The organism is Lacisediminihabitans sp. FW035, assembly GCF_054880895.1.
Genome location: NZ_CM142187.1, coordinates 3,567,322 through 3,623,752, shown reverse-complemented (window position 1 = coordinate 3,623,752; position 56,431 = coordinate 3,567,322). Strand labels below are relative to the sequence as shown.

The 56,431-nt window shown below is 67.5% G+C and carries 52 protein-coding genes and 1 pseudogene (2 of these 53 running past the window's edge); 29 read left to right on the top strand and 24 right to left on the bottom strand.

Annotated elements, in window-relative coordinates; all coding sequences use genetic code 11:
- Nucleotides 1-548: the final stretch of an AI-2E family transporter gene (locus ACVXZ4_RS17340; RefSeq protein ID WP_461796026.1), read on the top strand. It extends 580 nt beyond the left edge of the window; 548 of the gene's 1,128 nt are visible here — the last part of the coding sequence; its start codon lies beyond the left edge, outside the window; the stop codon is at nucleotides 546-548.
- Here ACVXZ4_RS17340 and ACVXZ4_RS17335 read toward each other — a convergent pair.
- A complete protein-coding gene (locus ACVXZ4_RS17335; protein WP_461798020.1) occupies nucleotides 534-1,298 on the bottom strand; it encodes an SGNH/GDSL hydrolase family protein in 765 nt (254 codons plus the stop codon). The genes ACVXZ4_RS17340 and ACVXZ4_RS17335 overlap by 15 nt on opposite strands.
- 151 nt (nucleotides 1,299-1,449) lie before the next feature.
- On the opposite strand from ACVXZ4_RS17335, the gene ACVXZ4_RS17330 reads away from it, so the two are divergent.
- Genes ACVXZ4_RS17330 through ACVXZ4_RS17315 form a run of 4 tightly spaced genes read left to right on the top strand, consistent with a single transcriptional unit; the run spans nucleotide 1,450 to nucleotide 4,412 of the window.
- Nucleotides 1,450-2,271 (top strand): DUF4397 domain-containing protein, encoded by an 822-nt coding sequence (locus ACVXZ4_RS17330; RefSeq protein ID WP_461796025.1) that lies wholly within the window; start codon nucleotides 1,450-1,452, stop codon nucleotides 2,269-2,271.
- Nucleotides 2,272-2,302: 31 nt separating this feature from the next.
- Entirely contained in the window at nucleotides 2,303-2,962 is a 660-nt protein-coding gene (locus ACVXZ4_RS17325; RefSeq protein ID WP_461796024.1) for a class F sortase, read from the top strand.
- Nucleotides 2,963-2,992: 30 nt separating this feature from the next.
- A complete protein-coding gene (locus ACVXZ4_RS17320; RefSeq protein ID WP_461796023.1) occupies nucleotides 2,993-3,613 on the top strand; it encodes an RNA polymerase sigma factor in 621 nt (206 codons plus the stop codon).
- Nucleotides 3,606-4,412, top strand: coding sequence for an anti-sigma factor domain-containing protein (locus tag ACVXZ4_RS17315; protein ID WP_461796022.1), 807 nt, complete (start codon nucleotides 3,606-3,608; stop codon nucleotides 4,410-4,412). Before ACVXZ4_RS17320 ends, ACVXZ4_RS17315 begins: the two co-directional genes overlap by 8 nt.
- Before the next feature lie 13 nt (nucleotides 4,413-4,425).
- Here ACVXZ4_RS17315 and ACVXZ4_RS17310 read toward each other — a convergent pair whose 3' ends face one another.
- From ACVXZ4_RS17310 to purD, 6 genes are all read right to left on the bottom strand, one after another.
- The gene (locus ACVXZ4_RS17310; protein WP_461796021.1) at nucleotides 4,426-5,295 is read right to left on the bottom strand and encodes a VOC family protein; all 870 of its coding nucleotides are present in this window, start codon (nucleotides 5,293-5,295) and stop codon (nucleotides 4,426-4,428) included.
- Between the two features lie 359 nt (nucleotides 5,296-5,654).
- Entirely contained in the window at nucleotides 5,655-6,125 is a 471-nt protein-coding gene (locus ACVXZ4_RS17305; RefSeq protein ID WP_461796020.1) for a DUF1003 domain-containing protein, read from the bottom strand.
- 51 nt (nucleotides 6,126-6,176) lie between these two features.
- Nucleotides 6,177-6,575, bottom strand: coding sequence for a hypothetical protein (locus ACVXZ4_RS17300; protein WP_461796019.1), 399 nt, complete (start codon nucleotides 6,573-6,575; stop codon nucleotides 6,177-6,179).
- Complete coding sequence (locus tag ACVXZ4_RS17295) at nucleotides 6,572-7,066, bottom strand: GNAT family N-acetyltransferase (RefSeq protein WP_461796018.1); 495 nt, start codon at nucleotides 7,064-7,066, stop codon at nucleotides 6,572-6,574. Before ACVXZ4_RS17295 ends, ACVXZ4_RS17300 begins: the two co-directional genes overlap by 4 nt.
- Nucleotides 7,063-7,971 (bottom strand): phosphoribosylaminoimidazolesuccinocarboxamide synthase, encoded by a 909-nt coding sequence (locus ACVXZ4_RS17290; RefSeq protein ID WP_461796017.1) that lies wholly within the window; start codon nucleotides 7,969-7,971, stop codon nucleotides 7,063-7,065. Before ACVXZ4_RS17290 ends, ACVXZ4_RS17295 begins: the two co-directional genes overlap by 4 nt.
- A complete protein-coding gene (gene purD / locus ACVXZ4_RS17285; RefSeq protein ID WP_461796016.1) occupies nucleotides 7,968-9,218 on the bottom strand; it encodes a phosphoribosylamine--glycine ligase in 1,251 nt (416 codons plus the stop codon). The genes ACVXZ4_RS17290 and purD overlap by 4 nt, the downstream gene beginning before the upstream one ends.
- Between purD and ACVXZ4_RS17280 the strand changes: the two are divergent.
- The 8 genes and pseudogenes from ACVXZ4_RS17280 to ACVXZ4_RS17245 all read left to right on the top strand — a co-directional run.
- Nucleotides 9,172-9,381 (top strand): annotated as a pseudogene (locus ACVXZ4_RS17280) (hypothetical protein); the annotation flags it as partial. The gene purD and the pseudogene ACVXZ4_RS17280 overlap by 47 nt on opposite strands.
- A gap of 54 nt (nucleotides 9,382-9,435) precedes the next feature.
- Nucleotides 9,436-9,684, top strand: a complete 249-nt coding sequence (locus ACVXZ4_RS17275) for a DUF3253 domain-containing protein (RefSeq protein WP_461798019.1) — start codon at nucleotides 9,436-9,438, stop codon at nucleotides 9,682-9,684.
- Nucleotides 9,685-9,718: 34 nt separating this feature from the next.
- On the top strand, nucleotides 9,719-10,600 hold the full coding sequence (locus tag ACVXZ4_RS17270) for an EamA family transporter (RefSeq protein ID WP_461796015.1): 882 nt from the start codon (nucleotides 9,719-9,721) through the stop codon (nucleotides 10,598-10,600).
- A gap of 20 nt (nucleotides 10,601-10,620) precedes the next feature.
- The gene (locus ACVXZ4_RS17265; RefSeq protein ID WP_461796014.1) at nucleotides 10,621-11,094 is read left to right on the top strand and encodes a nucleoside deaminase; all 474 of its coding nucleotides are present in this window, start codon (nucleotides 10,621-10,623) and stop codon (nucleotides 11,092-11,094) included.
- Between the two features lie 31 nt (nucleotides 11,095-11,125).
- Nucleotides 11,126-11,524 (top strand): sterol carrier family protein, encoded by a 399-nt coding sequence (locus ACVXZ4_RS17260; RefSeq protein ID WP_461796013.1) that lies wholly within the window; start codon nucleotides 11,126-11,128, stop codon nucleotides 11,522-11,524.
- On the top strand, nucleotides 11,521-11,901 hold the full coding sequence (locus ACVXZ4_RS17255) for a hypothetical protein (RefSeq protein ID WP_461796012.1): 381 nt from the start codon (nucleotides 11,521-11,523) through the stop codon (nucleotides 11,899-11,901). The genes ACVXZ4_RS17260 and ACVXZ4_RS17255 overlap by 4 nt, the downstream gene beginning before the upstream one ends.
- Nucleotides 11,902-12,102: 201 nt before the next feature.
- On the top strand, nucleotides 12,103-12,705 hold the full coding sequence (locus tag ACVXZ4_RS17250) for a MerR family transcriptional regulator (RefSeq protein WP_461796011.1): 603 nt from the start codon (nucleotides 12,103-12,105) through the stop codon (nucleotides 12,703-12,705).
- 7 nt (nucleotides 12,706-12,712) lie between these two features.
- Complete coding sequence (locus tag ACVXZ4_RS17245; protein ID WP_461796010.1) at nucleotides 12,713-13,690, top strand: hypothetical protein; 978 nt, start codon at nucleotides 12,713-12,715, stop codon at nucleotides 13,688-13,690.
- 10 nt (nucleotides 13,691-13,700) lie between these two features.
- Here ACVXZ4_RS17245 and purF read toward each other — a convergent pair whose 3' ends face one another.
- Nucleotides 13,701-15,158, bottom strand: coding sequence for an amidophosphoribosyltransferase (gene purF, locus ACVXZ4_RS17240; RefSeq protein ID WP_461796009.1), 1,458 nt, complete (start codon nucleotides 15,156-15,158; stop codon nucleotides 13,701-13,703).
- Nucleotides 15,159-15,232: 74 nt separating this feature from the next.
- On the opposite strand from purF, the gene purM reads away from it, so the two are divergent.
- Complete coding sequence (gene purM, locus ACVXZ4_RS17235; protein ID WP_461796008.1) at nucleotides 15,233-16,327, top strand: phosphoribosylformylglycinamidine cyclo-ligase; 1,095 nt, start codon at nucleotides 15,233-15,235, stop codon at nucleotides 16,325-16,327.
- Nucleotides 16,328-16,463: 136 nt separating this feature from the next.
- Here purM and ACVXZ4_RS17230 read toward each other — a convergent pair whose 3' ends face one another.
- The gene (locus ACVXZ4_RS17230; protein WP_185201869.1) at nucleotides 16,464-16,709 is read right to left on the bottom strand and encodes a DUF3073 domain-containing protein; all 246 of its coding nucleotides are present in this window, start codon (nucleotides 16,707-16,709) and stop codon (nucleotides 16,464-16,466) included.
- Nucleotides 16,710-16,877: 168 nt separating this feature from the next.
- Here ACVXZ4_RS17230 and ACVXZ4_RS17225 point away from each other — a divergent pair, with 168 nt between their 5' ends.
- From ACVXZ4_RS17225 to ACVXZ4_RS17185, 9 genes are all read left to right on the top strand, one after another.
- Nucleotides 16,878-17,972, top strand: a complete 1,095-nt coding sequence (locus ACVXZ4_RS17225; protein ID WP_461796007.1) for an NAD(P)-binding domain-containing protein — start codon at nucleotides 16,878-16,880, stop codon at nucleotides 17,970-17,972.
- A 187-nt stretch (nucleotides 17,973-18,159) separates the two neighbouring features.
- Nucleotides 18,160-19,224: a LacI family DNA-binding transcriptional regulator gene (locus ACVXZ4_RS17220; RefSeq protein WP_461796006.1), complete on the top strand. Its 1,065-nt coding sequence runs from the start codon at nucleotides 18,160-18,162 to the stop codon at nucleotides 19,222-19,224.
- 102 nt (nucleotides 19,225-19,326) lie between these two features.
- A complete protein-coding gene (locus tag ACVXZ4_RS17215) occupies nucleotides 19,327-20,646 on the top strand; it encodes an ABC transporter substrate-binding protein (RefSeq protein WP_461796005.1) in 1,320 nt (439 codons plus the stop codon).
- 135 nt (nucleotides 20,647-20,781) lie between these two features.
- Nucleotides 20,782-21,675 carry a carbohydrate ABC transporter permease gene (locus tag ACVXZ4_RS17210; RefSeq protein WP_461796004.1) on the top strand — a complete coding sequence of 298 codons (894 nt, stop codon included), beginning with the start codon at nucleotides 20,782-20,784 and terminating at the stop codon, nucleotides 21,673-21,675.
- Nucleotides 21,672-22,544 (top strand): carbohydrate ABC transporter permease, encoded by an 873-nt coding sequence (locus ACVXZ4_RS17205; protein WP_461796003.1) that lies wholly within the window; start codon nucleotides 21,672-21,674, stop codon nucleotides 22,542-22,544. Before ACVXZ4_RS17210 ends, ACVXZ4_RS17205 begins: the two co-directional genes overlap by 4 nt.
- 93 nt (nucleotides 22,545-22,637) lie before the next feature.
- A complete protein-coding gene (locus ACVXZ4_RS17200; protein WP_461796002.1) occupies nucleotides 22,638-26,675 on the top strand; it encodes a hypothetical protein in 4,038 nt (1,345 codons plus the stop codon).
- The gene (locus tag ACVXZ4_RS17195; protein WP_461796001.1) at nucleotides 26,672-29,290 is read left to right on the top strand and encodes a family 78 glycoside hydrolase catalytic domain; all 2,619 of its coding nucleotides are present in this window, start codon (nucleotides 26,672-26,674) and stop codon (nucleotides 29,288-29,290) included. Before ACVXZ4_RS17200 ends, ACVXZ4_RS17195 begins: the two co-directional genes overlap by 4 nt.
- Nucleotides 29,283-30,299: an arabinan endo-1,5-alpha-L-arabinosidase gene (locus ACVXZ4_RS17190; RefSeq protein WP_461796000.1), complete on the top strand. Its 1,017-nt coding sequence runs from the start codon at nucleotides 29,283-29,285 to the stop codon at nucleotides 30,297-30,299. The genes ACVXZ4_RS17195 and ACVXZ4_RS17190 overlap by 8 nt, the downstream gene beginning before the upstream one ends.
- Before the next feature lie 145 nt (nucleotides 30,300-30,444).
- The gene (locus ACVXZ4_RS17185) at nucleotides 30,445-31,014 is read left to right on the top strand and encodes an HdeD family acid-resistance protein (protein ID WP_461795999.1); all 570 of its coding nucleotides are present in this window, start codon (nucleotides 30,445-30,447) and stop codon (nucleotides 31,012-31,014) included.
- A 126-nt stretch (nucleotides 31,015-31,140) separates the two neighbouring features.
- On the opposite strand, the gene ACVXZ4_RS17180 is transcribed toward ACVXZ4_RS17185, so the two are convergent.
- From ACVXZ4_RS17180 to ACVXZ4_RS17165, 4 genes are all read right to left on the bottom strand, one after another.
- Complete coding sequence (locus tag ACVXZ4_RS17180; protein ID WP_461795998.1) at nucleotides 31,141-33,183, bottom strand: amylo-alpha-1,6-glucosidase; 2,043 nt, start codon at nucleotides 33,181-33,183, stop codon at nucleotides 31,141-31,143.
- Nucleotides 33,184-33,245: 62 nt separating this feature from the next.
- On the bottom strand, nucleotides 33,246-34,127 hold the full coding sequence (locus ACVXZ4_RS17175) for a carbohydrate ABC transporter permease (RefSeq protein ID WP_461795997.1): 882 nt from the start codon (nucleotides 34,125-34,127) through the stop codon (nucleotides 33,246-33,248).
- Complete coding sequence (locus tag ACVXZ4_RS17170; protein ID WP_461795996.1) at nucleotides 34,124-35,323, bottom strand: carbohydrate ABC transporter permease; 1,200 nt, start codon at nucleotides 35,321-35,323, stop codon at nucleotides 34,124-34,126. Before ACVXZ4_RS17170 ends, ACVXZ4_RS17175 begins: the two co-directional genes overlap by 4 nt.
- A gap of 5 nt (nucleotides 35,324-35,328) precedes the next feature.
- Nucleotides 35,329-36,582 (bottom strand): sugar ABC transporter substrate-binding protein, encoded by a 1,254-nt coding sequence (locus tag ACVXZ4_RS17165; RefSeq protein ID WP_461795995.1) that lies wholly within the window; start codon nucleotides 36,580-36,582, stop codon nucleotides 35,329-35,331.
- A gap of 381 nt (nucleotides 36,583-36,963) precedes the next feature.
- Here ACVXZ4_RS17165 and ACVXZ4_RS17160 point away from each other — a divergent pair, with 381 nt between their 5' ends.
- Nucleotides 36,964-38,010: a LacI family DNA-binding transcriptional regulator gene (locus ACVXZ4_RS17160; RefSeq protein ID WP_461795994.1), complete on the top strand. Its 1,047-nt coding sequence runs from the start codon at nucleotides 36,964-36,966 to the stop codon at nucleotides 38,008-38,010.
- A 113-nt stretch (nucleotides 38,011-38,123) separates the two neighbouring features.
- Here the strand turns inward: ACVXZ4_RS17160 and ACVXZ4_RS17155 are convergent, their stop codons facing one another.
- The 5 genes from ACVXZ4_RS17155 to ACVXZ4_RS17135 form a co-directional block, all read right to left on the bottom strand.
- Entirely contained in the window at nucleotides 38,124-38,519 is a 396-nt protein-coding gene (locus ACVXZ4_RS17155) for a fluoride efflux transporter FluC (RefSeq protein WP_461795993.1), read from the bottom strand.
- Nucleotides 38,516-38,929, bottom strand: a complete 414-nt coding sequence (locus ACVXZ4_RS17150) for a fluoride efflux transporter FluC (RefSeq protein ID WP_461795992.1) — start codon at nucleotides 38,927-38,929, stop codon at nucleotides 38,516-38,518. Before ACVXZ4_RS17150 ends, ACVXZ4_RS17155 begins: the two co-directional genes overlap by 4 nt.
- Before the next feature lie 5 nt (nucleotides 38,930-38,934).
- Nucleotides 38,935-41,097: an APC family permease gene (locus ACVXZ4_RS17145; RefSeq protein WP_461795991.1), complete on the bottom strand. Its 2,163-nt coding sequence runs from the start codon at nucleotides 41,095-41,097 to the stop codon at nucleotides 38,935-38,937.
- Nucleotides 41,098-41,362: 265 nt separating this feature from the next.
- Entirely contained in the window at nucleotides 41,363-41,968 is a 606-nt protein-coding gene (locus ACVXZ4_RS17140; RefSeq protein ID WP_461795990.1) for a PadR family transcriptional regulator, read from the bottom strand.
- The gene (locus tag ACVXZ4_RS17135; RefSeq protein ID WP_461795989.1) at nucleotides 41,965-42,765 is read right to left on the bottom strand and encodes a DUF4097 family beta strand repeat-containing protein; all 801 of its coding nucleotides are present in this window, start codon (nucleotides 42,763-42,765) and stop codon (nucleotides 41,965-41,967) included. Before ACVXZ4_RS17135 ends, ACVXZ4_RS17140 begins: the two co-directional genes overlap by 4 nt.
- 297 nt (nucleotides 42,766-43,062) lie before the next feature.
- Here ACVXZ4_RS17135 and ACVXZ4_RS17130 point away from each other — a divergent pair, with 297 nt between their 5' ends.
- Complete coding sequence (locus ACVXZ4_RS17130) at nucleotides 43,063-43,821, top strand: MerR family transcriptional regulator (RefSeq protein WP_461795988.1); 759 nt, start codon at nucleotides 43,063-43,065, stop codon at nucleotides 43,819-43,821.
- 10 nt (nucleotides 43,822-43,831) lie between these two features.
- Here the strand turns inward: ACVXZ4_RS17130 and yczE are convergent, their stop codons facing one another.
- Nucleotides 43,832-44,446 carry a membrane protein YczE gene (gene yczE / locus ACVXZ4_RS17125; RefSeq protein ID WP_461798018.1) on the bottom strand — a complete coding sequence of 205 codons (615 nt, stop codon included), beginning with the start codon at nucleotides 44,444-44,446 and terminating at the stop codon, nucleotides 43,832-43,834.
- A 64-nt stretch (nucleotides 44,447-44,510) separates the two neighbouring features.
- Here yczE and yczR point away from each other — a divergent pair, with 64 nt between their 5' ends.
- The 3 genes from yczR (at nucleotide 44,511) to ACVXZ4_RS17110 (ending at nucleotide 50,109) form a co-directional block, all read left to right on the top strand.
- Nucleotides 44,511-45,929 carry a MocR-like transcription factor YczR gene (gene yczR / locus ACVXZ4_RS17120; protein ID WP_461795987.1) on the top strand — a complete coding sequence of 473 codons (1,419 nt, stop codon included), beginning with the start codon at nucleotides 44,511-44,513 and terminating at the stop codon, nucleotides 45,927-45,929.
- Nucleotides 45,930-46,056: 127 nt separating this feature from the next.
- Nucleotides 46,057-49,146, top strand: coding sequence for an efflux RND transporter permease subunit (locus ACVXZ4_RS17115; protein ID WP_461795986.1), 3,090 nt, complete (start codon nucleotides 46,057-46,059; stop codon nucleotides 49,144-49,146).
- 495 nt (nucleotides 49,147-49,641) lie between these two features.
- Nucleotides 49,642-50,109 carry an NUDIX hydrolase gene (locus tag ACVXZ4_RS17110; protein ID WP_461795985.1) on the top strand — a complete coding sequence of 156 codons (468 nt, stop codon included), beginning with the start codon at nucleotides 49,642-49,644 and terminating at the stop codon, nucleotides 50,107-50,109.
- 18 nt (nucleotides 50,110-50,127) lie between these two features.
- On the opposite strand, the gene ACVXZ4_RS17105 is transcribed toward ACVXZ4_RS17110, so the two are convergent.
- Nucleotides 50,128-51,090: an alpha/beta hydrolase fold domain-containing protein gene (locus ACVXZ4_RS17105; RefSeq protein ID WP_461795984.1), complete on the bottom strand. Its 963-nt coding sequence runs from the start codon at nucleotides 51,088-51,090 to the stop codon at nucleotides 50,128-50,130.
- 273 nt (nucleotides 51,091-51,363) lie between these two features.
- On the opposite strand from ACVXZ4_RS17105, the gene ACVXZ4_RS17100 reads away from it, so the two are divergent.
- Nucleotides 51,364-53,472, top strand: coding sequence for a DEAD/DEAH box helicase (locus ACVXZ4_RS17100; RefSeq protein ID WP_461795983.1), 2,109 nt, complete (start codon nucleotides 51,364-51,366; stop codon nucleotides 53,470-53,472).
- Nucleotides 53,473-53,540: 68 nt separating this feature from the next.
- Here ACVXZ4_RS17100 and ACVXZ4_RS17095 read toward each other — a convergent pair whose 3' ends face one another.
- The 4 genes in view from ACVXZ4_RS17095 to ACVXZ4_RS17080 are tightly spaced (at most 59 nt apart) and all read right to left on the bottom strand, a layout consistent with a single transcriptional unit that may run on beyond the window.
- Nucleotides 53,541-54,344, bottom strand: coding sequence for a polyprenol monophosphomannose synthase (locus tag ACVXZ4_RS17095; protein ID WP_461795982.1), 804 nt, complete (start codon nucleotides 54,342-54,344; stop codon nucleotides 53,541-53,543).
- 59 nt (nucleotides 54,345-54,403) lie between these two features.
- On the bottom strand, nucleotides 54,404-55,042 hold the full coding sequence (locus ACVXZ4_RS17090) for a sortase domain-containing protein (RefSeq protein WP_461795981.1): 639 nt from the start codon (nucleotides 55,040-55,042) through the stop codon (nucleotides 54,404-54,406).
- A gap of 5 nt (nucleotides 55,043-55,047) precedes the next feature.
- The gene (locus ACVXZ4_RS17085; RefSeq protein ID WP_461795980.1) at nucleotides 55,048-56,211 is read right to left on the bottom strand and encodes a glycosyl hydrolase family 8; all 1,164 of its coding nucleotides are present in this window, start codon (nucleotides 56,209-56,211) and stop codon (nucleotides 55,048-55,050) included.
- A protein-coding gene (locus ACVXZ4_RS17080; protein ID WP_461795979.1) for a DUF4397 domain-containing protein crosses the window boundary here: on the bottom strand, nucleotides 56,208-56,431 show its final stretch. 595 nt of this gene lie beyond the right edge of the window; the window shows 224 of its 819 coding nt (coding positions 596-819); its start codon lies beyond the right edge, outside the window; its stop codon occupies nucleotides 56,208-56,210. Before ACVXZ4_RS17080 ends, ACVXZ4_RS17085 begins: the two co-directional genes overlap by 4 nt.

Here is a 56,431-nt window from a genome sequence, read left to right as displayed (position 1 = left end):
GGGCCTTCCTCATCACGCCGTTCCAGCCCGTGATGCATGCCAAGCTGCGCCGGGCCGGGGACAGCGCGGTCGAGACCCTCGGGGGCTATGTGCGGGGAACAGCGATCATCGCGCTCGTCGACTCTGTGTTCATCGGGGTCGCCATGCTGATCCTGCGGGTGCCATTGGCGATCCCGCTGGCGATCCTCGTGTTCATCGGTGCGTTCATCCCGCTTGTCGGTGCGACGGCCACGGGCATCATCGCCGCCCTCGTCACCCTCGTGACGAACGGTCTCACCGCCGCTATCGTGGTCGCGATCGTCGTGATCGCGGTGCAGCAGATCGAAGGCAACTTCCTCTCCCCGTTCGTGATGGGAAAATCGCTCAAGTTGCATGGCCTGGTCGTGCTGCTGGCGCTCACCGCCGGCACCATTCTCGGCGGAATCTTCGGCACCCTGATCTCGGTGCCCGCGGCCGCGGTAGCGTGGGCGATCATCAAGCGCTGGAACGATCCGATCGTGCCGGAGCCCGGTGTCGACACCGGGAAGCGAAGATCAGCGTCGGCGTGAGTGACTCCGCCGCAGCGGCGCGAGCAGGCTGAGCGGCACGGAATCGAGCACGAATTCCGCCCATTCCCGGTAGCCGGAGGGGCCGGGGTGGAAGAGATCCGTCGCCCAGAACGTGGGGGTGTACGGCGGGGGCTTCGGCAGCGCGAACACCCGGTCGAGTCCGCGGACCGCGGCGCGCGCCGCGTCATCCAGGCTGGCCGCATGCAGCGCGAGGTTCCAGCGCAGGGGGCTCTGCAGGCTGCGGAAGCGGTCGAAGCGGGGCATCAGCGAGACCAGGAGCAGGGCATCCGGATTCACCGCGCGAAGCCGCCGCACGATCTCGCGGACGTCCGCGGCGAAAGCGCGGCGCGACCTCAACCCGAGTGCGTCGTTGGCTCCGATGGTGAGGAAGACCACGTCATACCGCTCCGCGGTGGCTTCGTCGATGAATCGCTCGAGAATGTCCCGCGAGGTCGCGCCGTTCTCGCCGATGGCCGTCCAGCTGGTTCCGCGGTCGAACCGGTCGCCGAACTCGTGGGCGAGACTGCCCGGGAGGGCCTCGTTCTGGCTGTCGGCGCCGACTCCGGCCGCCGTCGAATCGCCGAGAACGAGGAGTCGGATCAGGTCGGCGCCCGGCAGCGATCCGGTCCACGGAAGCGCGGCATCCGGGAGTCTCGGGATGCTCGCGCGGGCCTTCCTCGCCTGCACGAGCAGCACGGGCGCGAGGGGGATGGCGGCGGCCCGGCTCAGGAGGTTCGGGCGGAAATTCATCACTCCACCGATGTTAGGCCGCTTGCGCGGGGCGGATTGCCAGAAAAAGACCGCTCCCGGGTGCATCCGATCGGACTGTTGGGCCGGTAGTACCCCATAAGAGCATGACCAGCATGTTCCCGAACTGGAGTAAACCGTGAAAACTCGAATCATGGCCGGCACTGTTGCCGGTGCATTCCTTCTCGCCGCTCTCGCGGCGCCGCTGCCGGCTTCGGCGGCGACCAACGCCCAGCTCTCGGTTTTGCATGGCGTTCCGGGGGTGACTGTGGATGTCTGGGTGAATGGCGCCCTCACCCTGGACGACTTCACGCCGGGTACGCTCGCCGGCCCGCTCAGCCTCGCTCCGGGCACCTACTCGGTGGCCATCACCTCGTCGACCGCCACCTCCGCGACCGACTCCGTGGTGATCGGCCCGGTCGACCTCCCCCTCGCCGACGGTGGCAACTACACGGCGGTCGCCCACCTCACCCCGGCCGGCACCCCCACTGCGACGCTCTTCACCAATGACATCTCGAAGACCGCCGCCGGGCAGGGCCGTTTGACGGTCAGGCACGTAGCCGCTGCCCCGGCGGTCGACGTGCTCGCCGGCGGAGCCCCGGTCGTGAGCGGCCTCACCAACCCCAACGAGCAGATCCTGAATCTCGCGCCGGTCACCGTCTCGGCATCCGTCGTCGCGGCGGGCACGACCACCCCGGTGCTGATCGGACCGGCGGACGTCGCCATCCAGGAGGGCGTGAACACCATCGTCTACGCCTACGGCAGCGCGGCGAACAGCACGCTGGCTCTCGCAGTGCAGACCATCACCGGCCTGCACACCCCGCCGGCGGGAGTTCCCGCCGGACAGACCGGCGCGGCAGCACGCGCCGAATCGGCACAGACCCTGTCGACGGTAGGCCTCGGAGCATTCGGGTTGCTCCTCGCCGCCGCCGCTGTGCTGGTATCCGCTCGCCGGAAGGCCGGGTCGCGCGCCTAGGCGCGTCGACCTCAGGGAACCGGGAGTGAGAATGACGGGAAGGGTCGGGCTCGGCGCCGTACTGGCGCTGAGCCTGGTCCTTCCCGTTCTCGCGGGCTGCACGGCGGCTCCTCCACCGGCGGCGCGGCCGACTGTGTCTTCGACACCGACACCGACGCCGCGACCGACGGCTCCAGACATCCCGACCGTGGATGCCTCGCTCGGCAGTCTCCCGGTGGCGACGGTCGTCGCCCCGGTGCGCATCCGGTTCGATCGCCTCGGCATCGACATGAGGGTGACCGCAGAGGGGCTCGACGCAAAGGGCGCGATGGCCCTTCCGGCCAATGCCGCCGAGGCCGGCTGGTACCGCTACAGCCCCGGGCTCGGTGCCCGGGAGGGCGCCACCGTGATCGCGGCCCACATCGACTCCTGGCACGACGGCATCGGCCCGTTCAGTCGGCTCAAGAACGCGGCCGCCGGAGACACGATCACCCTCTACGGAGCGGACGGATCGACGGTGTCCTACACGGTGAGCGAGCTTCGTCAGGTGGGCAAGATAGACGCCCCGATGGCGGACGTTTTCGAGACGACCGGTACGCCACGCCTGACCCTCGTGACCTGCGGCGGAGTCTTCAATGCGAAGACCGGCCACTACCTGGACAACGTCATTGTCACTGCGACCCCGGTCGCCGCGGCGACCGCCGGCAACTGACGCTTCACCAACGGGGAAGGTGCGACTAACGTGAGCGAAAAGACGGCCGCCTCCCCGGGTGACCGCTCCCCGTCGATCGCCGTCAGGATTCCCGTGTCTGACCTGCTCCAGAATCACGACGAGTCTTCTCTCGTTGCGAGCTTCCAGGCCGGTGATGAGCGTGCCCTCGCCACGGTGTACGAGCGCTGGGCACGGTTGGTCTACGGAATGTCGATGCGGTCGCTCGGCAACGTCGCGGACGCCGAAGACGTGACCCAACGGGTGTTCGTCGCCGCCTGGCTCGGACGGGCCACCTTCGATCCCGACCGCGCGCGGCTATCGGCCTGGCTGGTAGGCATCACGAAAAACACCATCGCGGATGCGCATGAGCGGCGGGCGCGCGATCGCCGGGATCGTGAGGCCCTCATCCAGAGCCTCGACCGGGAGGTGACGGACTGGCCCGATGACATTGCGGAGCGGCTCGTCGTCGCCGACGCCCTCGCCGACCTGCCCGAGACCCCCCGGCAGATCATGAGGCTTGCGTTCTACGATCGGCTCACGCACACGCAGATCGCGGAGTTTCTCGGCCTTCCGCTCGGCACTGTGAAAAGTCATATCCGCCGAAGTCTCGATCGGCTACGAACCAGATTGGAGGTGAGCGACGATGAGTGAAACTACCGGTTCGGATGCCGGACACAGCGACCCCGACATCCTGGCCATGATGGCCATGGGGGAGCCGGACATCCCGCTCGCCGACGAGGTCCATGTGCAGGGGTGCCCTGCATGCCTCGACGAACTCAACAGCCTGGTTCGGGTGGCGACACTCGCCCGGTCCGGCTCGCCTCTCGAGCATCCGCTCGATGCTCCCGGGCCCGCGGTCTGGGGGTCGATCAGCCGCACCCTCGGTCTCGCGACCGATGTCATGCCGGCACCATTCGAGACCGCGTCGACCGCAGACCCCGAGATCGCATCCGTCGCACTCCCGGTCGCGTCGCGGTCGTCTGCGCGCGGCAGCCGAGCTCATCGCCGACGCCGTCGGCTGGCCGTACCGATCCTCTCGGGGGCGCTCGCGATCGTCGTCGCTGCCGGGGCGATCTTCGTTGCAGCAACGGTGCTCACGCCCAAGACCGTTGCGCCAACACCGACCATCCTCGCCGAGGCGCGTCTGAAGGCCCTGCCCGACTGGACCGGATCCTCCGGGGAGGCGGTGATCGAGAAGACGGGCTCCGAGCGGCAGGTCGTCGTGACAATGTCGGAGGCGCGCAACGCTCCGGGCTACCGGGAGGTCTGGCTCATCTCGACCGACCTCACCAAGCTCATCAGCATCGGCGTCCTCGCGGGCACGGAAGGAAGGTTCACGATTCCGAGCGACGTGAATCTCGCTGACTATCCGATCGTGGATGTGTCGAGCGAGAAGCCCGACGGCAACCCGGCGCACTCCGGCGATTCGATCGTGCGCGGCACGCTGTAGCCGCTCTCGCCGTCTATTGGCGGGCGGCCGTCACCCGGATCTGGTTCGACCAGGGGTCGTCGAAGCTGAGGGTCTGCCCGTCGTCACGGGTCTCGATGCCGTGGTGCGACATCCGTTCGCCGAGGGATCCGAGGTCGTCCGTGCCGGGCACGACGATGTCGACCTGCCCGAGCCCGAGGGTGCGGCCACGGCGGCCGGCCCCCGCGGTGTTCCAGATGTTCATGGCCATGTGGTGGTGATAGCCGCCAGCGCTCACGAAGAGGGCGGAGTCCCCGTACATGATGGTCTGTTCGAAGCCGAGCCGGTTCACGTAGAACTCGCGTGCCGATGCGATGTCGCCCACCGCGAGGTGCACATGGCCGACCACGGCGTCACCGAAGTTCGGCGCCGCGACGGCATCCTCGGTGAGGTGCTCCTGCAGGAAGGCGTTGGGGTCGAGGAAGAGGGTGGACATCTCGACCTGCCCGTGCACCCAGCCCCATTCGGCGCGATCCCGGTCCCAATAGAGCTCCACGCCGTTACCTTCCGGGTCGGTGAAGTAGAAGGCCTTGCTCACCAGGTGATCGGAACTGCCCGTGAAGGTGCCCGGTGCCTTAGACGCAACAGAGTAGACGGATGCCGCGAGCGCGGCCTCCGAATCGAACAGGATGGCCGTGTGGAACAGCCCGGCATCGCGCGGGTTCGCGTGCACGAGCTCGGGGGCCGCCCGCAGGATGATGAGCGGGGTGGTTCCGCGACCGAGGGTTATGGTGTCGGTGGTCGAGGCGATCACGCTGAGCGCCACGGCGTCGCGGTAGTAGGCGGTCATCCCGTCGAGGTCGGCGACGAGAAGGGTCACAGCGCCCATCGAGGTGTCGGCGGCGAGGAGATCTGTCGTAGTCATGTCAGTGACAACTTAGTTGATGCGACAACTATTCCGCAATGGTGCCATGGGTCTGTGGGGCCCTCGCCAGTCCCGCTGGTCGAGTAGGTCGCTCAGCGACCGTGTTTTGCTGGTCGAGTAGGTCGCTCAGCGACAGTGTTCTGCTGGTCGAGTAGGTCGCTCAGCGACCGTGTCGAGACCCGGCGACCGTGGGCCCACGCCGATTCACCCCGTGCCGCGTTCGCGGATCAGGAGTCATGGCGAATACCCGCGTGTCCCCTCGCGAGGACACGGCGTGTCGCGCGAAACTCCTGATCCGTGAACGGCGGCGGACGTCGTCGCAACCGCGAGGTCGGTAATGCGCGTCCCCCCGCGCCGGTTCAGGCCGAGGGCGCAGTGCGCTTCCCCACCACCTCCGTGTGGATCTCGCTGGTCAGCTGCTCGATCTTCGCGGTGAGGTCGGCGATCTGGCGGGTGAGCGTGGTGTTGTCGTGCAGCTCCTGCTCAGTGGAGCTGAAGTCATGGTCGGCCTTCACCTGCTGGAAGGCGGCCTGCCGGTTCTGTCCGATCATCACGAAGGTCGACAGGAAGATCGCCTCGAGCGACACCACCAGCGTGAGCGTCGGCCACGGGCTCTTTTCGAAGAACAGCATCCAGAGGGCGAACAGCGCAACGTGCACGTAGACGAAACGCATCGAGCCGGCGAAGGCGGTGATCGCGTCGGCGACCCGCAGCTGGATGCTGCCGGCCCGTCGTCTCGCCTCCGCCATCACCGAGGGATGGTGACTCTGGCCGTCCGCGAGCAGGCGGCGGGGGACGATGTGGGGGCGACTCGGCGCGTGAACTGTCATGGCTCCGACTGTAGGCACCCACGGGGAACCGCGCCGAATGCGCGCCGTGACTCAGTCCTGCGGATGCCGCAGTCGAAGCAGGGTTCCCACCGGTGGCTCGATCACCACGAGCGACCGCAGCTCTTCCGGGTAGGCCAGGGCCGGGCGGATCGACACCCGCGTCGGACTGCTCTCCACGATCACGACGACGCGCCAGTCCCAGTCTTCGGCGGGCGCATTCACATCGACGCCCCCGACCGGCACCGGATTCGGCAGGAGGGCGTAGTACTTGCGGTCCAGCTCAGCCAGTCCGGCACGGTCGAGCAGGGCGGCGGCCTCCTCACGGGCCCCGGGCCCGGCGAGGGGAAGCCCCACAAGGCTCGTCGGAACGACACCGTCGCCGTCGCTCACGAGGTACCCGACCAGTTCGCCGTCAGCGCGCCGCCGCTGCTCCCACCCGGCCGGAATCACTGGCAGCCTTCGCAGTCGATCTCGCTGGCCGGATCGACCGCGTATAGCGGCTTCTCGTAGCAGAGCGAGTGCTCCGAGTCGGCATAGTAGGCGAAGTTCGGGATGCGCGTGAAGCCCTCGCGCTCGTAGAACCGCACGGCGTCCGGCTGCCGGTCACCGGTCTCGAGCACCAGGCGCGACCATCCGCGTTCGCGTCCGAATCGCTCGAGCTCGTGCAGGATGGCGGTCGAGGCGCCCGTGCCGCGACTCGACGCCGTGACGAACATCCGCTTCACTTCCGCTTCACCGCCCGGCAACTCGCGGAGCCCTCCGCAACCGACGGGTTGGTCCGGCTCGGTGTACGCGACGAAGAAGGCGGTGATGTCGGCTGCGGTCGGCGCCGGACCGGGCTCGGAATCGGGGGTGCCGTAGCGCGCTTCGATCTCGATCCGCTGCGCCTCGCGAAGGGCGGTCCCGTCCGGATCGTCCCACGGGACCTGGCGCACGATCACGATCCGGTGAGCCTCTGGATCAACTCCCGGTAACGGGCGGCGGTCTGCTCGACGATCTGCGGGGGCAGCGACGGCGGAGTGCCGTGCTGGTCCCAGTGGGCGCTCAACCAGTTGCGCACGATCTGCTTGTCGAAGCTCGCGAGCCTGTCGGGTCCACCGGCGGAGAAGGTTGCGGCATCCCAGTAGCGGGAGCTGTCGCTGGTCAGCACCTCGTCGGCGAGGGTGATCACGCCCGAGTCGCGATTGGCGCCGAACTCGAACTTGGTGTCGGCGAGGATCACGCCTCGGGATTCGGCGATGGCGGATGCCGTTCGGAACACCGTCAGGCTGAGGTCGCGGAGTGCTTCGGCGACGTCTGGCCCCACCAGTTCCACGGTGCGGTCGAACGGGATGTTCTCGTCGTGCTCGCCCATCGGGGCCTTCCACGCCGGCGTGTAGATCGGTTCGGGGAGCCGGTCTCCGTTCGCGAGGCCGGCGGGCAGGGCGATGCCGCACACCGTCTGGGTCTGCTGGTATTCGAGCCAGCCGGATCCCACCAGGTATCCGCGCACCACGCATTCGATGGGGAACATGTCGAGAGTGCGCGCCAGCATTGCGCGCCCGGCCACGGCGGTCGGGATCAGGTCGCGCACGGTGTCCCCGCGCAGCTCGTGGTCGGCGACGAGGTGATTCGGCACGCCGACGAGCTGGTCGAACCACCACAGGCTGAGGGTCGTGAGCAGCTCACCCTTGCCCGGGATACCGGGTTCAAGCACGTGGTCGAACGCACTCACCCGATCGCTCGCGACCATGAGCACGCGGTCGGCGGTGGCGAGGTCGGCGGTGCCGGCCTCGATGTACAGGTCGCGCACCTTGCCCGAATACGCGTGGGTCCAGCCATCCGCCGTCAGGTCGATTGCGTTCATTCGGCGACCCGCTGCGCGATGTCGGTGCGGTACTGTCCGCCCTCGAGGTCGATCGCGCCGAGCGCGAGATAGGCGCGGGATCGGGCCTCGGCGAAATCGGCGCCGGTCGCGACGACACTGAGCACGCGCCCTCCCGTCGCGACGAGGGCCCCGCCGGAGAGCGCGGTCGCGGCATGCGCGATCGTCACACCGTGGATCGCGAGCGCCGTATCGACGCCGGTGATGGTGCGGCCGGTGATCGGGGTCTCGGGATATCCCTCGCTCGCGAGCACGACGGTGACGGCGACGTCCTCCGAGAACTCCGGGCGGGGCATCCCGCCGAGTTCGCCGCTCGCCGCCGCGAACAACAGCCCGCTGAGCGGGGTGACCAGCCGGGGGAGCACCACCTGGGTCTCGGGGTCACCGAACCGTGCGTTGAATTCGATCACCCGGATGCCGTCGGCGGTGAGGATGAGACCGCAGTAGAGCAGCCCGATGAAGGGGGTCTGCTCGGCGGCCAGGGTGCGCACCGTGGGGATCGCGATCGTGTCGATCACCTCGTCGACGAATCCGTCCGGGAGCCAGGGAAGGGGAGAGTACGCGCCCATCCCACCCGTGTTGGGCCCCTCGTCATTGTCGGACAGACGCTTGTAATCCTGGGCGGGGTCGAGTGGCAGCACGTTGTGGCCGTCGCTGAGCAGGAAGAGCGAGACCTCCTGGCCGTCGAGGAACTCTTCGACGAGCACGCTGCCCTGCCCGATCCAGTATTCGGCATGGGCGACCGCCGCGTCCCGGTCGGTGGTCACGAGCACGCCCTTGCCGGCGGCGAGGCCGTCCGCCTTCACGACGTAGGGGGCCCCGAGCGCGTCGATCGCGTCGATCGCCTCTTCGAGGCTGCCGGCGCGTGTCGCGCGGCCGGTCGGCACCCCTGCGACATCCATGATCCGCTTGGCGAAGGTCTTGCTGCCCTCGAGCTGGGCGGCGGCCCTTCCCGGGCCGAAGACCGCGATGCCGCGCTGCCGCAGCCGATCGGCGACTCCGGCCACGAGCGGCGCCTCTGGGCCGATGATCACCAGTTCGATGTCGTTCTCGAGCGCGAACTCGGTGACGACGGCGGGATTCGTGGGGTCGAGGGCGATGACCTGCACGTCCGCAGCGATTCCGGCATTGCCGGGCGCCGCGATGATGTCGTGATCGACGGCCTCCCGGAGGAGGGCGGTGATGATGGCATGCTCGCGGGCACCGGAACCGAGGACAAGGATTCTCACTGGGCAAGCGTACCCACCCGCCGCCGCCGGCATGCGCCCGATGCTCAGCATCGCCCGGCAGACTGGAGGCATGGCCCACCGTCAGCGAATCGCGGGGTCGTCGGTGCAGCCAGACAAGGTCTGCGTCGCGTGCGGACGTCGCATTCAGCGGCGGGCGAAGTGGGCGCGCGACTGGCACACCGTGCGTTATTGCTCCGGTGCCTGCCGGAGCCGCGGAGTGACCGAGACCGACCGGATGCTCGCGGACGCGATCCTCGCGTTGCTTGCCGAACGCCCCTCCGGAGCCTCGATCCTCGTGTCCGACGCTGCCCGCGCAGTCGCCGCCGGCCGCTGGGAGGACCTCGCAGAGCCGGCCCGCCGCGCGGCGAGGCGACTCGTCGACGCGGGGTCGATCGAAATCCTGCAGGGCGGCAGGGTCGTCGACGGTTCCACCGCGAAAGGCCCGATCGAGGCGCGCCTGAGGTGACGCAAGGGTCGGTCGCACCTGCCAAGCTGGGCGGATGACTCCCCGCCACACCCTGCTCGCCCTCCTGGTCGTGGTGATCTGGGGTTTCAACTTCGTGGCAATCGACCTCGGCCTCGTGGATGTGCCCCCGCTCGTCTTCCTCGCGCTGAGGTTCGTGCTGGTGGCCATCCCCGCTGTCTTCTTCATCCGGCCACCCGCGATCGGGTGGCGCAACATCCTCCTGATCGGCGTTTTTCTCAGCCTCGGCCAGTTCACGCTCCTGTACCTCGCTCTCTCGCTCGGCATGCCGCCTGGCCTCGCATCCCTGCTGCTGCAGACCCAGATCGTCTTCTCGGTGATCGTCTCGTCGCTGCTTCTTCGCGAGCATCCCACCCGGCGCCAACTCGTGGGGATCGTGATCGGCATGATCGGTCTGGCGGTCGTCGTGATCGGCCACACCTATGCGGCACCCTGGCTGCCACTCGTGATCACCCTGCTCGCGGCTCTCTCCTGGGCGATCGGAAACGTGCTGTCGCGGCGGGCCCGCGCGGCATCCGGACTCTCGCTTGTCGTGTGGTCGGGGCTCGTGGTGCCGATTCCGTCGCTGGCACTCGCCCTGCTGGTGGATGGCCCGCAGGCGGTGGGCGATTCGCTCACCCATCTCTCGCTCGCCGCGATCCTGAGCACCCTGTACACCGCCGTCGCGGCTTCCCTCGTGGCCTACACGATCTGGAATTCACTGCTCGCCCGCTACCCGACCAGCGCCGTCGTGCCCTTCACCCTGCTCGTGCCGGTGATCGGGATCCTCGCGGCCTGGGCGGTCTTCGCCGAGAGGCCGACCGGCAGCGAGCTCATCGGGGGAGCGATCATGCTCGGTGGACTCGCGGCGGCGGTCGTGAATTTCCGGCCGCGCGCGCCCACCTTCGTCACCGAGTGACGAGCCACTAGGTTCGGCAGATGGACGCTTCTCCGACAGACCTCCTCCATCTGGGTCGCGCCGTGGAGCTCGCGCGTGACGCGCGGGCCAGGGGCGATCATCCGTTCGGGGCCGTGCTCGTGACCGCCGACGGCGCCGTCGTCGAGGCGATGAACTCGGTGACGACGACCAACGATCCCACCGGGCATGCCGAGACGAATCTCGTGCGGTTCTCGGCATCCCTCGGCACCGAAGTGCTCGCGTCGAGCACGGTGTATACGAGCACCGAGCCCTGCGCGATGTGCGCCGGTGCGATCTACTGGGCGGGCATCGGTCGCGTGGTGTTCGCGCTGTCGGGCCATGCCCTGGTGGAGCTGGTGAGCGAGGCATCCGGGGTGCTCACCCTCGATCTGTCCAGCCGCGAGGTCTTCGCCCGCGGCGGCTCGGCTATCGAAGTGCTGGGTCCCATCGCTGTGGCGGGCGCCGTCGAGGTGCACGACGGGATGTGGGGCTGACGGGCCGTAGTGCCGCCACTACCGTTGGAGCATGGCCAAAGTACGCATTCCGGATGACGCCGGCCGCGACGCCGTGGAGCGCGCGCTCGCAACGGTCGCCGACCGCGACACCGAGGCGACCGCGGTGCGCTATCTGCTTCAGGTGCTGGCGGACGGCGCTCCGGGCAACTCCGTGGAGGTGCGCGTGCCGCCCTTCGGCGCCGTGCAGTGCATCGAGGGTCCCGGTCACACCCGGGGAACACCGCCGAATGTCGTCGAGACCGACGCGCTCACCTGGCTCGCGATCGCGACCGGGGGTACCGAGTGGGCACACGCGCTCGAGCACGGCCGCATCGCGGCATCCGGATCCCGCGCCGACCTCTCCGCGTACCTGCCACTCCTCTGGGATGGGGCGGATACCCCGGAAGCGTCAGGGACAATGGACACATGACCCCCGATCCTGAGCCAGAACCGGGCCGGTCCGAATCCGCGTCGCCCTCTCCCGATGGGGTGGCTTCGGAGCCCGCGCGGTCCATCGTCGAGACCGAGGTCACGGTTCGTCGGATCCCGCGCTATTCGCGCTTCCTCATCATCGGAGCGGGACTCGGGGCTGTCGCCACCTTCATCCTCACGGCGTCGTTCCCCTCAGACCCGGCTGTCGGTTTCGGTGCGCTTTTCGGCTACTTCCTCATCTTCGGTGTTCCGACGGGGGTGGTGATCGGCGCCGTCGTCGCCATCGTGCTGGATGCCTCGTTCAAGCGCCGCGCCCGCACGGCGATGGCCGAGCGCACCACGGTCGACGCCCTCCCCGACGAGCCCGCCTCCTGACGGTCCCCTCCCCGTCGCGCCCCTCCCCGTCGTGCCCCTCTCCGTCGCGCCCCTCCCAAAACGCAGGAGATTCGCCACGAAAGGCGCCCTCTCGCGGCGGAAAGAGTTCTTTGGTGGCGAATCTCCTGCGTTTTCGGTGACCGCCGCGGAAAGTGCCACTAGATAGTGGCACTATCGGATAGTTATACTATCCGTATGCGAATGGCCGAACTCAGCAGTACAAGTGGCGTCCCCGTTGCGACGATCAAGTACTACCTGCGCGAAAAGCTGATGCCGGCCGGCGAGAGCGAGACGGCCAACCAGGCTCGGTATGGCAGCGCGCACCTCGACAGGCTCCGCCTCATCCGAGCCCTCATCGACGTCGGCGGTCTCAGCGTGGCATCCGCTCGAAGCGTGCTCGAGGCGATCGATTCGGATGCCTCGCTGCCCGAGACCTTCGAGGTGGCGCAACATTCCGTGTCGATTGCCATCGCTCCGGACGAGCTCGACCCGGCAGACCTTGCCCGCATCGACGAACTGTTACACGGTTGGCACGTGTCTCCCGGCAACCCCGGTCGACTCGCCTCAGCCCGCGTGCTCTCCGCCTTCCGCGCCGTTGGGCAGACGGATGACCGGGGCTGGTTCGCCCGCTACGCCGAGGCCGCGCTGCTCATCGCTGCCGCCGACCTCGACGAGATCGACGCGCGCCCCGACCGGGCCGCGAAAGCCGAAACCGTCGTCGTCGGCACCGTACTCGGCGACGCACTGATCTCGGGGCTGCGCCGTGCTGCCCAGGAGCACACCACCTCGCAACGATATTCCTGAAGGAGGAATGACCATCATGACCCGCACGATCGACGCCCCACCCGCCTCCGTTATCGCCCGCTTCGGCTGGCACCGTCCGCTGCTCTTGCTCTCATTCGGCATGATCTCGCTCGCGGTCATCGCCCTCGTCGGGCTGGTCGTCGACCACCGCACGATCACGGGGATGCCACTCTGGGCGAAGCCGCTCAAGTTCGCACTCTCCGTCTTCATCTACAGCGTGACCCTCTCCTGGCTTCTCGGCCAGCTACAGCGTGCGCGCCGGCTCGCCTGGTGGGCCGGAACCATCGCGGCCGTCTTCCTCGCCGTCGAGATGGTCGTGATCTACGGCGCCGCCTTCGCCGACACGACGAGCCATTTCAACGTCTCCACCCCGTTCTCGACGGCCGTCTGGGGCACGATGGCGGTGTCGATCGTGATCGTCTGGAGCGCCACCATCCTCGTTGCCGTTCTGCTGTTCCGTGCTGATCTCGGCGATCGGGCTCGCAGCTTCGCCATTCGCTCCGGCCTCCTCATCGCGGTGATCGGCATGGGCCTCGCGTTCCTCATGACGAGCCCGACCTCAGCCCAGCTCTCGAATTTCCAGGGCATCGCCGGCGCCCACACCGTGGGTCTCGCCGACGGGGGTCCGGGCCTCCCGTTGCTCGGCTGGAGCACCGTGGCCGGAGATCTGCGCATCCCGCACTTCGTCGGGATGCACGCGATGCAGGTGATCCCGATCGTGGCGGTGCTCGTCGAGCTGCTCGGCCACCGCCTGCCCGCGCTGCGAGACGTGCGCACGCGCCTTGGCGTGCTCGTCGTGCTGGCGGTGCTCTACCTGGGGGTGCTCGCAGTGCTCACCGTGCAAGCGCTCTCGGGAGAATCGATCGTGCATCCGAATGCCGCCATCACGACGGTCTCGCTCGCCCTGTTTCTCGCGGCCGCGGTGGTCATCGCGACGATCGTCGCCCGTGGGCGCCGGGCACCGGGCCACCCGGTCGCCGTGTGAGCGCCACGCCTCAGCTCAGCTGCGTGCGCTCCACCCACGCGAGATACTCCGGGGTGACGGTGCCCGTGACGTAGTCGCCGGTGAAGCAGCTCATCTCCAGCGCCTCGACATTCGAGCCCTCGAGGATAGCCGCCTGCATGTCCGCGACCTCCTGGTAGATCAGGTAGTCGCTCCCCATCTCGCGGTTGATGTCCGGGATCTTGCGGTTGTGGGCGATCAACTCCTGCCGCGACGGCATATTGATGCCGTACACGTGCGGGAAACGCACGGGTGGCGCGGCCGAGGTGAAGGTGACCTTGTTCGCTCCGGCCTCGCGGGCCATCTGCACGATTTCCTTCGAGGTGGTGCCGCGCACGATCGAGTCGTCAACGATCAGGATGTTCTTGCCGCGGAACTCTGATCCCATCGCATTCAGCTTCTGCTTCACCGACTTCTTGCGTTCGGCCTGCCCGGGCATGATGAAGGTGCGGCCGACATAACGGTTCTTATAGAAGCCCTCGCGGTACTCGATCCCGAGCTTCTGGGCCACCTGCATCGCAGCCGGGCGGGAGGAATCCGGGATCGGCATGACGACGTCGATGTCGCCGCGCGGCGTGTACTGCGCGATCGTGTCGGCCAGGCGGTTACCGAGACGCAGGCGGGCGTCGTAGACCGAGATGCCGTTCATGATCGAGTCGGGGCGGGCGAGGTAGACGTACTCGAAAGAACACGGCACCAGCGTCGGGTTCTTGGCGCACTGGCGGGAGGTCATCTCGCCGTCGAGGGCGATGAACACGGCCTCTCCCGGCGCGATGTCGCGCACGATCTCGTAGCCGCCGCTCTCGAGCACGAGGGACTCGGATGCCACGATCCAGTCGTCCCCGACGAATCCGCGTGCCCGCTTGCCGAGCACGAGCGGGCGGATGCCGAAGGGGTCGCGGAACGCAAGCAGGCCGTATCCCGGAATCATCGCGATCGTGGCGTAGGAGCCCTCGACGCGCTCGTGTACACGCTCGACGGCCGCGAAGATCTGGTCGGGGTCGAGGTCGAGGCCGGTGACCTGTTCCTGAAGCTCGTGGGCGAGCACATTCACTAGAAGTTCGGTGTCGGAGCTCGTGTTGAGGTGACGGCGGTCGATGTGGAAGAGCTCTTCGGTGAGTTCGCGCGTGTTGGTGAGATTGCCGTTGTGCACGAGCACGATGCCGTAGGGCGCGTTCACATAGAACGGCTGGGCTTCTTCCTCATTGGCGGCGCTGCCCTTGGTGGCATAACGGCAGTGCCCGAGGCCCATATTGCCTGGCAGGGCACGCATGTCACGCGTGCGGAACGCCTCGCGCACCTGGCCCTTCGCCTTCACCATGTGGAAGGTTCGGCCCTCGGCGGTGGCTATGCCGGTGGAGTCCTGGCCCCGGTGCTGCAGGAGCAGGAGGCTGTCGTAGACCTGTTGGTTGGCGGGTTCCGAAGAAACGATGCCGACAATGCCGCACATTCGCGGTGAGACTCCAGACCGTAGAGTTGGGGGTGATTTACTCCAGTCTTTCACGCTTTACGAACGGACAATGAATGGCCGACAAGTACGCCGAAGCGGGCGTCGACACGGCGGCTGGAGACCTGGCCGTCGAACTCATGAAGTCGGCGGTCTCCGCTACCCACGGACCCCGGGTCGTCGGCGGAGTCGGAGGGTTCGCCGGGCTCTTCGATGTGTCGTTCCTCACGTCCTTCGAGCGGCCGCTGCTCGCGACATCCACCGACGGTGTCGGCACAAAGGTCGCGATCGCGCAGGCCATCGACAAGCACGACACGATCGGCGTCGACCTCGTCGGCATGGTCGTCGACGACATCGTCGTCGTCGGCGCCACACCCCTGTTCATGACCGACTACATCGCCTGCGGCAAGGTGGTTCCGAGCCGCATCGCCGACATCGTGGCCGGCATCGCCCGCGGCTGCAGCGAGACGGGAACGGCCCTCGTCGGGGGCGAGACCGCCGAGCATCCGGGACTTCTCGGGCCCGACGACTACGACGTCGCGGGGGCTGCCACGGGCGCTGTCGAGGCCGGCGCGCAGCTCGGCGCCCACCTGGTGACGGATGGCGACGTGGTGGTCGCGCTCGAATCATCCGGCCTGCACTCCAACGGGTATTCGCTCGTGCGCCGCGTCATCCGCCAGGCCGATATCTCGTACCTCGATCGGTCCCAGGAGCTCGGGGGCCTCGTCGGCGAAATGCTGCTCGAGCCCACCCGGCTGTACACCTCCCCGCTGCTCTCGCTGCTGGCGGATGCCCCGGGCGCGGTCCATGCACTCAGCCACGTGACGGGCGGGGGCATCGCCGCCAACCTCGCGCGCGTGCTGCCCGTTGGCAGCTGGGTCGAGCTCGAGCGCAGCACGTGGTCGCCGTCCGCCGTGTTCCGCGTCCTCGCGGACTGGGGCTCGATGACTCTCGAGGAGACCGAGGGCACCTGGAACCTCGGAGTCGGCATGATCGCGGTCGTATCGGCAGCCGCTGTGGACGCGGTCGTCGCCAGCCTCTCGGCGGCGGGGATCCCGGCGTGGACCATCGGGGTCGTCTCGACGACCCCGCACGACATCACCGGGTTCGAGCAGGGCGCCAAAGGCGTCGACGGCGGAGCCGTGCGCCTAGTCGGCCGCTACCGCGACTGACCGCGCCCACCCACCGTCTCTACCACCTACCGTTTTTGCGACCCACCGTCTCTACCACCTACCGTTTTTGCGACCGCCGTCGTGTGTGAACACGGAGGTGGTGAGAAAAACGTGAGGTGGTCGAGCGAGGGAGGTGCTACGCGGTCTTGTTCTGATCCGACTCGTACTCGTCTTCGGAGAAACCGGAGACATCCGGTGAATAGGCGGTCGCGCTGAACTCCGGCCACTTCTCGAGGTCTTCCTCGAGCTTCGGATCGATCGGGGCACCGGTGACGGGATGCGTGAGTTCGCGTTCGAGCGCGTTGTAGTTGGTGTCCGGGCTGAAGTATTTCAGCTCACGAGCCACCTTGGTGTGCTTTGCTTTTTGACGGCCGCGCCCCATGGCTTGACCCCCTCACGATTCCTGCCCGGACGAACGGAGCCTCAACTGGCGAACAGCTGCCCGGGATTGACCAAATAGGGAACTAAAAACTAAAGCCCAACTTTAGCATGCACGCGAGAGGTGGCCGCGTCCGCTATCCGGCCTCTCAACGGCGGCTAACGTAGACGCGTGACGTCCTCGCCTGGCTCCCCCTCGGTCGTGGTGATCGGCGCGGGACAAGCTGGCCTCTCCGTCTCGTTCTACCTCAAGCGACTCGGTCTCGAACCGGGGTCGGACTTCGTGGTCCTCGACCGTGGCCCCGGCACGGGAGGTGCCTGGCAGCACCGCTGGGAGGCGCTCCGCATCGGTTCCGCTCACCACATCAACGACCTTCCGGGCATGGATGAACTGGGCGTGAGTTTCGACACCGCCGATCGCACCCGACCGGCGAAGGATGTCGTCGCCGAGTACTACGCCCGTTACGAAGAGCACTTCGAGTTGCAGGTGCGGCGGCCGGTCGATGTGAGGCGTGTGTTCAACCGCGGCACCGACCTCGTCGTCGGGTTCGAGAGCGGCACGGACTCCGGCGAACTCGAGACGGATGTCGTGGTCAACGCGACGGGGACCTGGGGATCCCCGTTCATCCCCTGGTACCCCGGCCTCAATGACTTCACCGGGCGGCACGTGCACACGACGGACTACGACTCCGCCGCGGACTTCGAAGGGCAGAACGTGGTGGTCGTGGGCGGAGGCACTTCGGCGATCGGCTTCCTGCTCGAGCTGGAAGGCACCGCCGAGAGCCTCACCTGGGTGTCGCGTCGACCGATCGAATTCCTCGACGAGGGCGAGTTGAACATGGAGGCGGGGGCGGCGGCGGTAGCGGCGCAGGACGAGGCTGCTCGCAGTGGGCGCGCTCTGCCGAGCATCGTGAGCGGCACCGGCGTGCCACGCACTCGCCGCATTCAGGCCGGCATCGAGCGGGGCACCCTGGTGGCCAAACCGATGTTCTCCTCGATCGAAGCGGATGGTGTGCGCTGGGCGGACGGCACATTCCAGCCGGCGGATGCGATCGTCTGGTCCACGGGATTCCGCCCGGAGTTGCGCCATCTCGCTCCGCTCAAGCTGCGCGAGAAGGAGGGTGGAATCACCGTCGGTGCCGGCTCGTCGTGGAAGGATGGCCGTATATTCTTCGCCGGGTATGGACCTCAGGCGAGCACTATCGGGGCGAATCGGGCCGGGCGACAGATCGCCCGGCAGGTTGTCGCCCTGCTCTCGAACCTCTAGCGGCCCCGCCTCTCTCCGAAAACGCAGGAGATTCGCCACCAAATGGGGCGATTCGCCGCGGAAGGGCCCCTTTCAGGGCGAATGTCCTGCGTTTTCGGTGGGGGAACGGTATTCGGTGGCGATGCCGGGCAGGTCGTATCATTTCCCCAGAACGAACGTGCCGCCTGTGCCCGGAGGGAGCCAGCCGATGACGCAGGTGACGCCCCGACCCATCAGCCGGGCAAATCCGAGCATGCAGGACGTGGCCCACCACGCCGGCGTCTCGCTCGGCACGGTGTCGAACGTGCTCAATCATCCCGAGAAGGTGATGCCCGCAACGGCGGTGCGCGTGCGATCGTCGATCGACGAACTCGGCTTCGTGCGCAACGACGCCGCGCGGGCGCTGGCCGCCGGCTCCAGCCGGAGTCTCGGCCTCGTGCTCGCCGACATCGAGAACTCCCTCTTCATCGACATGGTGCACGGCGCCCAGCAGGGCTCCAAGGCGGCGGGGCTCAGCCTCCTGCTCGGTAATGCCGCGTGCGATCTGCAGCAGCAGGAGGACTACCTCGACCTCTTCGACGAGGCGCGGGTGGCGGGGGTGCTCCTCGCCCCGATGGAGGATTCGTCGGCCGGCATCCGGCGCATGCGGGCCCACGGGCGCCAGATCGTGCTCCTCGGATATTCGCCGAAGGACGATGACTGCTGCGCGGTGCTCGTCGACAACGAGAGGGTCGGATACCTCGCCGCGCAGCACCTCATCGAGTCGGGTCGCACCCGGCTGGCCTTCATCGCCGGACACGACAGCTACCAGCCCGTGCACGACCGACGGCTCGGCGTGAAGCGCGCAGTCGCGGAGTCGGACGGCCGGGTGACGGTGGAGGAGATCGACTCCGGAGGCCTCGAGCACGAAGACGGGCAACGGATCGGTGCCGCCCTCCTCGAGCGCTCGCCGGGCGAGATCCCCGACGGCGTCATCGCGGTGACCGATGCCATCGGCAACGGCCTGATCCAGCGGATCATGGCGTCCGGCGCGCTCAGCGTGCCCGGTGACATCTCCGTGATCGGCTGCGAGAACAACCGGTCGGCCGTGAGCGGACCGGTGCCGCTCTCCACCGTCCAGCCTCCCGGCCACGAGATGGGGCAGCAGGCGACATCACTGCTCCTGGAAGAGATCGCGGCCCTGCCCGGGGAGCATTCCCATCGCACTCTCGTGCTGCAGCCGACCCTGGTGATTCGCGAAAGCACCGCGGTGCCGACGATCTCGCGAGCGTAAGGCGGAGGTTCCGCTGTGCTTGACATCCTCCGGCGGCACGAATATGTTCGTCCATTGAAGCGCTTCATTCTTGCGCCAAGGTCACAATTTCAAGGAGGAAATTTGCACACTCGACTTGCGCGCCGCCACAGCAGGCAGGCGCTCACAACGGTCGCAGCGATCATCGCGACGACGGCCCTACTCGCGGGATGCAGCGGCAACGCCACCCCGAGCGGCACCACGGCCGGAGCCACGAAGTTCAGCATGCTCATCAATGCCGACAACACCGGGGTGCCCCAGGAGCTCAAGGCCCTGAGCACCAACCAGTGCAAGACCGAGAACACCGCGCTTCCGTACGACACCCAGACGGTGCCGCAGGCGGGACTCGACCAGAAGCTGCAGCTCCTCGGTGGGCAGAATGCGCTCCCCGCCCAGTTCGCGGCCGGAGGGGCACCGGCCCAGACGAAGTCCCTCGACAAGTCGGGCCAAACCCTCGACCTGACGAAGACGCTGAAAGACCTCGGCGCTTACGACAACATCGAGCCCGCCGCCGTCTCGACCATCAACAACCTGTACGGCAAGTTCATCGTGCTGCCGTACCAGTTCAACGTCGAAGGCATCTGGTACAACAAGAAGATGTTCGCCGACGAGGGCATCGCCGTTCCGAAGACCTGGGATGAGATGGTCGCTGCGGCCGGCAAGCTGAAGTCCTCCGGAGTGACGGCGTTCTCGGCATCCGGGGTCGAAGGTTGGCCCATCACGCGTCTGATCAGCGGATACCTCTATCGCGAACTCGGACCGGATGCCCTGAAGGATGTCGCCGACGGCAAAGCGAAGCTCACCGATCCGGAGTACGTCAAGGCCGCCCAGGCCGTGGCCGACCTCGGGAAGGCAGGCTACTTCGGAGAGGGAGTCGGCTCGATCGACTACGCCACCGGGGTCTCTCAGTTCCTCACCGGAAAGGCCGGGATGCTCTATATGGGCAGCTGGGTACTCCCCTCGATGAACGACCCGAAGCAGAACCTCATCGGTGCCGACAATGTCGGATTCATGCCGCTGCCCACCGTTGCCGGTGGCAAGGGTTCGGCAGACCAGATCCCGGCCAACGTCGGCCTTCCGATCGCGGTCTCGGCGAAGTCCTACAACCCGAAGGTCGGTGCCTGGCTCAAGTGCATCAGCGCCAACTTCGGGGCTGCATCCCTCAAGGACCAGGGAGCGATCACCGGCTTCAAGGTCAACGGTGATTCCGGAACGGTGCCACCGCTCACGAAGGTCGTGCAGGACACCATCGCCAAGACGACGGTCTCCACGCTGTGGTTCGAGGCGCTGTTCAGCGTCAAGGCCACGACGACCAGCCAGCACGGGGCCGCACCGCTCGTGACCGGGGCCATGTCGGCGAAGGACTTCATGGCGTCCGTCCAGGCAGACCTCGGGAGCCAGTAGATCGGTCCATACCGAGTCGATGACTGACCTGCCGGACGTCACCGGCCGGCACCAGGTCGAAGGCGGCGGCGCCAATGGCACCGCCGCCTTCCACCGCCCGGCCACGGGCGCACACGAGGGGATACGAAGAAGGCTATGAAACAAGTTCTCGGGGATCGCCGGTCCATCGCGATCCTGCTCGGCCCGGCACTGCTGGTCTACACGCTCGTCATGCTGGTGCCGATGCTGTGGTCGCTCGGTTACACGTTCTTCAGCGGCAATGCACTCACGGGGTTCACCTTCACCGGGGTGAGCAACTTCGTGGAGCTGTGGGGGGACCCCCGAATCGGCAAGGCTCTCTGGTTCACGGTGCGGTACGCGCTCGTGATCTCCGTCGGCCAGGTGGTGCTCGGCTACCTGCTCGCGTTGCTCTATGTATTCGTGCTCAAGAAGTCCTCGAGCATCGTGCGCACCCTCGTGTTCTTCCCCGTGGTGCTGCCCACGGTCGCCGTGGCCCTGCTGTTCCAGAAGATGTTCGCGATCGCGCCGCAGAACGGCCTGGTCAACGAGTTCCTCAATGTGTTCGGCATCCCGTCGATCGACTGGTTCGGCGATGCCGGCCACGCGTTCTGGGTGCTCGTGCTGATGGATCTCTGGCGGTCTATGGGCTTCTACGCCGTGCTGCTCTACGCGGGTCTCGTCGACATCCCCGACGACATCCTCGAGTCCGCCCGGCTGGACGGGGCGAAGGGCTGGGGTCTCGTGCGCCATATCGTGCTGCCCCTCTCGGCACCGGTGCTGATCTCCTCGGCGATCTTCAGCATCAACGGCACCCTCAAGGTCTTCGATTCGATCGTCGCGCTCACCAATGGAGGACCGGCGGATGCCACCACCCCACTCACCCTCTACATGTTCCAGACCTCCTTCGCCTACGGCCAGTACGGCTACGGAAGCACGATCGCGCTCCTCCTCACAATCCTCTGTCTCGGAGTGACCCTCTTCATCTTCCGGGGCACCAGACGCAACTCCTCGCAGGGAGAATTCCGATGAGCGCCGCCCCAATGAGTGCGACAGCGCGCCGCCGCACGGTGCGTCGATTCGTTCGCAGCGTGCCGGCGCGCATCCTGATCGCCGTGCTGCTGGTCGTCGAGATCTATCCGCTGGTCTGGTTGCTGCTCGGATCGTTCAAGACGCAATCCGAATTCCTGACTCAACCGACCTGGTCGCTTCCCCAGTCCTGGGATCTCGACAACTACGTGCAGGCCTGGACGACCGGCAACGTCGGCACCTTCGTGCGCAACAGCCTGCTCGCGACGATCCCCTCGCTGTTCCTCATCATCGTGCTCGGGGTCGCCGCCGGTTTCGCACTCGAGGTGTTGGTGTGGAAGGGGCGTAACCGGGTGCTCCTCATCTTCTTGTTCGGCATCATGGTGCCCGGCCAGATGATCCTGCTCCCGCTCTTCACCGCCTATTTCAAGCTCGGCCTCTCCGGCACTCTCTGGCCACTGATCATCACCTACACCGCGACGGGACTCCCGCTCACGGTGTTCATGATGGCAACCTACTTCCGTGCGGTTCCGCGGGAGGTGTTCGAGGCATCGACACTCGACGGGGCGAGCGTGATCCGGTCGTTCTGGTTCATCGGCTTCCCGATGGTGCGCAATGCGGTCTTCACCGTCGCGCTCGTGCAGTTCTTCTTCATCTGGAACGACCTGCTCATCTCTCTCACCTTCACGACCGACAACCAGCTGAGCACCATCCAGCTCGGACTCCTCAACTTCACCGGCCAGTTCGGCGACGTGAGCTACGGGCCGCTGTTCGCGGCGATCTGCATCAACGTGTTCGGCACCCTCGTGCTCTACCTCTTTCTCAACCAGCGCGTGATGAAGGGACTGACGGCGGGATCCGTGAAGGGCTGACGACAGCCGCACCCCGCCGCACCCCCGGCGGCTCTCTCCCCAGGGAGGGGCCGACCGTCTCTTCGTACTGCCACAACCGACCAGGAAGCTCTCATGCACAACGTCACCCCGGCACCAGGAACGCCCTCCGCGGAGGCAGCCACGCTGGCAGCCCGCTTCGCCGAACCGGATGCCTCGCGCTTCGGCCCGGTGCCGATCTGGTGGTGGAGCGGCGCGAAGCTCACGCGCGAGCGGTTGCGCTGGCAGATGGAGCAGCTCGTCTCGCAGGGGGTGTCGCAGGCGGTGATCCTCAACCTCGCCCCGACCGGTCCGCTGTACGGCTCGCTCGCCGACGACCCGCCGTTCATGAGTGAGGCCTGGTGGGAGCTCTTCCTCGGCCTGTGTCAGGACGCTGACGAGCTCGGGTTCAAGTTCTGGCCGTACGACCAGATCGGATTCTCGGGGGCAAACCTGCAGGGCAAGCTCATCACCGAGCATCCGGAGTGGGCCGGCCAGTCGCTCGGCCGGGTGCAGTCGGCCCTCGGTGAGGGGTCTGCCCGCAGCCTCGCCGCTCCCTTCGGCTCCGAGCCGATCGTCGCCTATGTCGTCAGCCCGGATGGGGCGACGGCGACAGTCGCCCCGATCGTCGGTGACACGGCGACGACGGATGCGTCGGAGGGCACCCTCACGCTGGTCTACGCGCAGACCCGGGGGTTCGACTACTTCAACCCCGAGGCATCCGCCGCCCTCATCGACACCGTGCATGGCGAGTTCCGCCGGCGGGCCGGCCAGTGGTTCCGCTCGGTGATCGTCGGATTCTTCCAGGACGAACTGCCGGCGATGCCGACCTGGTCGACGCAGTTCCGGTCCACCTTCACCGCGGAGTACGGGTACGACCCGCGGCAGTGGCTCGGGGCGCTCTGGGACGATCCGCTTCCCAACCTCTGGGGGCGCCCCGCCGAGTCGACCCTGCGACGCCAGTTCAACGAGCATCGGGCGCGTCTCGCCGACCGGGCAACCTTCACCCCGCTCGGCGAGTGGTTCGATTCCGAGGGGCTGATCTGCGGGTTCGACCAGCAGAGTCCCGCTCGCGAGGGTGATCCGGCGGGCGCCACCCGCCTGTACGGGGACTACCTCCAGCTGCACGCCGACTACGGCGCTCCGGGAAGCGACCACTGGGGCGACTCGAAGATCCACAGTTCCCTCGCCCACGCCGGGGGCAAGCCGCGCACCTGGCTCGAGGCGTTCCACTCCTCCGGCTGGGGCGGAACCCTCGAGGAGACCTACGACTGGCTCGCCCCGTTCCTGCGGCGGGGAGCGACCCTCTACAACCCCCACGCCGTCTACTACAGCACCGCGGGCGGCTGGTGGGAGTGGGCCCCGCCCTCGACCTGCTGGCGCCAGCCGTACTGGAGGGAATACGGCATCCTCTCCGGGGCGGTGTCGCGGCTGTCCGAATTGTTCACCACCGGTACGCACGTTGCCGACACGGTGCTGGTCTTCCCCACCTCGACGGTGCAGGCGAATGTCACCATCGACGGGGCCCTGGAGGATGCGACCGAGGTGGGTCGCCTGTACCAGCAGCTCAATGGCACACCGGCCTGGTACGCCGAGCGGCCGGGGATCCTGGATGTCTCCGGGCACGACTACGACGTGTACGACGAGGCCACCCTCGCCTCCGCCACCATCGACGGCTCGCTGCTTCGCGTAGGCACCGAGACCTTCCGCAACGTGATCGTGCCGGCGGCCCGGATGCTGCGGGGTGAGGTCGGGGTGCTTCTGGCCCGCTTCGCGGCAGCCGGCGGCACGGTCATCCTCGTCGGCGCCGTGCCCGACCAGTTCATCGGCGGCAGTGCCGCGGAGGCGGAGGAATTCCGCGCGTTGGTCGCGGCCGGCACCATCGCGACTGTCGCAGAGGCTGCGGAGGTCGTTCCGCTCCTCGGGCATCACGAGGTGTGGGTGGAGACGGATGTTCCCCACCTGATTCGAAAGGTCGGCGACAGTTGGGTGCTCGCCCTGTTCGCCCACGATGACATCAGCGGCACCGCCCAGCCGATCGTGAAGGGCGGCGGATCGGGGATCGAGTGGATCGAGACCACCTGGGACGCCTACTGGCAGGAGATCACCGAGCACGGCTACGAGTTCCGTCCGGTGACCGACCGGGTCGCGTCGGTCAGGGTGCACGGACTAGGCAGCGCCCCGGTGTCGGTGCAGCAGTGGGACCCGCGATCCGGCGGACGCAGCGCGGTGTATCCTGGCACCGATGGCAGCACCCTGACATTCGACGTACCGTTCGAGGACGGCACGGTGAGCATAATCGTGATCGGGGCGGACCTCCCCCTGCCCGACCGCAGCGCCCTCGGCGCGGTGAGCGCGCAGCATCCGGTCACCGGCTGGTCGCTCCAGGCGCGGTCGTTGCTCGACAACGCGCACGGTGACTTCGCCGCAGCGAGCCGCACCGGCATCCTCCCGATCGAGGTGTGGCAGTTCGACTACCGGGTCGGTGACGACGACCGGTCCGAGCCGGTCACCGCCACCTTCGGGCCGTTCGCGGACAGCACGGGACCCTTCACCACCGCGGATGTCGCCCCCTGGGCTGTCGGCGCCGTCCAGTGGAAGGAGACCGGCTGGTCGCTCTCCCGAGGCATCGAACAGGACCCGGTGCACGGCGACAGCCTCGGCCCGAAGGGCTACGTGCCCGAGGAGTTCCTGATCTGGCCGGAGGTCGTGGCCGGACAGTGGGTCGCGGTGCGCACCACGCTCACTGTTCCCGAGGCAGACGTCACTCTCACCGTCGGCGCGAACGCCGCCGCAGTGCTGCTCATCGACGGCGATCGCGTCGAGACCGAGGGCGAGGGGTATCTCCGAACGGCGCCGATCGCGCCGGGACCGCACGCCATCCAGATCTGGCTCCGTGCCGAGCGTGACGAGACGGTGCGCGCCGCCTTCGCGCTCGTGCGGGATGTCGAGACGTTCCGCCGTCCGGAGTGGCTCGAGCCGGTGACGAAGTCCGACGACCGGGCGACTGTGGAGGTGTCGCTGGAGTGGTCGATCGACTCGATCCCGGCCGATTCGCGCATCCTGGTCGGCTCAGAGCAGCCCTGCACCGTCTTCGTCAACGGGGAGGAGATCGGCCGGCAGAGCGACTTCGACCCCTATGCCGATCGTCGATTCGGGCGCCTGCATCCGTACGATCTCGCGCGGCTTCTGCGCATCGGTGACAACACCGTCGTGCTTCGTACCCTCGAGGGCGTCCGTCGACCCGCGGTGCTCGTCGACTCGATGCCGGAGTCCCTCGGCGGGCTCGGTGTGATGACCGGCACCGGTCACTGGACCGCCTCCCGCAACGGCGTGCCCACCGCGATCCGGCGGCGCACGCAGCAGTGGCAGGATCCCCGCTTCGTCAGCCTCGAAGCCAAGCCCCATCCGCTTCCCCGCGCGGCCTGGCTCGAGAGCTCGCGCTATGACGACCGGACCGTCATCGATGTCGTGCCGGAACGATCGGTGGCGGATCGGCTGCCGCAACACCTCTCTTTCGTGCTTCCGATCGGGGCGATCGCGGTGCGGGTTCCCACCGAGCTGCCGTTCGAGGCGCGGGTGGGGGAGCGGCGATACGACCCGGTGGCCGACAGAGTGGCACTCGACCACCCCGCGACGGCAGGCGAGCGGATGGTACTCACCTTCGTGCCCGGCGACGGCCGTCGTGCCGGAGCGGTTCTCGAAGGCGCCGTGCAGGTCGAGACGGTGGCGGTGTGCGCCGAGCTCGCCGACTGGACCGCGATCGGATTGTCGGCCCTCGCCGGCGAGGTGGTCTATCGGGCGACGTCTGAACGCCCGTCGACCGCCGCCGGCGAGCGCATCTCGCTCGATCTCGGCACCGTGCGAGGGAGCGTCTCCGTCGCGATCGACGGGATTCCGGCCGGGGCGCTGGCCTGGAGCCCCTATCGACTCGACATCACCGATGTGCTCGCGCGTTCTACTCGGCCGGCGGATGCTCCGATCGAGATCGCGGTAACGGTGTGCAACACCCTCGCCGGCTACCTCGACCACGCCTCGCCGACCCCGGCGGTGTTCGAGGGGCAGACGCGGGCCGGGCTCCTTGGGCCGGTGCGCATTGTGCGTCATCGCACTGCCGCCGTGGCATCCGCGTGACCGACGTGATCGTGGCGGCCCCGACGTTCGAGCACCATCGTGAGGCGTTCGGCATCGGGGAGGCCCGCCCTCGCGTGAGCTGGAAGACGGCCGCGCCGGCGGGCTGGGTGCAGGATCGATATCAGCTCGAGCTCGTCCGTGGCGAGACGCGCCTCCGTTCCGAACTGCGGGACTCCGCCGAATCGGTGTTGGTCGACTGGCCGTTCGCGTCACTCGAGTCCCGGCAGCGCGCGCAGGTGCGCGTTCGCTGTTGGGGAGCAGACGGCCAGCCGAGCGCGTGGAGCGCGCCCGCTACCGTCGAAGCCGGACTGCTGGCATCCGGCGACTGGGTGGCCAGCGCGGTGGGGCCAGCGCTCGTGCCCGAGTCGCGCAGCGAGACCGCACCCTGGCTCATCCGCGCCGGATTCTCGCTGCATCGGCCGATTGTGTCAGCAAGGCTCTATGCCACCGCGCACGGCAACTTCGAGGCGGAGATCAACGGCCGACGGGTCGGCGACGAGACTCTCGCCCCCGGCTGGACAAGCTATTCGCACCGGCTCCGCTACCGCACCTACGACGTGACGGACCTGCTCAGTCCGGGCGCGAATGCCATCGGGGCTCATCTCGCCGACGGCTGGTACCGCGGTCGTCTCGGGTTCCACGGCGGCCACACCGACCTGTACGGCGACGATGTCGCGCTGCTCGCGCAACTCGAGGTCACACTCGATGACGGTTCGGTCGTCGTCGTCGCGACGGACGAGAGCTGGCGCGTCGCTCGCGGTCCGATCCGGCGGGCGAGCCTCCTCGAGGGGGAGCGCTATGACGCACGGCTCGAGGTGCCCGGATGGTCCGAGCCGGGATTCGCGGATTCGACCTGGCAAGGCGCGGTCGGCTTCGATCTCGATCCGCAGACCCTCGTCGCGCCGACCGGCCCCCCGGTTCGCTGCACCCAGGAGCTTCCCCCGCTGACGGTGACGACGTCGCCGCGCGGGGCGAGCATCCTGGACTTCGGGCAGAACCTGGTCGGCCGGCTTCGCATCAGGGTGCGAGGCGAGGCGGGAACCCGACTGCGGCTGCGCCATGCCGAGATCCTGCAGGACGGTGAGCTCGAGACGCGGCCGCTCCGGGGGGCCACGGCCACCGATGAGTACGTGCTCCGCGGCGACACCGACGGCGAGGAGTGGGAGCCGCGGTTCACCCTGCACGGCTTCCGCTACGCCGAGATCACCGGGTGGACCGGAGGACCGATCGCCGACAACGTCGTGGCGCGGGTGTATCACTCCGACCTCGAGCGCACCGGATACTTCGAGTGCTCTGACGGCCTGCTGAACCGACTACACGAGAACGTCGTGTGGAGCATGCGGGGCAACTTCGTCGACATCCCCACCGACTGCCCCCAGCGCGACGAGCGCCTGGGCTGGACCGGTGACCTGCAGGTCTTCGCGCCCACCGCATCCTTCCTCTTCGACTGCTCCGGGATGCTTGTTTCCTGGCTGGCGGATGTCGCTGCCGAGCAACTCCCGGATGGCACGGTGCCCTGGTTCGTGCCCTCGATACCGGGAGGGGAGATGTGGACACCGGCCCGCCCCGGTGCCGGCTGGGGTGATGTCGTCGCCCTGACACCCGTCGTGCTCTACGAGCACTTCGGGGACGAGCGGATCCTCGCAGACCAGTTCGACAGCGCTCGCCGGTGGGTGGACCTGATCGGGTCGCTCGTTGGCAGTGACGGTGTGTGGGACAGCGGGTTCCAGCTCGGGGACTGGCTCGATCCGAGCGCGCCGCCTGATGATCCGGCCGCCGGCCTCACCGACCGCTACCTCGTGGCCTCGGCCTACCTCGTGCGGTCGACGGAGGCCGTGGCCCGCATGGCCAGCCTCCTCGGGCTGCAGGCCGAAGCCGATCTCTACGGTACCCGGGCCGCCGAGGCGACGCGGGCGTTCGCCGACCGGTATATCGGATCTGACGGCCGGCTGCTCGACGAGTCCCAGGCCGCCTACGCACTCGCGATCGTGTTCGGCCTGTTCGCCACCGAGGCTCACCGGGTCGCCGCCGGCGCCCGCCTGGCAGAACTGGTGATCGCCGGCGGCTCCACGATCGCCACCGGATTCCTCGGAACGCCCGTGCTGCTCGATGCCCTCAGTTCGACCGGCAACCGTGATACGGCATACGGAATGCTGACGCAGACCCGCTGTCCCGGATGGCTCTACCCGGTCACGATGGGCGCGACCACCGTGTGGGAGCGCTGGGACAGCCTGCTGCCCGATGGCACCGTGAACCCCGGGGAGATGACCTCGTTCAACCACTTCGCTTTCGGGGCGGTCGCCGACTGGATGCACCGGGAGGTCGCCGGCATCCGCCCGATCGATCCCGGCTACCGCACGATCGGGTTCCGGCCGAACCCGGGCGGCGGCATCACCTCTGCCCACGCGTCGCTCGAGACGCCCTACGGTCCCGCCGCCATCGACTGGCGAGTGGAAAACGGTCTGATGTCTGTGCAGGTAGTCGTGCCCACCGGCGCGCGCGCGATCGTCCAGTTGCCCGACGGCGCCCGGCACGACATCGGCCCCGGCGCGGCGGGCTTCGCCTGCGTCATTTCAGAAATCGAACTAGACACAGGAGTCTCGACGCATGACTGAATCAGTGCAGAATCCCATCCAGGTGGCACAGAGTGGGCGCCCGCGGCGCAGACGACGGATGCTCACGGCCATCGTCAGCGTCGCCCTGACGCTCGGCGGGCTGGCGGCCGCGCCCCCGGCATTCGCTCTCACCGGCGACACTCACATGCATGATCCCAGCGTGATCAAGGTCGGATCGTGCTACTACGGCTTCTCCACCGGGTTCGAGGGTGGCCCGGGCAATGGCTCGGTGACTATCCGCAAATCCTGTGCCGCCGGAGGAGCGAGCGGGTGGACCTACCTCGGCACCGTGTGGAATTCGGTGCCGGCCTGGATCACGACGAAGCTCGGGTCGACGCCGCCGAACATCTGGGCGCCGGACATCAACTACTACAACGGCAAGTTCTATCTCTACTACGCCGCATCGATCTGGGGGCAGAACACCGTTGCCGTCATGGGACTCGCCACGGCGACCAACATCGAGGGGCCGTGGACCGACCAGGGCATGGTGACCGATGTCAACTACCCCATCGATCCGAACGTGGCATGGGGGCCGAACAACACCCAATACATAGCCTGGGGCTCATGGAACGGCACCTATCTCCACGTCACCGTGCCGGGAACCGGAAAGCTCTCGACCACCGACAACAATCTCTGGAAACTCGCGACCGGGATCGAGAACCCGTCGATCATGCTGAACGGCGGCTACTACTACCTCTTCGGGTCCAAGGGCAGCTGCTGCGTCGGCGTGAACAGCACCTATTACACGGTCGTCGGGAGATCGACGAGCATCACCGGGCCCTACCTCGACAAGAACGGCACCAACATGCTCGGCGGCGGAGGCACGACGGTGCTCACGGGCAGCAGCCCGCAGGTCGCGGCGGGCGGCGGAGACGCGTATGACGATGGGACCGCAAAGCGGTTCGCGTATCACTTCTACGATGCGAACAATGCGGGTAGGGAGACTCTCAACATCCGTCCGGTGACATTCTCGAACGGCTGGCCGGTGATGGGCGCGCCGCTCCAGTAAAAAACGCAGGAGATTCGCCACCGGAAGGGCGTTCAGCGGCGAAAGGGCCGTTTCGCGGTGAATCTCCTGCGTTTTGGGGAAGCGCGCAGGGGATCCAGCCGGGCGACCGTCGACAATCGATGGGAGAGGGGCGAAGATCGAAGGCATGGCCAGCCAGGACACCCTCGACTCGCAGGTTCGTGCCGTCTTCCGGCGGGGAGCATGGATCGCCGCGATCGGAGCGGTTCTGGTCGGCGCGTTCGGCCTGATCTTCCCCCGCGCGGCGCTGCGCTCCGTCGCGCTGCTCTTCGGCGTCTACCTCATCGTCGCCGGCATCAGCAGGGTCTTCACCGCAGTCTCCGGCCGGGAGATGCGGGCCGGCTGGCGCTGGTTCGTCGGGCTGATGGGAGTCGTGGTGATCGTCGCCGGCGTGCTCTGCCTCAACAATCCGTTCGGCACCCTCATCGCCATCGAGTTGATCATCGGCATCGGCTGGATGATCGACGGCCTCATCTGCATCATCACCGCGTTCGCCCTGTTCCGTCGGGGCACGCGGGCGACCCTGGTGCTCACGGGCCTCGCGTCGTTCGTACTCGGCCTCGTGGTGATCCTGCTCCCGGGGTCCGCGATCGTCGGATTCCTCTTCGTCACGGCGATCTTCCTCGTCGTGATCGGAGTCGTCGGCATCGTCAGCCTGGCGATCACCCGGTCCCAGCGGAGGCTCGACGCCGCGTAGGTCGCGCGAGTCATCGCCGTCGCGGCGGGGAAAATACCTCGCGGAGGGAGTCACAACTCCAGCCGCGAGGGGATTGCCCCTCCGCGAGCGGGCGGGTCCCCCGCCACGAGGGCAGCGGCAGCGGGGCTACTCCACCTGCACGGACGCACCGGAGGACGCGGTGACCTCTCCATCCGCATTGACCGTGATCGAGACATCCGCGCCGCCGAATCTCAGCCCCTTCACCATGAGCGCCCCGACCGTCGTCATCGGCGAAACACCGAGGGTCGCGGATGGCGCATCCGGGCGCAGTCCGAGGGTCGATGCCAGCACCGAGACCGATGCGGCCGCCGACCAGGCCTGCGGACGGCACGCCGCGGGGTAGGGAACCGGGGCGCCGAAGTCGCTTGCGGGGTCGCCGGAGTGCAGCTCGGGCATCCGATAGTCGAATCCGGATGCCGCTGCGAGGAGTCCGGAGGCAAGCGAGGATGCCTCCGCAGTGAAGCCGTCGCGCGCGAGACCCGCGATCGCGATGGCGGTGTCGTGGGCCCAGACGCTGCCACCGTGGTAACTGAGCGGCCAGTAGCCCTGCGAATCGGTGGACATCGTGCGCAGGCCGTAGCCCGAATTCAGCTGTGGTGAGACCAGCCGGCGAGCGACGAGGGCGGCCTGGCGCGAGTCGAGCAGCCCGGTGCCGAGCAGGTGGCCGATGTTGCTGGTGACCGTGTCTACCCGACGCTTGGAGGAGTCGAGCGCGATGGCCGGGTAGGCCCCGTCCGGGTCGTCGATCCAGAACGTCTCGTGGAAACGGGTGCGAAGGCGGGCCGCCCAGTCGCGCCATTCCGCGCCACCGGCGACACCGAAGTGATCGAGCAGTTCCGCACCGTGCATCGCGGCCTCGTACGCATAGGCCTGCACTTCGCAGAGGGCGATCGGGCCCTCGGCCAGGGTGCCGTCGCGCCACTGCACGGAATCGCCGGAATCCTTCCAGCCCTGGTTCGCAAGGCCGGTTCCGGTGGCATCCACATATTCGAGCAGGCCGTCGCCGTCGGCGTCCCCGTAGTCCCGCATCCATTCGAGCGCGGCGACGAGGTGGGGGATCAGCACGACGACCTCGGTCTCGGGAAGTCCCCACTTCCAGGCGTCATACAGCAGGCAGACCCAGAGCGGTGTGGCATCGACGGTGCCGAAGTACAGGGGCGGCAGCACCACTCCCTCGCCGGGGATCGAGAGCGTGCTGCGGCGCAGCTCGTGCATGATCTTGCCGGGCTGCTCGGCACTTCCGGCGACGGATCCGGTGCCCTGCAGCGACGCGAGCACGCGCAGTGTGTCCCCCGCGAGAGTGGTGCCGAGCGGCAGCATGAAGCGCGCCGACCACAACGAATCCCGGCCGAACAGCGTGAAGAACCACGGCGCACCGGCAGCCAGGAATTCGGATGCCGGATCCGACACCGTCGTGAGCCTCAGGGCATCGAGGTCGGAGAGGGCCTGGGTCACCCACCGTTCGAGGCGATCATCACCGGCGTTCAGCATCGGGACGGACCAGCGGGCGGCATCCGTGGTGCCGCACACGACCGCATCGGCATCCTCGGCCTCGATCGTCCAGGTGACCGTCACCGACCCGTGCGCGGGGATGTCGAGAGACCAAGCCAATCGGATGCCGCCGTCCGCGTGCTCGGTGACCTCCGCATCCGGGGAGTTCAACGACGCCCGCACGGCGCCTCGGCCCCAGGTCGCCGCGCGCGGGGACACGACGAAGGACACGCCATCGCCGCCGATGCCCGCCTTCACGGACTCCATTTCGGCGAGATCGCTGTCGATCTGCACCGCGGCCGTCGTGGATACGCGCGTGTCGAGCGCCGACTGGATCGTCAGGGACTCGGACACCCCCGTGGTCGAGACCGTGCGGCGATGCAGCAGTCGCACGCGTGGGTCAGCGGTTCGATCATCCAGGCCGCGCAGCAGGCCGACGAACACGGTGCTCGCCGCACCCGAGGGAACGGTGGCGATCGGTTCGGCCGACTGCCCGCCCACCGTCACCACGCTGCGCGACACGACCCGGATGTCCGAGTGGTAGATGCCCGTTATGCCGCGTCCGTCTATCGTGCCGTCACCGGCCGACCAGGCCTGGGACGGCGCTCGAAGCAGGACGGTGGTGTCATGGAGCAGCGGCTGCAGCGTGGGGAGCATGAGAATCAAGAACTTTCAGTGGTGGTGCGGAGGGCGTGCGTGGAGATGCCGGATCGACTCGTCTACTCCTTCACCGCCCCATCGCTCGCGTTCATGATCTGCCTCTGGAAGATGAAGAACATGATCGCCACCGGAACCGTCATGATGGCTGCGGCTGCCAGCTTTATCGGGTACTGCGTACCCTGGCTGAGCTGTCCGGATGCGAGGGAGGCGACTCCCTTCGTGAGAGTCACGAGATCGGGGGACTGGGTCGACACGATGAAGTGACTCAGCTCGTTCCACGATCCCTGGAAGGAGAGGATGACGATGGTGATGAGTGCGGGCCGGGCCATCGGCAGCACCACCGACCAGAACACACGGAAGGTGCCGGCACCGTCGATGCGGGCCTGCTCCTCGACGCTCGCCGGGATGGACTCGAAGAAGTTCTTCATGATGAAGATCCCCGCGGCGTCGGTGAGCAGCGGGATGATCATGCCGGCGTAGGTATCGTAGATGCCGATCTGGTTGATCACGAGGAACTTCGGGATCAGGAGCACCACTCCGGGCACCGACATCACTGCGATGAGGCCGGCGAACATCACGTTGCGCCCCCGGAAGTTGAGCCGCGCGAGCGCGTATCCCGCGAGGGAGTTGAAGAACACCCGTCCCGCGGTCACGAAGACCGTGACGATCGCCGAGTTCTTGAACCAGATCGGAAAGTCCGAATGCAGGAACAACCGCTCGTAGGCCGCCGTCGAGAAGGTCGCCGGGATCAACGAGAGCGGGTCGCTCGCGGCATCCGCCTCCGTCTTGAACGAGGTCGCCACCTGGATGAGGAACGGAAAGATGTAGACGATCGCGAGCACGACGAGCAGCGCATAGAGGATCGACCGGCCGGCGAGCAGGCCGCCGCTCGGCCGGGCCGTGCGCGTGAACGAGCGGGGGGCTTTCGTGATGGTGCTCATAGCGAGCCTCCCTTGCTCATGATCTGGCTCGCGGCGATACCTGTGGCGATCTTCGGAGGTCCGTTGCCATCATCCGGTTTGTCGGGACCGTCGTCTTTCGGGCCGCCTGAATCGCCGTCCGTCGGCGGGATCTCATACCCGCGCATCCGGCGCTTGGAGACCTTGCGCTCGGCGAGGATCCAGCGCTGCAGCAGCGTGAACAGCACGATGATGATGAAGAGCAGGAACGCGATCGCCGCGCCCTGGCCCCACTGCTGGTTGTTGAACGCCGACTGGTACGAGAGGAAGGCCGGGGTGAGCGTCGTCTTGCCTGGTGCCCCTTTCGTGCCCGTGTAGATCTGGTCGAAGACCTGCCAGCAGCCGATGAGTCCGAGTGTGAGCACGGTGAACAGGGTGGGGCGCAGCTGGGGCAGGGTGACCCGCCAGAAGCGCTGCCAGCCGTTCGCGCCATCCATCATCGCGGCTTCGGTCACGTCCCCGCCGAGATTCTGCAGCCCGGCGATGAAGAGGAGCATGAAGGTGCCGCTGGTCGTGAAGACCGCGAGGAGCACGAACGCGAACATCGCGACGGATGGCCCGCCGAGCCAGTCCCACCACGAGACGCCGAGCGCCGTGGAGTTCGTGAGCGCGCTCGGGCCGGACTTCACGCCGAACAGTCCGAGGAAATTGTGGATGATTCCGTCGGGATCGTTGAACCAGTTGGGCCCCTTCACGCCGAGGTAGGACAGGAGCTTGTTGACGGCGCCGGTGGAGTTGAAGAGGAACAACCAGAGGACCGTGATGGCCACGGAACTCGTGACGGACGGAAAGTAGAAGGCGGTGCGGAAGAAGCCGCGACCCTTGAGGATCTGCCGGTTGACCAGCACAGCAAGGAACAGGGCCAGCGCGGTCTGCAGCGGAACGACGAGCACGACGTACCAGGCGTTGTTCTTGAGCGCGGTGCCGAAGTCCTGCTCGGCGAGACCCCCACCTCCGAGGAGGGCGGAGTAGTTCTCCAGGCCGACGAAGTGCACGTTGCCCGAGAGCGGGCTCCCGCGGCCGGTCCAGTCGCTGAAGCTCACCCAGAGCGCCATGAGCACCGGCACGACCAGGAACAGCCCGAGCAGGATGACCATCGGTGCGGTGAAGAGGTAGCCCGAGAGGGCCTCCCCGCCCCGGAGTCCGGAGCGGGAAGACCGCCTCGTGGTAGTCGTCATGGTGACTACTTGACCAGTGCTTCGAGGTTCTTCTGGGTGGCGTCGAGGATCGTCTTAGGATCTCCCGTTGCGAGACTCTCGAGCTTGGAGTTGAGGTCGGTCACGACATCCGCCGCACCCTTCGCTGCCGGAACACCCTTCGCGTAGGCTGCCGCGTCGAGGAACGGCACCAGCTTGGGGTTGTCCTTCTTCCAGGCATCGGCTGCCGACTTGATCGACGGCATCGGACCGAATGCGGTCGAGAACGCGAGCTGGTCGCTCGAGCTGGTCAGCTTCTCGACCAGCTTCACGGCCGCGGCCTGGTTCGGGCTGTCCGCGGCGATTCCCCAGCAGTTCGTGAACTGCAGCGTTCCCTTACCGGCCGGACCGGCGGGCAGCGGTGCGATCGTGTACTTCACGGTCGGGTAGTCGCTCGTCATCGCACCGGTGATCCAGTTGCCCTCGATGGTCATCGCCGCGAGGCCCTTACCGAAGGCCTCACCGCCCCATCCGGCCCCGAGGTCCTTGGCGTACTTGAGGCTGCCATCGGCCATGAGCTTCTTGGCGTAGTCGAGCGCTGCGATGTTCTCGGCGCTGTTCGCGGTCGCCTTGGTGCTGTCCGCGTTCATGAGGTTGCCGCCGGCCTCCGTCATGAAGGCGCCGAGGCGAGCGTATTCGCCTCCGATTCCCAGACCGACGTGGCCATCGGTTGTGAGCTTCTTCGCCACGGTCTCGAGCTGGTCCCAGGTGGTCGGGATGTCCGCGTCGGTGAGTCCGGCGGCCTTCCACATGTCGGTGTTGATCTCGAGCGCCAGGGTCGAGAAGTCCTTCGGTGCGCAGTAGAACTTGCCGTCGAAGGTGAAGGACTTGACCAGGCTGGGGTAGAAGTCGTCCTTGTTCTTCAGGTTGTCGCCGTAGGCGAGCAGCGACCCGTTAGACGCGTAGCCAGCCAGAGCGTCGGTGCTCAGGTAGAAGACATCCGCCGGCTTTCCGGCCGAGAAGCCCTGGGCGAGCTGCTGGTTGAGGTCGCTCGCCACCGATACCTTCGCGTCGGTTCCGGATGACTTGGACCAGTCCGCGACGGCACTGTTGACGGCCTTCGTCTCCGCGTCACCACTCGAGCCGATCAGCACGGTGAGGGCCTTCTTCGAGGAGGTGAGTTTTCCGCCGGAACTGTCGGAGCTCCCTGCGCCGAAGCCCGAGCTGCAGGCGCTGAGCGCGAGTACTCCGACGGTGGCGAGGATGCCGGCAGCCAGCCAGCGATTGGTGCGTCTTTGCATTATTTCTCCTTGGATGGGTGTGCCCGGTGATGGGCGCTGTGATTCGTCAGCGGAGTCGGGGGTTTCGCGGGGGAACCGGATGCTTCCGTCGCGGAAGCGCGTGCGGACTCGATGGTAGCCACGGTGCCCTCCTTTGGGTCGCAGGTCGGTTCGCTTGTGCGGTCGGGACGTCGCGGCGGCGTGCGGAAATCCGCAGGCCGGCCAGTTCATCCTTTGATCGTTCAAATCGGGCGGGGATCGTGGTCGATTTGATCGATCAAATTGTAGACTGACTGTAACGCCCGTTCGGGTGGAGTGTCAACCGTGTACCGTCATCCATCCGCTCGGGCGCTGCGGTAACGTGACGGTACCGCACGAACGGACTGACCCTTGGAGGCTGCGATGTCACAGTTGCCGACCGTGCTCGACGTCGGTCGGGTCGCGGGTGTTTCGCGCCAGACCGTCTCGAACGTGCTGAACTCTCCGCAGATCGTCAAACCGGAGACGAGGGAGAAGGTCGAAGCAGCCATCGCCCAGCTCGGCTATCGGCCGCACGCCTCAGCCCGGCGGCTTCGCACGCGGAAGAGTTCGACCATCGGCATCCGCCTCGATCCCATGACCAATGGCATCTCGGGATCCCTCCTCGACCGGTTCCTCCACGCCCTCACCGAGCAGGCGGACCGTCGGGGGCTGCGGGTCATGCTGTTCACCGCGACCGGTCCGGACGACGAGATACGCCAGTTCGCCAGGCTGCACGACGGGGCGGATGTCGACGGCTTCGTGCTCACTGCGACCTTCGTCAACGACCCGCGCACGGAATGGCTCATCGAGAACAACGTGCCGTTCGTCACCTTCGGACGGCCCTGGGGTATCGATGACATGAACGACCCTCGGCACCTCTGGGTTGATGTCGACGGCCGGAGCGGTGTGCGTGATGCCACCGATCACCTGCTCGACGGCGGTGCATCGCATGTCGCGTTCCTGGGCTGGCCGACGAAGTTCAGCACCGGTGACGACCGCCGTCGGGGCTGGCGGGAGGCGATGGAGGCGCGGTCCGGCCTGGACGCCGCGCAGCTCGACGCGCTCCAGGCCGACTCGGAAGACGACGTCGCCGAGGCGAGCCAGGCCATCCGCGCCCTGATCGCTTCGGGAGTGCGGGTGGATGCCGTTGCCTGCGCGAGCGACTCCCTCGCCCTCGGCGCGCTGCTCGTCGTCGGCGCCGAGGTGCCGGTGGTCGGCTACGACAACACCCCCGTGGCGGGAGCCATCGGGCTGTCCAGTGTCGAGCAGCCGCTCGACGAGGTGGCCGTCGGGGCCCTCGATCTGCTTCTCGGCGACGGCTCGCACGGCATCGTCGGCTGGGAGAACTCGTCTGCCGAGGCGCGACACCGTCTGGTGACCCCGCGCCTTGTGGTGCGGGAACGTTCGCCGATCGGGCGCCTGGCCTGAGCTCGCCGTGAGCCTAGCGGGTGTCCACGCTCCCTCGAGTGACACGTGCGCCCAAAAATCCGGGCGCACGTGTCACTCGAGGCCGCGGGGCGGTGAACTGGGGCCGGTATTAACTAGGGCCGGTATTGGTGCAGCAGGAAGAACCAGTAGACGACGAAGTAGGCGGCCGTCGCGGCGCCGAGCCCGAGCACGAGGTTGATGACCACGTTGGCGAGGGCCGTGCGCCAGCGCCCGGAGAGCGCGAACTGGATGGTCTCGACCGACCAGGTGCTGAAGGTCGTGAGGCCCCCGGCGATGCCGGTGACGAGGATGAGATGCAGGCCGCTATCGACGACGCCCCGGTCTGCGAGGGCGAGCACGGCGCCGCCGAGCAGCGATCCGGCGACGTTGACCACGAGCACCGCCCGGGGGAAGCGGGTGGCGCGGATGAAAGCGAGGGAGATCGCGTACCGGGCGAGGGCGCCGAGGGCCCCGGCGCCGAGCACCGCCGCGACGATCGCGGGGTTCACTCGTCCACCATGTCGATCTGGAGGGGCTTCTGCCATGGGCGCCCGAGGCTGAGGCCGAGCAGCGCTGCTCCGAAGCCGAGCACGAGGGAGAGCACGAGGTACAGCAGCGCCAGCATCCACAGGCCGTGCTGTGCTTCGGACACAAGCGAGACGATCAACGCCGAGAAGGTGGTGAACGAGCCGATCATGCCCGTGCCGAGACCGACCTTGAGCCAATTGGCGGTGCCCGCCCGTCTCCAGAGGGTGGCGACGAGCGCGCCGAGGGCGAAGGATCCGACCACGTTGATGAGCAGCGTGCTGAGCGGGAAGCCGGTGTCGGAATGAGGGATCACCGTGTCGAGTGTGAGCCTCAGTCCGGTGCCCACCACTCCGCCGACGACGACCGCCGCCACCTCACGCCAGCCCGCCACGAACCCTACTTCTTGACCGTTGTGGAGTTCCTGGCCGCGGACTTCTTGGCGGCCGATTCGCGAGCGAGTCGCGCGGCACGGTCGACCTGGCTCTCGCTGCGCCCCTCGCCCGAGAGCACGCTCGACTTACGGGCGGCGGGCGCTGCCGGTGGAAGCGGCTTACGCATGATCGGGCGGCGGGGCTCGCCGCGGCGGGACTCACCCGGCAACGGGCGGTACGACCGGCTGTAGAGATTGCGGGACGAGTCGAGCAGCCACGGCACCAGCGCGATCGTGACACCGTGCACGAGCATCAGCTTCTGGCGGATGCGGCGGGCCTTGTGGTTGTGCAGCAGGTTCTCCCACCAATGGCCGACGATGTACTGCGGCGTGTAGACCGTGACGACCTCGGAGCCGTACTCCGCCCGGCGTGCCTTGATGTACTTGATGAGGGGCATGCTGATGTCCCGGTACGGCGACGGCACGATACGCAGCGGCACCTGGATGTTCATCTCGTCCCACTGCTTCGAGAGCTGCTCCGAGGCGCGGTCGTCGATGTTGATGTGCACCGCCTCGATGCTCTCGTGACGTGCAGCGATGGCGTAGTCGAGGGCTTTGAGAGTGGGCTTCTGCATCTTGCCGACCAGCACGACGGCGTGGTCTCCGGTAGCTCCGAAGGTGGTGGTGGGGTCGACTTCGATGTCCTTGGCCACCTGGCCGTAGTAGCGGTTGATCCGCAGCATCAGGTAGAAGAGCACGGGCATGATCGCGAAGACGAGCCAGGCGCCGTGTGTGAACTTGGTGATGGTCACCACGACGAGCACGATGCCCGTGAAGGTGGCGCCGGTGGCGTTGATCGCCCGGCTGCGCCAGACCTGACCGCGTTGGGCCTTGGTGAGGCTCTCGCGGCCCTCGCGCAGCATCCGCGTCCAGTGCACGACCATGCCGGTCTGCCCTAGGGTGAAGGAGACGAAGACGCCGATGATGTAGAGCTGGATCAGCTGCGTGAGGTTGGCCCGGTAGATGACGAGGAGCAGGATGGCCGCTCCGCTGAGCACGAGCACCCCGTTCGAGTAGACGAGGCGATCGCCGCGCGTCTGGAGAGACTTGGGCGCGTAGGAATCCCGCGCCAGCACCGAACCGAGGAGCGGGAACCCGTTGAACGCCGTATTGGCCGCGAGCAGAAGCACGAGCGCGGTCGCTCCCTGGATCACGTAGAACATGAAATAGCCGGCGCCGGGGAAGGTGGCCGCGGCGATCTGCGAGATCACGCTGGTCTGCGGTGCGGTGAGGCAGTCTTTGAAGCCCTGCAGGTCGCAGGCATTCTCGGCGTAGTGCACCTTGCTGATCAGCGCGAGCGCCATGATGCCGACGAAGAGCACGATGGCGATCGAGCCCATGAGCACGAGGGTCATCTGGGCGTTCTTGATCTTCGGGCGGCGGAACGCCTGCACGCCGTTCGCGACCGCCTCGACTCCGGTGAGGGCGGAACATCCGCTCGCGAATGCCCGGAGAAGCAGCAGGATGAAGGCGATCTGGGTGAGGCTCGCCGGATCCTTGACGGTGAAGGCGGAGGATGCCGCAATCGGGGTGTCGCCGAGGGCGGCACGCACCAGCCCGGTGACGATCATCACTCCGGTCGAGGCGATAAAGAGGTAGGTGGGCAGAGCGAAGGCCTTGCTCGACTCGGCCACGCCGCGCAGGTTGATGGCGGCGAGCACGATCACGAAGCCGACCGCGATCTCCACCCGGTAGGTGTTGAGCACCGGGAAGGCGGAGATGATGTTGTCCACCCCGGAAGCCACCGACACCGTCACGGTGAGGATGTAGTCCACCAGCAGGGCGGATGCCACGACGAGCCCGGCCTTCTCGCCGAGGTTCTTGTGGGCGACCTCATAGTCGCCTCCGCCCGAGGGATAGGCCTTGATCAGCTGCCGATACGAGGTGACCACCACGATGAGCAGCAGCACCACGGCCGCCGCGACCCAGGGTGCGAAGCTCAGGAAGGCGAGCCCGCCGAGGGTGAGGATGAGGAGCAGTTCCTGCGGCGCATAGGCCACCGAGGAGAGCGCGTCGCTGGCGAAAATGGGCAGGGCGAGATGCTTCGGGAGGAGCTGGCCCTCCAGTTTCTCGGAGGCCAGCGGTTCGCCGATCAGCCAACGCTTCGGCGACCGAACTTCGCTAGTCACGAGGTGCGACACTACACCTCAACTGTGGGCCCGTTGAAATCAGTCCTCAGAATGGGGAATACTCCCGGCAAACCTGCGCTTAACCGCAGCTTCACCCCACGGCACCACCGTTCCACATCGGTGGCGTCGGCTCGGTACGGGCACACCCCCTCCCGTTTTTGCGACCACCCCCGTGTTTGAACAGCGCGGAGGTCGCAAAAACGGGAGGTGGTCGGGCGAGGGGAGCGGAGGGGAGCGGAGGGGAGCGGAGGGGAGAGGGCGGAGACTACTCCTGCAGGGCCTGCCGCACCTTCGCGAGCTGCTCGCGGAGGGTAGAGACCACGTCCTCGCCGAGATCGCCACGGGCCACCCGGCTGCGCAGGTCGATACGCACCTGGTGCCGGAAGTCGTTGATCACCATCTCCGCTTCGCGCAACTGGGTCGCGGCGGTCTCGCGCGGCTGCTCCGACCGGATCGTGCGGCCTGCCTCCCGGGCATCCGCCCTCGCGTCGCGCGCCGCAGACGCGAGATCGGCCCGGAGGGTCTTCATCGCATCGTTCACCGACGCGCGCACCTCGTCGGCGAGGCGGCGGACGGAGTCGGTCACATCGCTCTCGATGCCGTCGAGGTCGCCCTGGCGAGCGTCGAGTTCGGCGCGGCCGGCATCCGTGATCTCGTAGACGGTCTTGCGGCCGTCGGTCGACTTGGTGACGAGTCCCTCGTCCTCGAGTTTGGCGAGCCGGGGATAGATCGTGCCGGCGCTCGGCACGTAGGTGCCGCCGAAGCGCGCGCCGAGCGCCTGGATGAGCTCGTAGCCGTGCATCGGCTGAGTCGCGAGAATGCTGAGCAGGTAGAGCCGCAGGTGACCGTGGGCGAACACCGGGGGAGTCATGCGCTCACCGCATGCAGCACCGAGACGTCGCCGCTGACCGTGTTGGCACGGAACTCGAGCCATTGCTTCTCCAGCACGCCGAACTTGCCGGTGTAGCCACCGCGCACCCCACGGATCTCGGAGTCGTCGAGCTGCAGCTTGCCGCTCACGGTGTTGATCTTGTACTGCACCGGCACCCCGGGGTCGAGTCGGGTCGTGACATCCCCGGAGAGGGTGTTGATGCGCACGACGTCGGGGATGCCGCGGATGTCGAGGAATACGTCCCCGGAGACACCGTCGCTGCTGAACGACATGATCTCGCCGCTCGCAGTGAGGTCTCCCGAGACGGTGTGCGCCACGATTCGGCCGTAGTGGTTGCGCACCGAGATCTCCCCGCTCACGGCGTTGAGTTCGAGATCGCCATAGTGGTTGTCGATCACGACGTCGCCGCTCACGGTGCTGATGCGGGCATCCTCGGTCAGCCCGCTGACGAGCCCGCTGGCGGTCACGACACCGAACCGCAGTTCCACATCGCGCGGCACCATGATGCTCACGTCCGCCGTGGCGCTGCCGCGGAAGGACTTGAAGACCTCGATGAAGTTGTCCCAGCCGAGCTGGGGATGGTCGATCTCGAGGGTGTCGCCGTCGATGCTCACCTTGAGGGGCATCCCGCGCACCGAGTGCACCTCGACGCGGGCGCCGGGTTCGTCATGCCCGACGATGTTCACCTGCCCGCCGATCAGGCTGACCTTGAGCTTTCGGATCATCTCGATGTCGATGATCTTCTCGCCCTCGACGAGCCATTTCTCCTGGGCCATGGTGTTCTCCTTCGATTGTGCGACGGGCGGATGCCGGGCGCCCGATCATCGAGCTATATCGCGTTTGCGTAAACTCAAGATATATCGCGAGTTGGGTTTGCGCAAGGGGCGATCGCTCGCGACGGACCCCGTTCGCCGATCAGGAGTAGCGCGCAACACGCCGCCTCCCGCCCCGGCCCGCCGCGGCGTGTCGCGCGTTACTCCTGATCCGCGAACCATTGGGAGCGGCTGAGGCGTCCACTGGAGGTCGCCGAAGCCCTTGACCTTGACGCAGCGTCAACCTCTAGCGTGGAAGTCATGAGCACAGAGCGGGATTGGCCGATCCAGGAGATCGCACGGCTGTCGGGCACCACGTCCCGCACCCTGCGCCACTACGGCGACATCGGCCTCCTCGCCCCCAGCCGCGTTGGCGCGAACGGCTACCGCTACTACGACGCGGATGCGCTCACCCGGCTGCAGCGCATCCTGATGTTGCGCGAGCTCGGCCTCGCGCTGCCGGCGATCGCGGAGGTGCTGCGCGGCACCGTGGACGATACGGATGCCCTCGCGGGCCACCTGCGCTGGCTACGGCAGGAGAAGCAGCGCCTCGACCGGCAGATCCGCTCGGTCGAGCTCACCATAGGCAAGAGGAAGGAAGGTGCACGGCTCATGGCTGAAGAGATGTTCGACGGGTTCGACCACACCGTCTATAAGGAAGAGGTGGAGGAGCGCTGGGGCAGCGAGCCGTACGCGACCGGCGACAAGTGGTGGCGGACGCTCACCGCGCCCGAGAAGGCCAAATTCCAGGAGGACCAGGCCGCGGTGCAGCGGGACTTCACCGAGGCATCCGTCTCCGGCGCGGCGGTCGACAGCCCCGAGGTGCTCGCGATCACCCGGCGACACTACGACTGGATCGTCGCCGGCTGGCAGGGAAGGATCCCCACGGCCGAGCAGTACGAGGGTCTCGGTGCGATGTACGTCGCCGACGAGCGCTTCGCCCGGAACTACGGCGGCCGGGAGGGGGCGACCTTCGTGCGCGACGCGATGGCCGCGTACGCCGCCCGCTACCTCCGCTGACGGCCTGTGGTCAGGTCGACACCTTCTGGGCGGCCACGACCCGGGCGGGCGCGAGCGGCACGGTCAGCAACGGGATCGTCACATTCACCATCGGGCCGATGAGTACCGCGAAGAGCACGGTACCGATGCCGACGTTGCCCCCGAGCAGCCAGCCAATGGCCAGCACGGTCACCTCGATCGAGGTGCGCACGATCCATAACCGCCAGCCCCAGCGGCGATGGATGCCCGTCATGAGGCCGTCGCGCGGGCCCGGCCCGAATCGCGCGCCGATATAGAGGCCCGTGGCCAGGGCGAGCAGTGCGAGACCGCCGGCGAAGAGGGCCACCTGCTCCCACAGCTGATGAGCGACGGGCAGCAGCCACAGGCCGAACTGCGCGCTCGGACCGATCAGCAGCACGTTGAGAAGCGTGCCGAGTCCCGGCCGCTGGCGGATCGGGATCCAGAGCAGCAGGACGAGTAACCCGACCACATTGGTGATGAGGCCGAACGCGAGACCGGTCTGCCGCGCGATGCCCTGGGTCAACACGTCCCACGGCGAGACGCCGATTCCCGCCTGCACCATCATCGCGATCGCGAACCCGTACAGGAAGAGGCCGACGAGCAGTTGGGAGATACGCCGAAACATCATGGGCCAATCCAATTATCAAATTGGCCTTCTGGCAAGAGGCCAATTCACCTATAGTGGCTCCATGAATACCGTCTCCGCGCGCTCATTGGCCTCCCTGGTCCGCGGGTGGCGCGAGGCCACCTCCGCTCCCGCCTACGCGGCGCTCGCCGACCGCGTCCGGCTGCTCATCCTCGACGGACGTATCCCACTCGGCACCCGGGTGCCCGCGGAGCGTGACCTCGCCGCCCAGTTGGGAGTCAGCCGCACGACGGTGACCGCGAGCTACGCCGAACTGCGGGACGCCGGATTCCTCGACAGCGTGCGCGGCTCCGGCAGCGTCGCCCGGCTGCCCTCGCGAGCTCCCCTCATGGTAGACAGCCCTCAGGCCGGTTACCTCGACTTCAGCAAGGCGACCCTGCCCGCGATCCCCGCCATCGTCGAGGCGGCGCAGCGGGCCGCCGCCGAACTCCCGGCCTATCTCGGGGATTCCGGCTTCGATCCGATCGGGCTCCCAGTGCTGCGCGCCGCCGTCGCCGACCGCTACACCGCCCGCGGCCTGCCGACCGAGCCCGAGCAGATCATGATCACGATCGGCGCCCAGCACGCGATCGCCCTTCTCGCCCGCACCCTTCTCGGCCGGGGCGACAGCGCGCTCGTCGAGTCGCCGAGTTATCCGCACGCCTACGAAGCGCTGAGGCTCACGGGCGCGCGGCTGGTTCCGGTGAGCGTGACGAGCGATGACGGTTGGGACGAAGCTGCGCTCGAACAGGCGCTCCAGCGCACCAGTCCGGCGATGGGCTACCTCATGCCCGACTTCCACAATCCCACCGGGCGCACCATGCCTCCCGCCCAGCGGGAGCGGATGCTTGCGCTCGCCGAGCGGCAGGGCACCGTTATCGTCGCGGACGAGACCATGGCCGAGCTCTCCATCGACCGGCCCGACACCCCATTGCCGCTCGCGGCCTATGGAGCTGCCGTCACCATCGGATCGGTCGGGAAGACCGTCTGGGGAGGGGTGCGCATCGGGTGGATCCGGGCCGAGAGACAGCTCATCCAGAAGCTCACGCGAGCGCGGAGCGCAGGGGACCTCGGTACGCCGGCGCTCGAACAGCTCGTCGTGAGGAACCTCCTCGAGGACTACGACGCGATCCTGGACACCCGGCGCGCGCAGTTGCGGGCGGGTCGCGATCACCTCGCCGGCGCGCTCGCGGTCGCGTTCCCCGACTGGCGGGTGCCCACCCCCGACGGCGGACTCACCACCTGGGTGAACCTCGGCGCCCCAGTGAGCTCCCAACTCACACTCGCCGCTCGCGCGGAGGGGCTGCTGCTGGCGGCCGGCCCGCGCTTCGGCATCGACGGAGCGTTCGAGCGCTTCCTGCGAATTCCCTTCGGCTATTCGGCTGCAGAGACGGATCGGGCGGTGTCGGCCCTCAGCGCAGCATGGCTCTCGCTCGCCCGGGGCCCGCTGCTCGACCAGAGCTTCCTCGCCGAGGTCGTCTAACCGCGTCGCCTACTCCCCAGAGAGTATGCAGACCCTCAGTAAGCACTGAGATACTTTCGAGGGGAATCCCCTTCCCCATTGCACATGGTCGTGCGCCTTTCCCCGCCGCTGCTCCAGGAGTCCCACAGTGCATCTGTTTTCGGTTTTCAGCCTGCGCAACCGCGCCCTCATCGCGCTGATCACTATCGTCATCGGCATCTTCGGCGGCATCGCACTCACCTCCTTCAAGCAGGAGCTGATCCCCTCCCTCTCGCTGCCCTCGGTCTTCATCGTCACGTCCTACCCCGGCGCCTCACCGGACGTCGTCAACACCGACGTCAGCACCCCGATCGAGAGTGCTCTGCAGGGCATCGAGAACCTCGACTCGACCACCGCGACGTCCAACACCTCCGCGTCGACGGTGACAGCGTCCTTCGCCTACGGCACCGATATCGCCACCTCCGAGCAGAAGGTGCAGCTGGCACTCGACCGCATCAAGACGCGCCTGCCCTCCAGCGTCACTCCCCAGGTGATCACCTTCAGCCTGAGCGACTTCCCGGTGATTCAGCTCGCTGTGACCAGCGACATGGATGCCAACGCGCTCGCCGCGAAGCTCTCCTCCCTCACGGTTACGAACCTCAAGCAGCTCGAGGGCGTGAGCGACGTGAGCCTGCTCGGCGCCGCCTCCCAGCGCGTGACCATCACCCCGGATGCCGACAAGCTCGCCGCCGACGGTCTCAGCATCCAGTCGATCAAGTCGGCCCTCACGGCCAACGGAACGCTCCTGGCGAGCGGATCGATCACGGAGAACGACAAGACGCTCACCGTGCAGTCCGGATCGCGCATCACCACCACAGCCGAGATCGCCGCCCTTCCCCTGCTCGGCGGACGCACGGCGACGGCGCTCGCCATCTCGGATGTCGCGACGGTCGCCGTCGTGAACGACCCGACCAGCGGCTATTCCAGCGTCAACGGCAAACCGGCCGTCACGCTCAACATCACGAAGTCGGCGGCCGGCAACACCGTGTCGGTGTCCCACACCGTGCGGGATGACATCCCCACCCTCGAGAAGCAGCTCGGGTCCAACACCAAGTTCACCGTCGTCTCCGACCAGGCTCCGTCGATCACCCAGTCGATCGACAGCCTCGCGCAGGAGGGTCTGCTGGGCCTCGTCTTCGCCGTCATCATCATCCTCGTCTTCCTGTTCTCCGTGCGATCGACCCTGGTCACCGCGATCTCCATCCCGGTCTCGGTGCTGATCACCTTCATCGGCATGCAGGCCTCGGGCTACACGCTGAACGTCATCACCCTCGCGGCGCTCACCATCGCGATCGGACGGGTAGTCGACGACTCGATCGTCGTGATCGAGAACATCAAGCGGCACATCGGGCTCGGCGAAGAGAAGCTGCCTGCCATCCTCGCGGCGGTGCGCGAGGTCGCCACTGCGGTCACGGCCTCCACGATCACCACCGTCGCGGTGTTCCTGCCGATCGCGCTGGTCGGTGGCCTCACGGGCGAGCTGTTCCGTCCCTTCGCGCTCACTGTCACCATGGCGTTGCTCGCCTCGCTGTTCGTCTCCCTCACCATCGTGCCGGTGCTCGCCTACTGGTTCCTCGGCAGCCGGAAGGCGCCGCACAAGCACGCCGGTGGCGCGGTCGCGGAGCCGGTCGAGACGGTCACGCGACTGCAGAAGGTCTACCTCCCGGTCATCCGCTGGACGCTCAAATTCCCCGCGGTCGTTTTGATCGCGGCGCTCGTGCTGCTGGCCGGCAGTGGGTTCCTCGCCACCAGCCTCAAGACCAACTTCATCGGCAACAGCGGGCAGAACACGCTGACGGTCACCCAGACCCTTCCCCTCGGCACCAGCCTCGAAGCTCAGAACGCGGCATCAAAGGAGGTCGAGACGACGCTGCGGGGCATCACGGGAGTCAAGACAGTGCTCCTCACCATCGGGTCGGGCGGAAGCTCGCTGCGCGCCGCATTCTCCGGGGGAGGGTCGAGTACCTACTCGGTCACCACGGACCCGAATGCCGATCAGGCCGCACTGCAGGCCAAGGTCACGTCCGAGCTGAAGAAGATCACCGGCAAGGGCGAGCTCGCTCTCGCCACCGCCCAGGGCGGCTTCGCCTCCACCGACATCGAGGTCGACATCACCGCGGGCAGCGACGCCGATCTGCGCCGGGCCTCCGACGCGATCCTCGCCAAGGTCAAGGATCTCCCCGTGGTCTCGCGAGCGTCGAGCAACCTCTCGGCGTCCCTCCCATACATCGCCGTGCAGATAGACCGGGCGAAGGCCGCTGCCGCCGGACTGAGCGAGGTGCAGGTCGGGGGCATCGTCACCCAGGCAATGAACCCGAGCGCCACCGGCAACGTCGTCATCAACGGCAAGACCCTGTCGATCTACGTCGATAACTCCAGCGCGCCGACGACCACGGACGCGCTGAAGGCCTTCTCGATCCCCACGGCGAAAGGCGTCGTTCCGCTCTCCGACCTCGCCACCATCGCCACGGTGAACGGGCCCTCGAGCGTCACCACCATCAAGGGACTCCGCAGTGCGACCCTTGCGGTGACGCCGGGCACCGACAACACCGGAAGCGCCTCGGCGATCGTGTCGGCCGCCGTGGCGAAGGCGAAGCTGCCGGCGAGTGCCACCGCGACCCTCGGCGGGGTCACTACCCAGCAGAGTGACTCGTTCGGCCAGCTCGGCCTCGCACTGCTCGCCGCCATCCTCATCGTCTATGTGGTGATGGTGGCCACGTTCAAGAGCCTGCGGCAGCCCCTGTTGCTCCTTGTGTCCATCCCGTTCGCGGCGACCGGCGCCATCGCGCTTCAAGTGATCTCGGGCGTGCCGCTCGGCGTCGCATCGCTCATCGGGGTGCTGATGCTCATCGGGATCGTGGTGACGAACGCTATCGTGCTCGTCGACCTGATCAACCAGTACCGCACACGGGGCATGAAGGTGGCCGACGCGATCGTCAACGGCGCTTCTCGTCGACTGCGGCCGATCCTCATGACCGCCCTCGCGACGATCTTCGCGCTGCTTCCCCTCGGAATCGGGCTCACCGGCCACGGCGGATTCATCTCCCAGCCGCTCGCCATCGTCGTGATCGGTGGGCTGGTGTCATCCACGCTGCTGACGCTCATCGTGCTGCCGGTGCTCTACTACCTGGTCGAGGGCGCTAAGGAACGCCGTACGGATCGCCGCGCGGCGAAGGCCGCGTCCGCCTCCATGCCCTAGAGGCTCCCTCGCCGGCGCGATCGTGCCTGGCGCGATCGTGTCTGGCCCGATCGTGTCTGGCGCGGTGCAGTCTCCGTTCGCGGATCAGGAGTGACGGCCCGTTTCCGGCGTGTCGCGTCGTCGTTCGCGGGGTGTCGCGCGGATCTCCTGATCCGCGAACATTGGCCCGCGGTCACGCGCACCTCACTGCGCTGCTGCCCCGAACGGCCCGCCCGGGCGGCGCGCCTGTTCGCCGGCCCGCCCGCGCGCCTGCCTCCCCGCGCGCCTGCCCGCCCGCCCGTCCGTTCGCGGATCAGGAGCGATGAAGAGTTCGCGGGGTGTCACTGCCGTCCGCCCGGCGTGTCGTGAGTGACTCCTGATCCGCGAACGAATCCGCGAACGAATCCGCGGCCGGATCCGCAAATTCCCGATCGACCGACCTGCACACACAGGCCTGCGCACCTCGACCCGCGCACCCGACATCCAGTGCCCGACCCGCGCAGCTAGGCTCGACGGATGGCCACCCCGGATTTCGTGCTCGCGCTGCGCGAGAAGATCGGGCACGACGAGTTGTGGCTTCCCGGAGTGACGGCTGTCGTGCTGCGCGACGCGGAGGTGCTCCTGGTGCGCCGCGCCGATACGGGCGCCTGGACTCCTGTCACCGGCATCGTCGACCCCGGCGAGGAGCCCGCCGTCGCGGCCGAGCGTGAAGTGCTGGAGGAGGCGGATGTGGTCGCGCACGTCGAATCGCTGTCCTGGGTCAAGGTGATCGACCTGGTGACCTACGCCAACGGCGACCGGTCCCGGTATCTCGACCTGGTCTTCCGGTGCAGCTGGGTGTCCGGCGATCCGTTCCCCGCCGATGGTGAGAACACCGAGGCCACCTGGTTCCCACTGGATGCGCTGCCCGCCCTGTCGGCCGACATGAGCGAGCGCATCCGCGTTGCGGTCGTCGGGGCAGAGGCGGCCCGCTTCGAGCGATGACTACTCCAGCGCCGGGGATCAGTCACCGGCAGGTCCGTCGAGCTTGGCGTGGAAGAACGTGGCGATCCGCTCCCGCATGTCGTCACTGAGCATCGCGATCGAGTGCAGGTGTCCCTTCACTGTCACGAAGGTGGTGTCGATGCCGTGCTCGCGCAGTGCCCGCACGAACTCCGACGACTGGGAGAGCGGGATGCGCTCGTCAAGCGAGTGCCCGACGAAGAACGGCGGATCAGAGTCATCCACCTGGAACAGCGGCGACGCGCGCACCGCCTGCGGGCAGGACTCGAAGCTGGTGCAGCCGAGGTAGGAGAGCTCGAGTGGGCGGAATTCGGCGAGCTCGCTGCCGTCGTCGGTGAGGTTGGTCGGGCCGCTCAGCTCCGCGACCGCTGCCACCCGAGACCCCGAGGTGAGACTGCCGGTGCCTTCGACGCCGAGCAACGCTGCGAGATTGCCGCCGGCCGAGCCGCCGAACGCCCCGATGCGATGCGGGTCGATGTCGTACTTCTTCACGATCGCGTCCGAGCGCATGAAGCGCACGGCGGCGCGCACGTCGTCGATTCCGGCGGGGAACGGATGCTGCGGGGCGAGCCCGTACCCCACTGAGAAGCCGACGAAGCCCTGGGAGGCGATCCATTGGCAGACGCTGCGCCAGTTGATGTTGGACTTGTCCCCGGCCCGCCAGCTGCCGCCGTGGATGGAGATGATCGCCGCGCGCGCGGGGGCGGCCACCGCCGAATCACGGGGGAGGCAAACATCCACCCGTCCACCGGTGGCGCTGCCGTAGTCGAGATTCTCGACCACGACGATGCGCGGGTAGGTCTTCAGCTGCGGATAGAGCGGCTGCGCCGACGGCGTGACCTTCTCGGACTGCGTGCCGGTGGGTGCGCAGCCGGCGAGGGAGAGCAGAACGACGAGCGCCGCGAGCGCGGTCAGCACCCGCGCCGGTCCCTGCCGAGTGGCCGACGCTCCCAGAACACGCATTCGAGCCAATCTAATGCGATTTCCGCGGGTGTCCTGTAACGTAGTCGAGTCGGCTCTAGACATCGCGACGTAATCGCGAATGGGTTTGTAAGTCTTTCGGGCCGGTTTCCCTCAGTTCTCACCATAGAGAACACCTCCAGCTACTCCCTGGAATACGTGGGAACAATCACGTATGTGAAACGGTCCTGGCCAAAGACTGCCCGGGTTCCCGCAGAAGCGCTGCTTGTTGGCAGCGCGCTGCCATGCAACTAAACACAACCCGGAAATACGACTATGCCTTTCGACAAGAAGGCGGCTACTGGCCGCCCCGTTAAGAAGTACAACTCCGCCGGACCTGCCAAGAACGGCAGCCGCAGCGAGGGCCACCGTGGATTCCACAACGACGCCCCCGTGAAGAAGCGCTGGAACGCGGATGAGCGCGCCGCGCGCACCGGCGACCGCCCGGCCGGCAACGACCGCCCCGCATCCACGGATCGCCGTCCGAACTGGACCCCGACCAACGAGCGTCCGGCCCGCCCTTCGTACGGCGACCGCCCGCAGCGAACCGAGCGTCCGTCCTACGGCAGCACCGAGCGTCCGTCTTACAACGACCGGCCGGCCCGCCCGTCGTACGGCGACCGTCCGGCTCGTCCTTCGTACAACAACAACACCGAGCGTCCTGCCCGTCCGGCCTACGGCGATCGTCCGGCTCGCACTGAGCGTCCGTCGTACGGCGACCGTCCGGCGTACAACGATCGTCCCGCTCGTACCGACCGTCCGGCGTACAACGATCGTCCTGCTCGTACCGACCGTCCGGCGTACAACGACCGTCCTGCTCGTACCGAGCGTCCCGCGTACAACGACCGTCCTGCTCGTACCGAGCGTCCCGCGTACAACGACCGTCCTGCTCGTACCGAGCGTCCCGCGTACAACGACCGTCCTGCTCGCACCGAACGTCCCGCGTACAACGACCGTCCTGCTCGCACCGAACGTCCCGCGTACGGAAACGACCGCCCCGCACGCACGGAGCGTCCGTCGTATAACGATCGTCCGGCTCGCACGGAGCGTCCCTCGTACGGAAACGACCGCCCGCAGCGCTCCTATGACGATCGTGCGCCGCGTCGCGACAGCGACTACTACCCCGCCAAGAACGATGCCAAGACCGCGGCGTTCGTCGCCCACGAGGATGTCGTCCTCGAGCGACTCGAGGCAAAGGTCATCACCGCGGGAGACGCCGCCGGCGTCACCTGGAAGGACCTCGGCATCGGCGACAACATGACCCGCCAGCTCATCGTGATGGGCGCCGAGAGCCCGTTCCCGATCCAGGCCGCGACCATCCCGGATGTTCTGGCCGGCAAGGACGTGCTCGGTCGCGGAAAGACCGGATCCGGCAAGACCATCGCCTTCGGTGCGCCGCTCGTCGAGCGCCTGATGGAGAACATGGGCGGTGCCGGACGCAAGCCCGGCCGCAAGCCCCGCGCGCTCATCCTCGCTCCGACCCGCGAGCTCGCCATGCAGATCGACCGCACGGTGCAGCCCATCGCCCGCAGCGTCGGCCTCTTCACCACCACCATCGTCGGCGGCGTGCCGCAGTACAAGCAGGTCTCTACTCTCCAGCGTGGCGTCGACATCGTCATCGCGACTCCCGGTCGCGTCGAAGACCTCATCGAGCAGGGCCGTCTCGACCTCAGCGAGGTCTTCGTGACCGTGCTCGACGAGGCCGACCACATGTGCGACCTCGGGTTCCTCGAGCCGGTGCAGCGCATCCTCGAGTCCACCAAGAAGGGCGGCCAGAAGCTGCTGTTCTCGGCAACTCTCGACAAGGGTGTCGCCACCCTCGTCAAGCAGTTCCTCAAGGAGCCGGCCGTGCACGAGGTCGCCGGTGAAGACCAGGCCTCCTCCACGATCGACCACCGCGTGCTGCTCATCGAGCAGCGCGACAAGACTCGCATCATCGAGGAGCTCGCTGCCGGCGAGGGCAAGACGCTGATCTTCGCCCGTACCCGCGCATTCGCCGAGCAACTGGCCGACCAGCTCGAGGATGCCGGTATCCCGGCGACCTCCCTGCACGGTGACCTCAACCAGTCCCGCCGCACGCGCAACCTCCAGCTGCTCACCAGCGGCCGGGTCAACGTGCTCGTGGCGACGGATGTCGCGGCCCGCGGCATCCACGTCGATGACATCAGCCTGGTGATCCAGGCCGACGCCCCCGACGAGTACAAGACCTACCTGCACCGCTCCGGCCGCACGGGCCGCGCGGGCAAGGTCGGCACGGTAGTGACCCTCATCTCGAAGGCACGCCGCCGCCGCATGGACGAGCTCCTCGGCCGCGCCGAGATCAAGGCGTCCATGCAGATCGCCGCTCCCGGTGATCGAGTGATCGAAGAACTCGCCGCGCTCTAAGAAACACCGTCGAAGCGAAGGGCGTTCACCCTGTGGGGTGGGCGCCCTTCGTCGTCGCGCCGGGATTGCTAAGCCCGGGGACCGCTGGCGTTCGGCAGAGCTCGGTGGTAGCTCGCCCGCACCGACGGAAGGCGCCGCCCGGGGGACAGCAGTCCGGCGAGTGCCCGCGAACGGCGGCGGATGCCCCAGGCCGTGACGCGCAGCAGAGACTCCACCACGATGTTGCCACTCATCTTCGACTCGCCGATGGTGCGCTCGGTGAACGTGATCGGAGTCTCCACCACGCGGAGTCCATGCTCGAGGGCACGCCACAGAAGATCCACCTGGAAGCAGTACCCGTGGCTCGCGACCCCGCCGAGCTCGAGCCGGCGCAGTGCGTCGGCTGAGAAGACGCGGTATCCGCCTGTCGTGTCGCGCACATCGATCCCGAGGGCAGCGCGCGTGTAGGCGCTGCCGCCGAGGCTCAGCAGCTTGCGCCGCAACGGCCAGTTCTCAACCGATCCCCCGGGAATCCAGCGAGAACCGAGCACGAGGTCGTGGTCGGCGAGCAGCTCGATCATGCGGGGAAGATCTTCCGGGTGGTGCGAACCGTCGGCGTCCATCTCCACGAGTGCCCAGTATCCGGCGGCGACACCCCATTCGAAGCCCGCGAGATACGCCCCGCCGAGGCCGGTCTTCTCGGCGCGGTGCATCACGTGCACCTCGGGATGAAGGGCGGCGAGGTCATCCGCCACCTGCCCTGTACCGTCGGGCGAGTTGTCGTCGACGATGAGCACGTCGGTGTGAGGCGAGGCGGCCAGGATGCGATCGACCATTGTCGCCACGTTGTCGCGTTCGTTGTAGGTGGGCATGATCACGAGGGTTTCGAGCACTTCGATTCCTTTGTTTGTCGGGTCTGAGATGGGCGGGTCGGTGAGGGGATGCCGCGGGGTCACTTCGCGACAAGCGTCGCGAAGACCACGAGGTTGTCGTCGTAGTGGCCGGTGGCGGGATTGAAGGTGCCGTCGCACGTGATCACGCGGAGTTGCGGGGTCGGCACAGTTCCGTACACGGCGCTCGACGGGAACTGGGTCTTCGGAGCGACCTCCGAGCGGTCGGCCTCGAAGGTGAGAGTGCGGCCGTCGGAGAGCGAAACAAGGATCTTCATCCCCGGCGTCACCGTGTGGAGATTCGCGAAGACGGCAGGAGCAGTGATCGAGTCGATGTGACCGGCGATGATGGCTGGCCCGACCTGCCCGGGAACCACCCCTCCGGAGTACCAGCCCGCCTTATTGAAGTCGACCGGGGGCAGCAGGGCCCCTGTGGAGTTGAGGGTGAGAAGCTCGACGTCGCTCGAGACCCCGATGTCGGGGATCGAGACGTGGGTGACGACGATCCCGGACTGCGGGGCGGTCGAGGGGCCGGCATCCGGGGTCTGGATGCCACCGGCCGCGCCCTCGGAGGAAGAGGTGCTCGACGGTGTGCCGGAGGTCGAGCGGGAGATCGCCAGGGCGGATCCGCTCACGGTGATCGCCACGAGAGCGGCGGCGACACCGATCGCGACCCAGTTGCGGCGGGAGAGTCTCTGCATGGTGCTCAATTCCTTTCAGCGAGCGGAGCGCACCCGCCGAGGGTGGCCTGCCGCAACATCGTGAGGGCGAGGGTCGTCCATGCTCGGCCGTAGTAGGTGGGAACAGAGGACGACAGGCGAGCGGCCCGACGGAGGTCGGCATTCGCCGGGGCGTGGGCTCCGCCGGCCGCCGAAGCTGCGGCGCGGGCGGCGTAGGCGAGCGGGCTCTTGTCGCTGGTCTGCGGCGCGCCGCCGAGGTCGAGCACCGCGGACAGGGAAGTCGAGCGAGTGAGCGTCGGCGCGATTCTCGCGGCGATGGCGACGTCGGCCGGGGAGCAGGATTCGGCGAACCGGATGGCGGTGCGAGCCGCGTCGTACCCGTAGGTCACCGCACCGGACGTTCCGGTCGGGCCGGGGATCACCGCGACGGTGCCGTCGTCGCTCACCTGGGCCCAGTCGGAGGGCAGCGCCGCGACATCGAGCAGTTTGGTCGTGACAGCGCGGGACCCGACGGCGAGTTCGGCCCAGCGGGGGTCGCCCGTGGCATCCCCCAGCAGCGCGAAGGCCACAGGGGAGGCGTAGCTCGGGTTGTACGAGTGGGGATTGGTGGCGGCCCACGGTCCCGGAAGCAGGATGCGCCCGAGCGAGGTCTGCATCGTGAGGATGTCGGCGATGGAGGTGGCGAGCCGCTTTCCCGCTGCCGTCAGGTCGGGGCGATCGAACTGCTTTCCGGCGAGCACGAGCGCGCGGGCGGCGTCCAGGTCGGCGTCGCTCGCCGGGGTGGAGTCCACGACGCTGCCGTTCTGCCACCGCCAGGCGAGCAGCCCGTTGCTCTTCTGCAGGTGCTTCTCCGTCCAGTCCCACACGACGTCGAAGCTCTTTTCGTCGTTCACCGAGAGAGCGATGAGCATGCCGTAGGCCTGCCCCTCGCTCACCGTGTCGGACCCTTGGTCGCGACGGACGACCCGACCACGATCGACCCAGTCGGCGAGGAATGCCCGACCGAGGGCCGCGGAGTCCGTGCCCGAGTCGCTCGTCGACGCCGGAAGCGTCGACGACGAGGACGAGGTGGGCGCGCCGGCCCCTCGGGGGCTCGGTGGAAGCCCGAGCGCTGCCCCGGCTATCACGGCGGTGACGGCCAGGGCCGCCACCGTCGTGATCACCAGAAGGAGCCGGCGTCGCATCGTCATCGCTTCTCGGACCCCACCGGGGTCAAAGAGTCGAGGGAGTGCGCGGAGGTGGCGAGGTAACCGCCACCGGTCTGGACTCCACCGATGGGAGCCGCGCCGACCGCGGCACTGTCGATGATCGGGCGCACAGCGAGTCCTCCGCCGGTCGTGTCGAGCACGAGCAGGGTCGTGACGCTGCCGTTGGCGAGGGAGACGGGTTCGATCGACTCGACGTTCTTAC

Bases quoted from the DNA above. Each gene is read 5' to 3' on its own strand.
- ACVXZ4_RS17105 (WP_461795984.1), bottom strand. From the start codon at position 51,090: ATGCGTGTTCTGGGAGCGTCGGCCACTCGGCAGGGACCGGCGCGGGTG.
- ACVXZ4_RS17165 (WP_461795995.1), bottom strand. From the start codon at position 36,582: ATGCAAAGACGCACCAATCGCTGGCTGGCTGCCGGCATCCTCGCCACC.
- ACVXZ4_RS17110 (WP_461795985.1), top strand. From the start codon at position 49,642: ATGGCCACCCCGGATTTCGTGCTCGCGCTGCGCGAGAAGATCGGGCAC.
- ACVXZ4_RS17325 (WP_461796024.1), top strand. From the start codon at position 2,303: ATGACGGGAAGGGTCGGGCTCGGCGCCGTACTGGCGCTGAGCCTGGTC.
- purF (WP_461796009.1), bottom strand. From the start codon at position 15,158: ATGTGCGGCATTGTCGGCATCGTTTCTTCGGAACCCGCCAACCAACAG.
- ACVXZ4_RS17135 (WP_461795989.1), bottom strand. From the start codon at position 42,765: ATGGCCCAGGAGAAATGGCTCGTCGAGGGCGAGAAGATCATCGACATC.
- ACVXZ4_RS17205 (WP_461796003.1), top strand. From the start codon at position 21,672: ATGAGCGCCGCCCCAATGAGTGCGACAGCGCGCCGCCGCACGGTGCGT.
- ACVXZ4_RS17140 (WP_461795990.1), bottom strand. From the start codon at position 41,968: ATGACTCCCCCGGTGTTCGCCCACGGTCACCTGCGGCTCTACCTGCTC.
- ACVXZ4_RS17100 (WP_461795983.1), top strand. From the start codon at position 51,364: ATGCCTTTCGACAAGAAGGCGGCTACTGGCCGCCCCGTTAAGAAGTAC.
- ACVXZ4_RS17315 (WP_461796022.1), top strand. From the start codon at position 3,606: ATGAGTGAAACTACCGGTTCGGATGCCGGACACAGCGACCCCGACATC.
- ACVXZ4_RS17270 (WP_461796015.1), top strand. From the start codon at position 9,719: ATGACTCCCCGCCACACCCTGCTCGCCCTCCTGGTCGTGGTGATCTGG.
- ACVXZ4_RS17160 (WP_461795994.1), top strand. From the start codon at position 36,964: ATGTCACAGTTGCCGACCGTGCTCGACGTCGGTCGGGTCGCGGGTGTT.
- ACVXZ4_RS17310 (WP_461796021.1), bottom strand. From the start codon at position 5,295: ATGACTACGACAGATCTCCTCGCCGCCGACACCTCGATGGGCGCTGTG.
- ACVXZ4_RS17230 (WP_185201869.1), bottom strand. From the start codon at position 16,709: ATGGGGCGCGGCCGTCAAAAAGCAAAGCACACCAAGGTGGCTCGTGAG.
- yczE (WP_461798018.1), bottom strand. From the start codon at position 44,446: ATGTTTCGGCGTATCTCCCAACTGCTCGTCGGCCTCTTCCTGTACGGG.
- ACVXZ4_RS17200 (WP_461796002.1), top strand. From the start codon at position 22,638: ATGCACAACGTCACCCCGGCACCAGGAACGCCCTCCGCGGAGGCAGCC.
- ACVXZ4_RS17190 (WP_461796000.1), top strand. From the start codon at position 29,283: ATGACTGAATCAGTGCAGAATCCCATCCAGGTGGCACAGAGTGGGCGC.
- yczR (WP_461795987.1), top strand. From the start codon at position 44,511: ATGAATACCGTCTCCGCGCGCTCATTGGCCTCCCTGGTCCGCGGGTGG.
- ACVXZ4_RS17090 (WP_461795981.1), bottom strand. From the start codon at position 55,042: ATGCAGAGACTCTCCCGCCGCAACTGGGTCGCGATCGGTGTCGCCGCC.
- ACVXZ4_RS17220 (WP_461796006.1), top strand. From the start codon at position 18,160: ATGACGCAGGTGACGCCCCGACCCATCAGCCGGGCAAATCCGAGCATG.
- ACVXZ4_RS17260 (WP_461796013.1), top strand. From the start codon at position 11,126: ATGGCCAAAGTACGCATTCCGGATGACGCCGGCCGCGACGCCGTGGAG.
- ACVXZ4_RS17170 (WP_461795996.1), bottom strand. From the start codon at position 35,323: ATGACGACTACCACGAGGCGGTCTTCCCGCTCCGGACTCCGGGGCGGG.
- ACVXZ4_RS17210 (WP_461796004.1), top strand. From the start codon at position 20,782: ATGAAACAAGTTCTCGGGGATCGCCGGTCCATCGCGATCCTGCTCGGC.
- ACVXZ4_RS17130 (WP_461795988.1), top strand. From the start codon at position 43,063: ATGAGCACAGAGCGGGATTGGCCGATCCAGGAGATCGCACGGCTGTCG.
- ACVXZ4_RS17255 (WP_461796012.1), top strand. From the start codon at position 11,521: ATGACCCCCGATCCTGAGCCAGAACCGGGCCGGTCCGAATCCGCGTCG.
- ACVXZ4_RS17175 (WP_461795997.1), bottom strand. From the start codon at position 34,127: ATGAGCACCATCACGAAAGCCCCCCGCTCGTTCACGCGCACGGCCCGG.
- ACVXZ4_RS17305 (WP_461796020.1), bottom strand. From the start codon at position 6,125: ATGACAGTTCACGCGCCGAGTCGCCCCCACATCGTCCCCCGCCGCCTG.
- ACVXZ4_RS17245 (WP_461796010.1), top strand. From the start codon at position 12,713: ATGACCATCATGACCCGCACGATCGACGCCCCACCCGCCTCCGTTATC.
- ACVXZ4_RS17335 (WP_461798020.1), bottom strand. From the start codon at position 1,298: ATGAATTTCCGCCCGAACCTCCTGAGCCGGGCCGCCGCCATCCCCCTC.
- ACVXZ4_RS17250 (WP_461796011.1), top strand. From the start codon at position 12,103: ATGGCCGAACTCAGCAGTACAAGTGGCGTCCCCGTTGCGACGATCAAG.
- ACVXZ4_RS17180 (WP_461795998.1), bottom strand. From the start codon at position 33,183: ATGCTCCCCACGCTGCAGCCGCTGCTCCATGACACCACCGTCCTGCTT.
- purM (WP_461796008.1), top strand. From the start codon at position 15,233: ATGGCCGACAAGTACGCCGAAGCGGGCGTCGACACGGCGGCTGGAGAC.
- ACVXZ4_RS17085 (WP_461795980.1), bottom strand. From the start codon at position 56,211: ATGACGATGCGACGCCGGCTCCTTCTGGTGATCACGACGGTGGCGGCC.
- ACVXZ4_RS17330 (WP_461796025.1), top strand. From the start codon at position 1,450: ATGGCCGGCACTGTTGCCGGTGCATTCCTTCTCGCCGCTCTCGCGGCG.
- ACVXZ4_RS17185 (WP_461795999.1), top strand. From the start codon at position 30,445: ATGGCCAGCCAGGACACCCTCGACTCGCAGGTTCGTGCCGTCTTCCGG.
- ACVXZ4_RS17290 (WP_461796017.1), bottom strand. From the start codon at position 7,971: ATGAACGCAATCGACCTGACGGCGGATGGCTGGACCCACGCGTATTCG.
- ACVXZ4_RS17265 (WP_461796014.1), top strand. From the start codon at position 10,621: ATGGACGCTTCTCCGACAGACCTCCTCCATCTGGGTCGCGCCGTGGAG.